The organism is Mycobacterium paraense (assembly GCF_002101815.1).
In the GTDB taxonomy this organism is placed as follows: Bacteria; Actinomycetota; Actinomycetes; order Mycobacteriales; family Mycobacteriaceae; genus Mycobacterium; species Mycobacterium paraense.
Map to the genome: position 1 here is coordinate 1 of NZ_LQPM01000020.1, position 56,299 is coordinate 56,299.

The 56,299-nt window shown below is 67.9% G+C and carries 60 protein-coding genes and 1 pseudogene (1 of these 61 cut by a window edge); 31 read left to right on the forward strand and 30 right to left on the reverse strand.

The window, feature by feature from the left end; all coding sequences use genetic code 11:
- Positions 1–170 precede the first annotated feature (170 nt).
- The 3 genes from AWB89_RS16455 to AWB89_RS16465 form a co-directional block, all read right to left on the reverse strand.
- Positions 171–1,346, reverse strand: coding sequence for an acyl-CoA dehydrogenase family protein (locus AWB89_RS16455; protein ID WP_085093269.1), 1,176 nt, complete (start codon positions 1,344–1,346; stop codon positions 171–173).
- Positions 1,330–2,328, reverse strand: a complete 999-nt coding sequence (locus AWB89_RS16460; protein ID WP_085175096.1) for an acyl-CoA dehydrogenase family protein — start codon at positions 2,326–2,328, stop codon at positions 1,330–1,332. The genes AWB89_RS16455 and AWB89_RS16460 overlap by 17 nt, the downstream gene beginning before the upstream one ends.
- Before the next feature lie 76 nt (positions 2,329–2,404).
- Positions 2,405–3,070, reverse strand: coding sequence for a nitroreductase family protein (locus AWB89_RS16465; protein ID WP_085175098.1), 666 nt, complete (start codon positions 3,068–3,070; stop codon positions 2,405–2,407).
- 76 nt (positions 3,071–3,146) lie between these two features.
- Here AWB89_RS16465 and AWB89_RS16470 point away from each other — a divergent pair, with 76 nt between their 5' ends.
- From AWB89_RS16470 to AWB89_RS16495, 6 genes are all read left to right on the forward strand, one after another.
- A complete protein-coding gene (locus tag AWB89_RS16470; RefSeq protein WP_085175100.1) occupies positions 3,147–3,527 on the forward strand; it encodes a carboxymuconolactone decarboxylase family protein in 381 nt (126 codons plus the stop codon).
- A gap of 9 nt (positions 3,528–3,536) precedes the next feature.
- A complete protein-coding gene (locus AWB89_RS16475) occupies positions 3,537–4,430 on the forward strand; it encodes an NAD(P)-dependent oxidoreductase (RefSeq protein WP_085175102.1) in 894 nt (297 codons plus the stop codon).
- A gap of 226 nt (positions 4,431–4,656) precedes the next feature.
- Positions 4,657–5,748, forward strand: a complete 1,092-nt coding sequence (locus AWB89_RS16480; protein WP_085093472.1) for an amidohydrolase family protein — start codon at positions 4,657–4,659, stop codon at positions 5,746–5,748.
- 29 nt (positions 5,749–5,777) lie between these two features.
- Positions 5,778–6,923 (forward strand): amidohydrolase family protein, encoded by a 1,146-nt coding sequence (locus tag AWB89_RS16485; protein ID WP_085175104.1) that lies wholly within the window; start codon positions 5,778–5,780, stop codon positions 6,921–6,923.
- A gap of 1 nt (position 6,924) precedes the next feature.
- Positions 6,925–7,323, forward strand: a complete 399-nt coding sequence (locus AWB89_RS16490; protein WP_085093259.1) for a Rieske (2Fe-2S) protein — start codon at positions 6,925–6,927, stop codon at positions 7,321–7,323.
- 15 nt (positions 7,324–7,338) lie between these two features.
- Positions 7,339–8,205 carry an alpha/beta fold hydrolase gene (locus AWB89_RS16495; protein WP_085175106.1) on the forward strand — a complete coding sequence of 289 codons (867 nt, stop codon included), beginning with the start codon at positions 7,339–7,341 and terminating at the stop codon, positions 8,203–8,205.
- 5 nt (positions 8,206–8,210) lie between these two features.
- On the opposite strand, the gene AWB89_RS16500 is transcribed toward AWB89_RS16495, so the two are convergent.
- The gene (locus AWB89_RS16500) at positions 8,211–8,684 is read right to left on the reverse strand and encodes a hypothetical protein (protein WP_085175108.1); all 474 of its coding nucleotides are present in this window, start codon (positions 8,682–8,684) and stop codon (positions 8,211–8,213) included.
- A 36-nt stretch (positions 8,685–8,720) separates the two neighbouring features.
- Here AWB89_RS16500 and AWB89_RS16505 point away from each other — a divergent pair, with 36 nt between their 5' ends.
- The 3 genes from AWB89_RS16505 to AWB89_RS16515 are packed head-to-tail and all read left to right on the forward strand — an operon-like array spanning position 8,721 to position 11,512.
- Positions 8,721–10,016 (forward strand): NADH-ubiquinone oxidoreductase-F iron-sulfur binding region domain-containing protein, encoded by a 1,296-nt coding sequence (locus AWB89_RS16505; protein WP_085175110.1) that lies wholly within the window; start codon positions 8,721–8,723, stop codon positions 10,014–10,016.
- The gene (locus tag AWB89_RS16510; protein WP_085093250.1) at positions 10,013–10,309 is read left to right on the forward strand and encodes a ferredoxin; all 297 of its coding nucleotides are present in this window, start codon (positions 10,013–10,015) and stop codon (positions 10,307–10,309) included. Before AWB89_RS16505 ends, AWB89_RS16510 begins: the two co-directional genes overlap by 4 nt.
- A 27-nt stretch (positions 10,310–10,336) precedes the next feature.
- A complete protein-coding gene (locus AWB89_RS16515; RefSeq protein ID WP_085175112.1) occupies positions 10,337–11,512 on the forward strand; it encodes an acyl-CoA dehydrogenase family protein in 1,176 nt (391 codons plus the stop codon).
- Here AWB89_RS16515 and AWB89_RS16520 read toward each other — a convergent pair whose 3' ends face one another.
- From AWB89_RS16520 to AWB89_RS16530, 3 genes are read right to left on the reverse strand one after another with little or no spacing between them, the layout of a single operon-like run.
- Positions 11,513–12,469 carry an LLM class F420-dependent oxidoreductase gene (locus AWB89_RS16520; protein WP_085093245.1) on the reverse strand — a complete coding sequence of 319 codons (957 nt, stop codon included), beginning with the start codon at positions 12,467–12,469 and terminating at the stop codon, positions 11,513–11,515.
- Between the two features lie 12 nt (positions 12,470–12,481).
- Positions 12,482–13,225, reverse strand: coding sequence for a hypothetical protein (locus AWB89_RS16525; protein WP_085175114.1), 744 nt, complete (start codon positions 13,223–13,225; stop codon positions 12,482–12,484).
- A gap of 11 nt (positions 13,226–13,236) precedes the next feature.
- Positions 13,237–14,157: an NAD-dependent epimerase/dehydratase family protein gene (locus AWB89_RS16530; RefSeq protein WP_085175116.1), complete on the reverse strand. Its 921-nt coding sequence runs from the start codon at positions 14,155–14,157 to the stop codon at positions 13,237–13,239.
- A gap of 182 nt (positions 14,158–14,339) precedes the next feature.
- Here AWB89_RS16530 and AWB89_RS16535 point away from each other — a divergent pair, with 182 nt between their 5' ends.
- From AWB89_RS16535 to AWB89_RS16560, 6 genes are all read left to right on the forward strand, one after another.
- On the forward strand, positions 14,340–15,995 hold the full coding sequence (locus AWB89_RS16535; RefSeq protein WP_085175118.1) for a thiolase C-terminal domain-containing protein: 1,656 nt from the start codon (positions 14,340–14,342) through the stop codon (positions 15,993–15,995).
- 2 nt (positions 15,996–15,997) lie between these two features.
- Complete coding sequence (locus AWB89_RS16540) at positions 15,998–16,894, forward strand: alpha/beta hydrolase (RefSeq protein WP_085175120.1); 897 nt, start codon at positions 15,998–16,000, stop codon at positions 16,892–16,894.
- Positions 16,894–17,709, forward strand: coding sequence for an NAD(P)-dependent oxidoreductase (locus tag AWB89_RS16545; protein WP_085175122.1), 816 nt, complete (start codon positions 16,894–16,896; stop codon positions 17,707–17,709). The genes AWB89_RS16540 and AWB89_RS16545 overlap by 1 nt, the downstream gene beginning before the upstream one ends.
- Positions 17,706–18,518 (forward strand): NAD(P)-dependent oxidoreductase, encoded by an 813-nt coding sequence (locus AWB89_RS16550; RefSeq protein ID WP_085175124.1) that lies wholly within the window; start codon positions 17,706–17,708, stop codon positions 18,516–18,518. Before AWB89_RS16545 ends, AWB89_RS16550 begins: the two co-directional genes overlap by 4 nt.
- 106 nt (positions 18,519–18,624) lie before the next feature.
- On the forward strand, positions 18,625–19,830 hold the full coding sequence (locus AWB89_RS16555; RefSeq protein WP_085175127.1) for a cytochrome P450: 1,206 nt from the start codon (positions 18,625–18,627) through the stop codon (positions 19,828–19,830).
- A gap of 10 nt (positions 19,831–19,840) precedes the next feature.
- Positions 19,841–20,032: a ferredoxin gene (locus tag AWB89_RS16560; RefSeq protein WP_085175129.1), complete on the forward strand. Its 192-nt coding sequence runs from the start codon at positions 19,841–19,843 to the stop codon at positions 20,030–20,032.
- A gap of 3 nt (positions 20,033–20,035) precedes the next feature.
- Here the strand turns inward: AWB89_RS16560 and AWB89_RS16565 are convergent, their stop codons facing one another.
- The 10 genes from AWB89_RS16565 to AWB89_RS16610 form a co-directional block, all read right to left on the reverse strand.
- The gene (locus AWB89_RS16565) at positions 20,036–20,341 is read right to left on the reverse strand and encodes a DUF1330 domain-containing protein (RefSeq protein ID WP_085175131.1); all 306 of its coding nucleotides are present in this window, start codon (positions 20,339–20,341) and stop codon (positions 20,036–20,038) included.
- Complete coding sequence (locus AWB89_RS16570; RefSeq protein ID WP_085175133.1) at positions 20,341–20,541, reverse strand: ferredoxin; 201 nt, start codon at positions 20,539–20,541, stop codon at positions 20,341–20,343. Before AWB89_RS16570 ends, AWB89_RS16565 begins: the two co-directional genes overlap by 1 nt.
- Entirely contained in the window at positions 20,538–21,788 is a 1,251-nt protein-coding gene (locus AWB89_RS16575; RefSeq protein ID WP_085175195.1) for a cytochrome P450, read from the reverse strand. The genes AWB89_RS16570 and AWB89_RS16575 overlap by 4 nt, the downstream gene beginning before the upstream one ends.
- Positions 21,789–21,922: 134 nt before the next feature.
- Positions 21,923–22,438, reverse strand: coding sequence for a hypothetical protein (locus AWB89_RS16580; RefSeq protein ID WP_085093225.1), 516 nt, complete (start codon positions 22,436–22,438; stop codon positions 21,923–21,925).
- A complete protein-coding gene (locus AWB89_RS16585; protein ID WP_085175135.1) occupies positions 22,435–23,049 on the reverse strand; it encodes a TetR/AcrR family transcriptional regulator in 615 nt (204 codons plus the stop codon). The genes AWB89_RS16580 and AWB89_RS16585 overlap by 4 nt, the downstream gene beginning before the upstream one ends.
- Positions 23,050–23,146: 97 nt before the next feature.
- On the reverse strand, positions 23,147–24,292 hold the full coding sequence (locus AWB89_RS16590; protein ID WP_085093468.1) for a thiolase family protein: 1,146 nt from the start codon (positions 24,290–24,292) through the stop codon (positions 23,147–23,149).
- 2 nt (positions 24,293–24,294) lie between these two features.
- Positions 24,295–25,110, reverse strand: a complete 816-nt coding sequence (locus tag AWB89_RS16595; protein WP_085175137.1) for an enoyl-CoA hydratase/isomerase family protein — start codon at positions 25,108–25,110, stop codon at positions 24,295–24,297.
- Positions 25,107–25,868, reverse strand: coding sequence for an SDR family NAD(P)-dependent oxidoreductase (locus tag AWB89_RS16600; protein WP_085093219.1), 762 nt, complete (start codon positions 25,866–25,868; stop codon positions 25,107–25,109). Before AWB89_RS16600 ends, AWB89_RS16595 begins: the two co-directional genes overlap by 4 nt.
- Positions 25,868–27,034 carry an acyl-CoA dehydrogenase family protein gene (locus AWB89_RS16605; protein ID WP_085093217.1) on the reverse strand — a complete coding sequence of 389 codons (1,167 nt, stop codon included), beginning with the start codon at positions 27,032–27,034 and terminating at the stop codon, positions 25,868–25,870. The genes AWB89_RS16600 and AWB89_RS16605 overlap by 1 nt, the downstream gene beginning before the upstream one ends.
- A gap of 128 nt (positions 27,035–27,162) precedes the next feature.
- The gene (locus AWB89_RS16610; protein ID WP_085093215.1) at positions 27,163–28,461 is read right to left on the reverse strand and encodes an amidohydrolase family protein; all 1,299 of its coding nucleotides are present in this window, start codon (positions 28,459–28,461) and stop codon (positions 27,163–27,165) included.
- A 431-nt stretch (positions 28,462–28,892) separates the two neighbouring features.
- Here AWB89_RS16610 and AWB89_RS16615 point away from each other — a divergent pair, with 431 nt between their 5' ends.
- The 8 genes from AWB89_RS16615 to AWB89_RS16650 are packed head-to-tail and all read left to right on the forward strand — an operon-like array spanning position 28,893 to position 34,907.
- Positions 28,893–29,426 carry a carboxymuconolactone decarboxylase family protein gene (locus tag AWB89_RS16615; RefSeq protein ID WP_085093213.1) on the forward strand — a complete coding sequence of 178 codons (534 nt, stop codon included), beginning with the start codon at positions 28,893–28,895 and terminating at the stop codon, positions 29,424–29,426.
- A gap of 4 nt (positions 29,427–29,430) precedes the next feature.
- A complete protein-coding gene (locus tag AWB89_RS16620) occupies positions 29,431–30,723 on the forward strand; it encodes an aromatic ring-hydroxylating oxygenase subunit alpha (protein ID WP_085093211.1) in 1,293 nt (430 codons plus the stop codon).
- A complete protein-coding gene (locus AWB89_RS16625; protein ID WP_085175139.1) occupies positions 30,704–31,030 on the forward strand; it encodes a hypothetical protein in 327 nt (108 codons plus the stop codon). Before AWB89_RS16620 ends, AWB89_RS16625 begins: the two co-directional genes overlap by 20 nt.
- A gap of 3 nt (positions 31,031–31,033) precedes the next feature.
- A complete protein-coding gene (locus AWB89_RS16630; protein ID WP_085175142.1) occupies positions 31,034–32,275 on the forward strand; it encodes a metal-dependent hydrolase family protein in 1,242 nt (413 codons plus the stop codon).
- Positions 32,247–32,681, forward strand: a complete 435-nt coding sequence (locus tag AWB89_RS16635) for a nuclear transport factor 2 family protein (protein WP_085175144.1) — start codon at positions 32,247–32,249, stop codon at positions 32,679–32,681. Before AWB89_RS16630 ends, AWB89_RS16635 begins: the two co-directional genes overlap by 29 nt.
- Positions 32,682–32,691: 10 nt before the next feature.
- Positions 32,692–33,789, forward strand: coding sequence for an acyl-CoA dehydrogenase family protein (locus AWB89_RS16640; RefSeq protein WP_085175147.1), 1,098 nt, complete (start codon positions 32,692–32,694; stop codon positions 33,787–33,789).
- A gap of 24 nt (positions 33,790–33,813) precedes the next feature.
- A complete protein-coding gene (locus AWB89_RS16645) occupies positions 33,814–34,587 on the forward strand; it encodes an acyl-CoA dehydrogenase family protein (RefSeq protein WP_085093466.1) in 774 nt (257 codons plus the stop codon).
- Between the two features lie 56 nt (positions 34,588–34,643).
- Positions 34,644–34,907 carry a DUF4190 domain-containing protein gene (locus AWB89_RS16650; RefSeq protein ID WP_085175149.1) on the forward strand — a complete coding sequence of 88 codons (264 nt, stop codon included), beginning with the start codon at positions 34,644–34,646 and terminating at the stop codon, positions 34,905–34,907.
- Here AWB89_RS16650 and AWB89_RS28480 read toward each other — a convergent pair.
- The gene (locus AWB89_RS28480) at positions 34,904–35,428 is read right to left on the reverse strand and encodes an acyl-CoA dehydrogenase family protein (RefSeq protein WP_420914894.1); all 525 of its coding nucleotides are present in this window, start codon (positions 35,426–35,428) and stop codon (positions 34,904–34,906) included. The genes AWB89_RS16650 and AWB89_RS28480 overlap by 4 nt on opposite strands.
- Positions 35,426–36,079: pseudogene (locus AWB89_RS28485) on the reverse strand (acyl-CoA dehydrogenase family protein); the annotation flags it as partial. The gene AWB89_RS28480 and the pseudogene AWB89_RS28485, both read right to left, overlap by 3 nt.
- A gap of 218 nt (positions 36,080–36,297) precedes the next feature.
- Between AWB89_RS28485 and AWB89_RS16660 the strand changes: the two are divergent.
- The 4 genes from AWB89_RS16660 to AWB89_RS16675 all read left to right on the forward strand — a co-directional run bounded on the left by AWB89_RS16660 (position 36,298) and on the right by AWB89_RS16675 (position 40,088).
- The gene (locus AWB89_RS16660) at positions 36,298–36,948 is read left to right on the forward strand and encodes a TetR/AcrR family transcriptional regulator (protein WP_068235579.1); all 651 of its coding nucleotides are present in this window, start codon (positions 36,298–36,300) and stop codon (positions 36,946–36,948) included.
- Positions 36,949–37,161: 213 nt separating this feature from the next.
- Positions 37,162–38,364: a cytochrome P450 gene (locus AWB89_RS16665; protein WP_085093194.1), complete on the forward strand. Its 1,203-nt coding sequence runs from the start codon at positions 37,162–37,164 to the stop codon at positions 38,362–38,364.
- 27 nt (positions 38,365–38,391) lie between these two features.
- Positions 38,392–39,240 (forward strand): mycofactocin-coupled SDR family oxidoreductase, encoded by an 849-nt coding sequence (locus AWB89_RS16670; RefSeq protein ID WP_085093192.1) that lies wholly within the window; start codon positions 38,392–38,394, stop codon positions 39,238–39,240.
- Positions 39,241–39,251: 11 nt separating this feature from the next.
- Positions 39,252–40,088, forward strand: a complete 837-nt coding sequence (locus tag AWB89_RS16675) for an SDR family NAD(P)-dependent oxidoreductase (RefSeq protein ID WP_085093189.1) — start codon at positions 39,252–39,254, stop codon at positions 40,086–40,088.
- Positions 40,089–40,542: 454 nt separating this feature from the next.
- On the opposite strand, the gene AWB89_RS16685 is transcribed toward AWB89_RS16675, so the two are convergent.
- From AWB89_RS16685 to AWB89_RS16725, 9 genes are all read right to left on the reverse strand, one after another.
- A complete protein-coding gene (locus AWB89_RS16685) occupies positions 40,543–42,981 on the reverse strand; it encodes a CaiB/BaiF CoA transferase family protein (RefSeq protein ID WP_241520518.1) in 2,439 nt (812 codons plus the stop codon).
- Positions 42,981–43,964 (reverse strand): enoyl-CoA hydratase/isomerase family protein, encoded by a 984-nt coding sequence (locus AWB89_RS16690; protein ID WP_085093183.1) that lies wholly within the window; start codon positions 43,962–43,964, stop codon positions 42,981–42,983. Before AWB89_RS16690 ends, AWB89_RS16685 begins: the two co-directional genes overlap by 1 nt.
- A 1-nt stretch (position 43,965) precedes the next feature.
- Positions 43,966–45,084, reverse strand: a complete 1,119-nt coding sequence (locus AWB89_RS16695) for a M24 family metallopeptidase (RefSeq protein WP_085175155.1) — start codon at positions 45,082–45,084, stop codon at positions 43,966–43,968.
- Positions 45,074–46,243 (reverse strand): M24 family metallopeptidase, encoded by a 1,170-nt coding sequence (locus AWB89_RS16700; protein WP_085175197.1) that lies wholly within the window; start codon positions 46,241–46,243, stop codon positions 45,074–45,076. The genes AWB89_RS16695 and AWB89_RS16700 overlap by 11 nt, the downstream gene beginning before the upstream one ends.
- Before the next feature lie 60 nt (positions 46,244–46,303).
- Positions 46,304–47,365, reverse strand: a complete 1,062-nt coding sequence (locus tag AWB89_RS16705) for an amidohydrolase family protein (RefSeq protein WP_174627842.1) — start codon at positions 47,363–47,365, stop codon at positions 46,304–46,306.
- Between the two features lie 160 nt (positions 47,366–47,525).
- The gene (locus tag AWB89_RS16710) at positions 47,526–48,770 is read right to left on the reverse strand and encodes a cytochrome P450 (protein ID WP_085175157.1); all 1,245 of its coding nucleotides are present in this window, start codon (positions 48,768–48,770) and stop codon (positions 47,526–47,528) included.
- A 1-nt stretch (position 48,771) separates the two neighbouring features.
- Positions 48,772–48,966: a ferredoxin gene (locus tag AWB89_RS16715; protein WP_085175159.1), complete on the reverse strand. Its 195-nt coding sequence runs from the start codon at positions 48,964–48,966 to the stop codon at positions 48,772–48,774.
- Between the two features lie 9 nt (positions 48,967–48,975).
- On the reverse strand, positions 48,976–49,641 hold the full coding sequence (locus AWB89_RS16720; protein ID WP_085175161.1) for a TetR/AcrR family transcriptional regulator: 666 nt from the start codon (positions 49,639–49,641) through the stop codon (positions 48,976–48,978).
- Between the two features lie 71 nt (positions 49,642–49,712).
- Complete coding sequence (locus tag AWB89_RS16725; RefSeq protein WP_085175163.1) at positions 49,713–50,525, reverse strand: SDR family NAD(P)-dependent oxidoreductase; 813 nt, start codon at positions 50,523–50,525, stop codon at positions 49,713–49,715.
- Positions 50,526–50,667: 142 nt separating this feature from the next.
- Between AWB89_RS16725 and AWB89_RS16730 the strand changes: the two genes are divergently transcribed.
- The 4 genes from AWB89_RS16730 (at position 50,668) to AWB89_RS16745 (ending at position 54,785) form a co-directional block, all read left to right on the forward strand.
- The gene (locus AWB89_RS16730) at positions 50,668–51,435 is read left to right on the forward strand and encodes an SDR family oxidoreductase (protein WP_085175165.1); all 768 of its coding nucleotides are present in this window, start codon (positions 50,668–50,670) and stop codon (positions 51,433–51,435) included.
- 28 nt (positions 51,436–51,463) lie between these two features.
- A complete protein-coding gene (locus tag AWB89_RS16735; RefSeq protein ID WP_085175167.1) occupies positions 51,464–52,207 on the forward strand; it encodes an SDR family NAD(P)-dependent oxidoreductase in 744 nt (247 codons plus the stop codon).
- Positions 52,208–52,214: 7 nt separating this feature from the next.
- Complete coding sequence (locus AWB89_RS16740) at positions 52,215–53,078, forward strand: ABC transporter substrate-binding protein (RefSeq protein WP_085175169.1); 864 nt, start codon at positions 52,215–52,217, stop codon at positions 53,076–53,078.
- 90 nt (positions 53,079–53,168) lie between these two features.
- Positions 53,169–54,785 (forward strand): multicopper oxidase family protein, encoded by a 1,617-nt coding sequence (locus AWB89_RS16745; protein ID WP_085175171.1) that lies wholly within the window; start codon positions 53,169–53,171, stop codon positions 54,783–54,785.
- Positions 54,786–54,787: 2 nt separating this feature from the next.
- On the opposite strand, the gene AWB89_RS16750 is transcribed toward AWB89_RS16745, so the two are convergent.
- Together AWB89_RS16750 and AWB89_RS16755 are read right to left on the reverse strand one after the other, a co-directional pair.
- Positions 54,788–55,618, reverse strand: coding sequence for an alpha/beta fold hydrolase (locus tag AWB89_RS16750; protein WP_085175173.1), 831 nt, complete (start codon positions 55,616–55,618; stop codon positions 54,788–54,790).
- On the reverse strand, positions 55,618–56,299 hold the 3' portion of the coding sequence (locus tag AWB89_RS16755) for a cyclase family protein (protein WP_085175175.1). Its footprint extends 311 nt past the window's final position; only the last 682 of its 993 coding nucleotides appear in the window; its start codon lies off the right edge, out of view — the gene reads right to left on this strand; the stop codon is at positions 55,618–55,620. The genes AWB89_RS16750 and AWB89_RS16755 overlap by 1 nt, the downstream gene beginning before the upstream one ends.

Consider the following 56,299-nt stretch of genomic DNA (forward strand, 5'->3'; position numbering starts at 1 on the left):
CGACGACGCCACAGCGCACTCGCAGGACGACCCCCGATCAGCCGACTGCGACCAACCTGATGACCGAGTACAGCTAGCGCGCATTCGATGATCGCTCAACCCCAACGAGCGTGACGCTGGCCGCACACTCGGCGCCGAGTGTGCGGCTGGCCGCACACTCGGGGAAAACGTCAGCCGCGCGGCAGGCCGAGCACTCGCTGCGCGATGATGTTGCGCTGAATCTCCGAGGTGCCGCCGGCGATCGTCCCGGAAAAGCTTCGGGCGTAACGCTCGAACCAGCTGGCGAAGTAGTGGTCGAGGTTCATGTGCGCGTACGGTCCCGTCAGGCCCGGGTGAACGAGCCCGTCGGAGCCCGCCGACGTCAGCGCGAGCTCCATGCCACGCAGCTCGGCCTCGGACCCGAGCAGCTTGAGCACCGAGATCGCCGCCACGTCGTCCTCGCCGCGCGCGGCGCGGGCCAACGCCACCGAACCCAGCAGGCGCAGCGCCTGCTTGTCCATGATGGTGCTGGCGTACTGGTCGCGCTCGACCTCGGTGCTGGGATGGAAGTCGTCGATCATGTTGTCGAGGCGATCGGCGAAACCCAGCCACATCATCGTGCGTTCGTGCCCCAGCGACCCGTTGGCGACGCGCCAGCCCTGGTCGAGCTCGCCGACCAGGTTTTCCGCCGGTACCCGCACGTCGGTGAAGAACACCTCGTTGAAATCGAGATCGTCGGCACCACAGATCGAGGGGAACGGGCGGCGCACCAGGCCCGGGCTGTCGGTGGGGATGATCAGGGCGCTGATTCCCTTGTGCTTCGGCGCATCCGGGTTCGTGCGCACGAAGGTCAGCAGGACGTCGGCGTCATGCGCCCCGGAGGTCCACACCTTCTGCCCGTTCACGACGAAGTGGTCGCCATCGAGCACCGCCCGGGTGCGCAACGACGCCAGATCCGAGCCCGCGCTGGGTTCGCTCATCCCGAGCGACGCGGTGATCTCCGCCCTCAGGATCGGCACCGCCCAGCGCCGCTTCTGTTCGTCGCTGCCGAACGACAACAGCGACGCCCCAACGATGTTGACGCCCTGGGGGTTGAAGCTGTGGTAGATCCGGCGGCGGCTGAGCTCCTCGAGATAGACGAACTGCTGAATGACCGACGCGTTGCGGCCGCCGAATTCCGGTGGCTGGCTGGGCAGCAGCCAGCCGTTGTCGAACAGCAGGCGCTGCCAGTCGCGCGCCCACTGCGGCATGTGGGAAACCGACCGGGGACGCTCCAGCGTTTCGCTTGCGTCGGGCAGGTTTTCGTCGAGGAACGCCGCGAACTCCGCCCGGAACGCCTCGACGTCGGGGTCAAAAGTCAGCTGCACGGTACTCCTCGGCGATTCGCGCCCGGTGTTCCGCCGCGCCGCCGAGCATCAGCTCGCCCGCCTTGGCTCGCTTGAGCGCGAACTGCAGGTCGTTCTCCCACGTGAATCCCATCGCGCCGAAAAGCTGTAAGCCATGCCGGAATACGAGCGACTGGCACTCCCCCGCCGACGCCTTGGCCATCGCGGCGGCGAGCCGGCGCCGGGGATCGTCGGCGGCGATGGTCAGCGCGGCGAAGTAGGCCAGCGCCCGGGCGCGTTCCACCGCGACATGCATGTCCGCGGCCTTGTGCTGGACAGCCTGAAACGAGCCGATCGGCACGCCGAATTGCTGTCGGTTGCGGACGTGGTCGAGGACCATGTCGAGGATGCGCTGGCAGGCGCCGACCGTCGTGATCGCCATGCCCGTCAGCGCGAGGTGGTGCGCGCGCTCGGCGTCGACGACGAGCCGGGCGCTGTCGGGCACGCGGACTTCGCCGAACGACAGGTCGGCGACGTGAAGGACCGGGTCGAACACCGCCGAGCGGCGGGCCGAAACCTGGTTGGCCGCGACGACGAATACGCCGGCGTCGGTCACCACGGCCAGCCGGTCGACGCGATCGCCGTCGAGGACGTGGCGGGCCGTGCCGTCCAGCACCCAGCCGTCGGCGTCCCGGTGCGCGGTCACCCCGCGGTGCACGGCCGTGCCCGACTCGTGCGGGTCGAACCGGTCGGCGGCCAACGGGGCGTACTGGCTCATCGTCGCCAGGAAGGGCGTGGGGTCGGTCGCGCGCCCCAACTCCTCGAGCACGATGGCCAACTCGACGGCGCCGGCCGGATCGTTCAGCTCGGTCCAGCCCTGGTCGACATACGACTTCCATCGCGGGCTCGGGTCGACGCCGTCCTCGGCCACGCTGCGCACCAGCGACGGCGGGCACTGCTTGGCGACGACGTCGCGAACGGTCTTCTGCCACAGCCGCTGATCGGCATCGAACTCCAACAGCATCCGGGCCGCCTCCTGTCGTCACCGCCGTCGCGAGAATAACATTCTCTCTCGCGGAAGCGGTAATCTCGGAAACCGGTTATGGGTTACCCGAGGCGCTAGCGGCCACCAGCTCGTGGGCCGGCCCGTCCCAGCGGTCCAGGTTGACGAACTCGGCAAGCGGGCGACGGCGCAGCGGCCCGTGCTTGCCCTTGGGCCACCCGACCACGACATGGCCGGCGACCAACCAGCCGTCGGGGATGCCGACGGCTTCGCGCAACAGCTGCTCGCCGCCATAGGAAGCCCAGCTGGTGAGGCACGCGCCCAAGCCCTGGGCCCGCGCCGCCAGCAGGAAGTTCTGCATCGCGGGAAAGATGGACCCGCCCAGCAGCAGCTCAGAAGCCGTCGGGTAGTGCTGCTGCGCGAACAACACCGAAGTGAACTCGCCCGCGCGGTCGTGCAACTCATAGGTCGCGCGGTAGGTGCGGGCACGGCGGCTGTTGTCGCCGTCGGCGGGCCGGCTCATCCCGTAAACGGGTTCGATCACTTCCAGGGCGTGGGCCGCCGCCTTGGCGACCACGGCCCGCAGCTCGGGTGACCGCAACACCACGAACCGCCAGCCCTGCGCGTTCGCGCCCGAGGGGGCCCAGCGGGCCGCCTCGAGGCAGCGCGCCAGGGTCGCGTCGTCGACCGGCTCGTCGGTGAACCGCCGGATGGTCCGGGCGGTCGACATCACCTCCCAGACGTCGTTGGTTGCTCCGGTCATCGCTTCTCCCTTGCGGCCGTGCTGCTATACGAAGGTCATATCAGCAGAGCGCCCGGAGCCGTCAAAGGAGAGACCAGTGGATCGCGAAACTTACCAACGAGGACTTGAAATCCGCTCCGCGGTGCTGGGCGAGGACTACGTCAACCGGGCGCTGGCGAACGCGAACGACTTCACCCAGCCTCTGCAAGACCTCGTCACCGAGTACTGCTGGGGCGCGGTGTGGGGCCGTGAGGGGCTGGCCCGCAAGACCCGCAGCATGCTCAACCTGGCCATGATCTCGGTCCTCAACCGCCCCAACGAATTGCGCACGCACGTCAAGGCGGCGCTGACCAACGGAGTCACGCGCGACGAAATCCGAGAGATATTCCTTCAGGTCGCGATCTACGCGGGCGTGCCCGCCGCCGTCGACAGCTTCCGCGTCGCGAGCGAGGCGTTCGCCGAAGCGGACGAGGCCTAGGGCACCGCGATGCGGATCGGGTTCATCGGCTTGGGAAACATGGGCTTTCCCATGGCAGTTCGCCTCGTTCGGGACAACCACGACGTCGTCGCGTTCGACACGCGCGCCGACGCGCTCGACCGGATCGTGGCGCTCGGAGCGCAAGCCGCCTCGTCGGCGAAGGACGTCGCCGATCGCGCCGAAACGGTCATGGCCAGCCTCCCGTCGCCGGCCGCCTCGCTCGAGGTGGCGACCGGCGCCGGCGGCGTGATCGACGGGTCGCGCGTCAAGCGCTATGTCGACCTGTCGACCATCGGAAGCCAAGCGGCGACCCAGATTCATGACCGGCTGGGCCGGCGGAACATCGCGGCGATCGACAGCCCGGTGAGCGGCGGCGTCGGCGGGGCCCAAAACGGATCGCTCGCCCTCATGGTGTCCGGGCCGCGCGACGAATTCGACGTCATACGAACCGCACTCGAAACGCTCGGCAAGCCCATCTATGTCGGCGACCAGCCCGGCGCGGCACAGACGATGAAGCTCGCCAACAACATGCTGGCGGCCAACGTCTTGGCCGCCACCGCGGAGGTCGTCGTGATGGGCGTCAAGGCCGGCCTGGACCCCGACGTGATGATCGACGTGCTCAACGCGGGCTCGGGCGGGACGAGCGCCAGCCGCGACAAGTTCCCGCGCGCGATCCTCCCGCGAACCTTCGATTACGGCTTTGCCACCGGGCTGATGGTCAAGGATCTGCGGCTCTACCTCGACGAGGCCCGCGCGCTGGGCGTGCCCGCCCAGATCGCCACGACGATCGGCCGGCTCTGGGAGGCGTCCGCAGCCGACGAGGGCCCGGACTCCGACTTCACGACGGTCATCAAGCCGCTGGAAAGGGCGGCGGGCGTGACCGTGGCCCGGCGTCCCGGCTAGCCCGTCGATCCGGTCTCCCGCCCTTCGCCAAGACGCGAGAATGGTATTATCCAGTTTCAAGAACGATACTTGCGAATGCGGCCACGAAATCCCTGTTAGCAGGGAAGATGATTAAACGAAACGCTTACCGGAAACCCATTGATTGACCGTTGAAGAGACTGTTAGATTATCTATCATATGACCCGCCTGGGCTCACTTTGGCTAACCGGGCCGAAGGATGGCTTTCGTGATCGAACACCCTGATGGCAGCCGCACACCGTTGATCGACGCGAGCGTGCACATCTTCTTCCCCTCCAACCGAGACCTGCGGAAGGTGCTGCGCGAACCGTTCAAGAGCCGCGGCTTCCCGGACTACGAAATGGACTGGTACGGCGCTCCGGGCGGCGAGTATGCGCCCAACACGGAAGGCCCGGACGGTCAGTACCCCGGCTCGGACCCCGAATTCGTTGCCCACGAACTGTTTTCGAAGCGCGGCGTCGACGTGGCGGTCCTACATCCGATGGGGCGCGGGATCATGCCGGACCGGCACCTGGGCAGCGCCCTGCACGCCGCGCACAACGAGATGATGGTGTCCGACTGGCTGGATTCCAGCGAATTCGGCGAGCGGTTCCGCGGCACCATCCGGGTCAACCCCGACGACATCCCCGGGGCGCTCCGCGAGATCGAGAAATGGCGCGGGCATCCGCGAGTGGTACAGATCGGCGTGCCGCTGCAGTCGCGCGAGGTGTACGGCAAGCCGCAGTTCTGGCCGCTGTGGGAGGCCGCGGCCGACGCCGGTCTCCCGGTGGCCGCGCACATCGAAGTGGGCAACGGGATCATGTTTCCGCCGACGCCGTCCGGGAACACGCGCACCTACGAGCAGTACGTCAGCTTCATGGCGCTGAACTACATCTATCACCTGATGAACATGATCGCCGAGGGCGTCTTCGAGCGCTTCGCCGGACTCCAATTCGTGTGGGCCGACGGCGCGGCGGACTTCGTGACGCCGTTCATCTGGCGGATGGACACCTTCGGCCGGCCGCACCTCGAACAGACGCCGTGGGCGCCGCGGATCCCGAGCGACTACCTGCCCGGCCACGTGTACTTCGTGCAGGGCAGCCTCGACGGCCCCGGTGACGTCGACTTCGCCGGCGAATGGTTCGGCTTCACCGGCAAGGAAGACATGGTGATGTTCGGCTCCAGCTACCCGCATTGGCAGTTCGGCGACGCCAAGAAGCTGCCCACGGCGTTATCGGCCGAGCAGCGCGAGAAAGTGTGCTGGCGCAATGCGGCGCGCCTGTACGGCATAGACATCCCCGCCGGAGTGGGCGCACAGTAGAGCTAACACGGCAGACTGAGGAGATTCAGATGACGTTGACCCATTCGCAGGAGCGGGTTCCCGCTGCCGAGCGCATAGCCGTCCGATGCGTCGACTCGGATGTCCACCCGGCGCCCAAGCGCGGCGAGCTCGTCCCGTACATCCCCGAGCCCTGGCGCAGTAAGTACTTCCTCAATCGCAACGTGGGTGAGCTGATCTACTACGACGCGCCGGACTACGCGCACTCCTACGCGATGCGCGTGGACTCCTTCCCCGCCAACGGCGAATTCCCGTGCAGCGACCCGGATATGGCGTTCCGCCAGCTCATCATGGAGGCGGGTTCCGACATCGCGATCCTGGAACCGGCCGCCTACCCGGCCCGGCTGCCCGAGGCCCAGCACGCGATGTCGTACGCGCTGAACGACTGGCAGGCCAATCACTGGCTGGACAGCCACAACAACTGGCACGAGCGGTGGCGCGGCTCGATCTGCCTCGCCATCGAGGAGCCTGAGGAGTCGGTGCGCGAAATCGAGCGCTGGGCCGGGCACCCGTTCATGGCACAGATCCTGATCAAGGCCGAGCCGAAGCCGTCGTGGGGCCATCCCAAGTACGACCCGATCTGGGCCGCCGCGACCAAGCACGACATCACCGTGAGTTGCCACCTGTCGCGCAGCCAGTACGACGAGCTACCCATCCCGCCGGTGGGCTTCCCCAGCTACAACCACGACTTCATGGTCACGTACTCGCTGCTGGCCGCGAACCAGGTGATGAGCCTGATCTTCGACGGCGTCTTCGACCGCTTCCCGACCCTGCGGATCGTCTTCGTCGAGCACGCATTCAGCTGGATCCTGCCGCTGATGTGGCGCATGGACGCGATCTACGAGTCACGCAAGCCGTGGGTGGACATCAAGCGCAAGCCGTCGGAGTACGTCAAGGACCACATCAAGTTCACCACCCAGCCGCTGGACTACCCAGAGGACAAGACGCAGCTGACCCGCGCGCTGGAATGGATGGAGTGCGAGAAGATCCTGCTCTTCTCCTCCGACTACCCGCACTGGACGTTCGACGACCCCCGCTGGTTGGTCAAGCACCTGCCCAAGGCGGCCCGCGATGCGGTGATGTACAAGAACGGCATCGCGACCTACCACCTGCCCGAGACCGTCCCGGTCCTCGAGGGTCAGACCCGGGTGCTCTGAGTTGACCGAAGAAGCCAAACGGCCCGAGCCCCGTCTCGCCCAGGGCCGCGAGCACGTCGTTGCCACCGTGGACGAAATTCCGCCGGGCAAGCACAAACTGGTCCCCATCGGGCGGCACGGCGTCGGAGTCTACAACGTCAACGGCAGCTTCTATGCGATCGCGAATTACTGCCCCCACCAAGGGGGCCCGTTGTGTTCGGGCCGTGCGAGGGGGCGCACGATCGTCGACGAAACCGCGCCGGGCGACTCGGTGATGGTGCGCGACAAGGAGTACATCTACTGCCCCTGGCACCAATGGGGTTTCGAGCTGGCCACCGGTACGACTGCGGTCAAGCCCGAGTGGAGCATCCGCACCTATCCGGTGCGCGTCGTCGGCAACGACGTTCTGGTGCAGGCCTAACTACAGGAGAATCGGGTGCCTTCTATCGAGATCAACGGGGGAAACGTAGTCTACGAAATCCTCGGCGGCTCAGGCGATCTCATCGCCCTGACGCCGGGTGGCCGGTTCAGCAAGGAGATCGAGGGCCTGCGGCCGCTCGCCGACGCGCTGGCCGCCGGCGGCTATCGGGTGTTGCTGTGGGACCGGCCCAATTGCGGCGCCTCCGACGTGCAGTTCTACGGCCAGAGCGAGTCGCACATGCGCGCCGAGACGCTGCACAAGCTGGTGACGGGGCTGGGCTTCGAGCGCTGCATTCTCGCCGGCGGATCCGGCGGCGCAAGGGATTCCATGCTGACCACCATGCTGTATCCCGAGATGGTCACCAAGCTCGTGGTGTGGAACATCGTCGGCGGCATCTACGGCACCTTCGTGCTGGGCTCGTTCTACATCATCCCCAGCATTCTCGCGGTGCGCGGCACCGGGATGGATGGCGTGGTGAAGGTGCAGGAGTGGCGCGATCGCATCGAGGAGAACCCGAACAACAAGCAGCGCTTCCTCGATTTCGACTCTGGCGAGTTCCTCAAGGTGATGCTGCGCTGGCTCAACGCTTTCGTGTCCAAGCCGGGGCAGACGATTCCGGGCGTCGAGGACGAGATGTTCGACCGGATCAAGGTGCCCACCTTGGTCATTCGCGGCGGCGAGAACGACATGGATCACCCGAAGCGGACGTCGCTCGAGGTCAGTTGCTTGATCAAGGGATCGAAGCTGATCGACCCGCCGTGGCCCGAGGACGCCTGGGAGCGCGCGTCCGAGGACCGCGCCGCGGGACGGGTGCAGCACTTCAACATGTTCGACACGTGGGTGCAGGCGGCGCCCGCGATCCTCGAGTTCCTGGGATCGTGATGGCGCTACACGGTACGAATGTGAACCTCGCAGTTGAGCGACGCCTCCAGCGCGGTGTGAACCCGGCTTTCCGGAATCCGCTCGAGGTCCTTCTCGCGCAGCGTCACATACACGATGTCGAAGCCGTCGTCGCCCGGGGTCCGCTCGATCTCGCCGGTGAGCCCGAAACCGGACAACACACCGTGGGCGTCGTCGTCGGTGCCCCGGCTGATGAAGGTGACCACCCCGGGTACCGGCCTGGTGCCGAATGCTTTGGCGCACAACTCAATCGCGGCGTTGCTGGCCGCGTCGCCGTCTTCGGCCGCGATCAGCAGTTCGACCTCGCGGCGGGCCGCGGGCATGGCCGCGAGGTCGTCGCGGACCACGTCGGCGCCGGCCTCACCCGCGAGTTCGAGGAGCGCACCCATGCCCTCGCGTAGCCGCGCGGCGGTGAACGCGCTTTCCGGATCGACGTTGACGCGCACCACCGCAGTTCGCATGTGCGCAAGCCTAACTAAGACGACGGCGGGCCAGTCGTGAACACCACCCAATCCACGGCGGTCATCACCGCCGCGCCGCCCGGACTCGAACCGCGGCTGCTGGTCGAGCAGCGCGAGGACCTCGCGGCGTATCGACGCCTCGGCGGATACCGCCCGCTCGCCGACGCCGACGAGTTGCTGGGCGAGGTCGAATCCAGCGGGCTGGTCGGCCGCGGCGGTGCGGCCTTCCCGCTGGCGGTGAAGTTGCGTGCGGTGCGCGATAACGGCCGCATCGCGGGTGACACCGTCGTCGTCGCCAACGGCGAAGAGGGAGAACCCGCTTCGATCAAGGACCGGTGGCTGCTGCGCAACCGCCCGCACCTGGTGCTGGATGGGCTGCGGTTGGCCGCGGCGATCGTGGGCGCCCACCGGGCCTACGTGTACGTGTCCGATCCGGAGTCGGCGCACGGCGTCGAGGCCGCGCTCGGCGAGCTCGAGCCGGACGCCCTGGAGGGCGTCGACGTCCGGATGGCGACGGTGCAGCCCGGCTACGTGGCCGGCGAGGAAACCGCCGCCGTCCGCGCGATCAACGGCGGCCCGGCGAAGCCGACGGACAAGCCGCCGCGCCCGTTCGAAGCCGGTGTCGGCGAGCGGCCCACGCTGGTGAGCAACGTCGAGACGCTGGCCAACCTGCCCTTCCTGCAGCGCGACGGCTCGGCGGCGTTTCGCGCCCAGGGCACCTCGCTGTCGCCGGGAACGTTCCTGGCCACCATCACCGGGGCCGGCCGGCCGCCGGTGCTCTACGAGCTTCCGCACGGCCTTCCCTTCGCCGAACTGCTTGTGCTGCACGGCGTTTCGCCCGACCACGTGCGCGGGGCGCTGATGGGCGGCTATTTCGCCGGCCTGCTCAACCGCCGCGTGCTGGAGACCACCCTGGACCACGAGACGATGCGCCGGCTCGGCAGCGGCCTGGGCTGCGGCGCGATCTCGGTGATCACCGACGACTGCCCCGTCGCGGTCGCGGCATCGGTGCTCGCCTACTTCGACCGCGAAAACGCCGGGCAATGCGGGTCGTGCTTCAACGGAACGGCGGCGATGGCCGCCGCCGCCGGTGCGCTCCGCGACGGCGCCGCGACGACCGAAGACGTCGAACGATTGCGCCGCTGGTCGGTGCTGCTGCGGGGACGAGGCGCGTGCGCGACGCTGGACGCCGCCACCAACGCGGCCGCCAGCCTGCTCGATCAGTTCCCGGACGAGGTCGCCGCGCACCTCGGTGGCAGCTGCCCCGACTGCACCCGCGGCGCATTCCGCGCCGACCGTCCCTACGAGGCGGAAGCTGCGAGGCACGCATGAGAATTCGGCTGGACCGCACCGTGTGCGACGGCTTCGGCATCTGCGCCAAGTACGCGCCGGGATACTTCTCGCTGGACGACTGGGGGTACGCGTCCCTGATCGGCGACGGCACCGTGGCGGAGTCGGATCGCGACGCGGTCATGCGCGCGCTGATGGACTGCCCGGTGCACGCCATCGCCGAGATCGGCGAGCGCATCTCCGCCGCCCCGCAGCTGCCGCTCGCCGATGCGGAGGATCCCGCCGAGGGCCTCAAGACGCAAGAGAACGAGGCGGAGTGGGGCTTCACGCGGTGACCCGTCGCCGCCCGCACCCGTAGCGCCGTGCAACTCACCTTCGACGCCGAGGTCGAGGACTTCCGCGCGGAGTTCGTCGCCTTTCTCGCCGAACATCTGCCGGCTCAGGCGCAGGCCGCCGAGCGGCCTTCGTCGACGGCGCATGTGCCCGAATGGTCGCGGCGCTGGCAGCGGCTCCAGTTCGAGCACGGCTGGCTGCTGCCGGGAAACCCACCCGAGTTCGGCGGCCGCAACGCCAACATCCTGCAGCAATTCGTGCACCGCGAGGAGCTTTCGCGGCGTCGGATCTACCACTGCTTCAACCCGCAGGGCGTCGGGATCATCGCGGCGTCGCTGCTCTCCTTCGGGACCGACGAGCAGAAGCGGCGCTGGGCGGTCCCGATCCTGCGAGCCGATATGACCGCGTCTCTCGGAATGAGCGAACCCGGGGCGGGATCCGACCTGGCGGGGCTGCGGACAAAGGCCGAGTTGGTCGACGGTGAGTTCATCGTCAACGGGCAGAAGATCTGGACGTCCGGCGCCCACGACGCCGATGTCGTGCTGACCTTCGTCCGCACCGACCCGACCGCCCCCCGACACAAGGGGATCAGCGCGCTGCTCATCCCCACCGATACCCCCGGGATGGTCCGCCGCCCGTTCGCGTCGGTCTATGACCGCGACGAGCTCGACTTCAACGAGGTCTTCTTCGAAGACGTCCGGGTGCCCGCGGAAAACCTGGTCGGCCCGCTCAACGGCGGGTGGCGGGTCGCCAACGGCTCGCTCGGCCACGAACGGACCCTGATGTGGATGGCCTTCGCGAACCGGCTCGAGCAGCTACTCGAGGACTACCGGCCGGCGGACGAGGTGAATCGGGACCGCTACGCCACCATCGTGATGGACTACCACGCGCTGCGGCTGCTCGGCTCGGCGGCGCTCGGGCGAGCGGCCCGCGGCGAGGTGGATGTTGCGGGTTTGTCGGTGCTCAAGGTCTTCGGTTCGGAGGCCGAACAGAGCGCACTCAGGCACGCGCTGGACGCCGCCGGGGTCGACGGGTTGCACGACCAAGCCATGACCGCGCCCTACAACCCTTACGGCCCAGACCTTTTCACCGCGAGCTGGTTCGCCCGCTACATCAGCAGCTACGCGGGCACCATCGCGGGCGGCACCTCCGAGATTCAGCGCAACATCATCGCGCAGCGTGTCCTGGGTCTGCCGTCGCACTGATCAGAGGGCCGAACACAGCGAGGACAGGAACTCCTGGGTCCGAAGCCGCGACTTGGTGCGTTCCGTTGCGTCGTTGCCCAAGGGCACAATTCGCGCCGCCAGGTCGGTGGCGCCGGCGTCGCGGTAGCGGCGCAGCCGGGTGAGGATCGCCGACTCGTCGCCCGCCGCCATGGTGTCCCCGACGTCCTCGGCGTCGCCGTGCTCCAGCAGCCGCACGTAGTTCGGCGAGAAGTCCGCGTGGCCGAGCACCTCGCCGGCGTAGGCGCGAGCGTCGTCCGTCTCGTCGTTCGAGCAGAGCGCGACGGGCACGCCCGCGACGATGCGCGGCGCGGGCTTCCCGGCCCGCCCCGCGGCCGCGCTGATGCGCGGAACGATGTGGTCACCGATCGCCCGCTCGTCGGCCATCCAGAGAACGGTGCCGCCCGCCCGCTCGCCCGCCAGCCGCAACATGGTCGGCCCGAGCGCAGACAACAAGACCGGTGTCTCGAACGGGTCCGTGACATCCACCGGCGCATGAACGCAATAGCTTTCGTTGTCGACGTCGACGGTGCCCGGTCCGGCGAACGCCGCCTCGAGCACATCCAGGTAGTCGCTCATCAACCGCGCCGGCCGGTCGTAAGGCAGTCCGAGCTGGCCGTTGACGATCCAATGGTGCGACGGTCCGATGCCCAGGGTGAACCGCCCGCCGCATGCGACCTGGGTGGTCAAGGCCTGCTGCGCCATGATCATCGGATGGCGGGTCTGGATCGGAACGACCGCCGTTCCGATCTCGATGCGCTCGGTGGCCTGTCCAATCAGCGCTACGGCGGTCATCGCGTCGAGATACCCGGGGACCTGGGGCATCCAAAACGTTGTGAAACCGGCGCTTTCGGCCGCGACACCATCGGCGATCAGACCGGCCAGCCGCTCGGCGCGCGACCGCTCCTTGTCGGAGCCGACCATCAGGCCGATGCGCATGCGTCCGGCTTCCTATGGCACATACCGGTCCCACTCGTACGGCACCACCGCGAAAAACGGTGCGGCGAACAAGGGTTCGGCGCTTTGTGCGGCCCAACGGGCCGCCAGCACCGGACGCAACCGTTCCGCCGCGGCGATCGGGTCGTCGTCGAGGAAGCAATAGGTGATCGACTGATTCCCTTGGGCGCTCGCCAGCCGGGCGTCGACCTCCCGGGACAGCGCAGACCAGACGCCGGCCACCCCGTCGACTTCGAGCAGCGGCTCCACCGACGCGGATCCCCGCTCGACCAACAGGAACGCGCCCCGCACGGGCAGCCAGGGCAGCACGTCTGAGCCGACCTTGACCCGTGGCGCGGCCGCTTTGCCACGCACCTGGTACACGCCGCGCTCCACCGGTGGCAGCAAGGGGAGTTTGCGTCCGGCGTTTCCGAGCGCCGTCGACAGCTCGTTGAAGCCGCGCAGCCCGGCGACGTCGGTGAAGAAGTACGTCATCACGTGATCGACCGCGTCCAGCGGCCCGCCGGTCACCGTGCGTGCCGAGCGGCACGCCGGGGTGGACACCAACCGCAGCGAGGCGCGCACCGCGGCCAGGCGGTGTTGCTCCGGGCGGTGGTCGAGAGTGTGCCAGCGCAGGTATTCGGCGTCGGTTCCCTCGGGATGGCGAGTCGCCATCGACACGAACAGCGTGGTGATCTCGCCTCGCCCGGTGGCGAGGACGTCGGGGACCTCGTCGGACGGCGTGCCGGGAAGCTGCATCGCGCAGCTCCCTAGGATCTCGCCGAATTGGGCACGGACAGCGGAAGGTCTGGGTGGCGGGCCTCGATCATGAGCCGAAAGCCCTCGCGCCACGGCACCTTCGTCCTGCCGAGCACCTCGTGCATCCGGGTCACGTCCGGCCACAGCGGCGTGTGCGCCTGCGGGGTGTATTCGAAGATCGGCTCGACCCCGACCAGCTCGCCCATGAACGCGCAGTAATCCTCGACGCTGACGGTTTCGCTGCCGGCCCAGTTCACCACGACCGGCGGCGTCGCGGCGACCTCCATGGCCCGGATGCCCAGTTCGACGTAGTCGTCTTCATAGATCGGGTTGTAGTTGTTCGGCTTGTCGGGGTGCAGCCGAATCGGCTTGCCCGCCAGCATCGCATCGAGGCGATCGGCGGGCGCACCGCCCTCGGGCCCGTACGTGGAACAGATCCGGATGATGGTCAAGGGAATCCGGTAGCGCCGGGCGATCCACGTGCACACCGCCTCGGCCGCAACCTTCGAGATGCTGTAGTTCGCGCGCAGCGGCACCCCCGGCGGATCAGTCTCGGTCAGCGGTCGCTGTCCCTGGTACGCGTAGATCGAGCCGGTCGAGCAGAACACGAAACCCTTGGCGGCGCGGCAGTGGTAGAGCAGTTCGCCCGACATCTGCGCGTTCGTTTCGACGCAGCGGTGCCAGTCGCCTGCGCCGGCGTCCACGGCGGCGTGAAAGACGTACGTGAAATCCTCGGGCAGACCGGAAAGGTCGCCCGCGCCGATGTCGAGGGCGACGGGTTTGACGCCGGCACGGACAAGCCTTTCGCGGTCCGCGGGATCCTTCAGGCGCGCCACGCCCCATACCTCGTTCCGCGCCGCCAGAGCGCGCGCGATGGGAAACGCGATTTTGCCCGTCGCCCCGGTGATCAGGATCTTCTCCGCGTCGAGCAACCAGCCCTCCGATCGTGACGAGGACCCAACGCCTGGCCCACACCCACCCGACGAACAAATTGACCCGAAGCTACGGCCTGGCTCGTGGGCGCTTGGAAATGATAACGTAATTCTCCGATTTGTATAACGGGCGTACCACACCTGTGGGCTCCCGGGCGAGCCGGCCGACTTCCGGAGGTGACGTGTCAGCAGCACCCGGACGACCGCTGCCCGTGATCACGCTGGACAACGAGTTTTTCTGGACGTCAGGAGCCGACGGCACCCTGCGGTTCCAGCAATGTCGGGCCTGCGAAGCGCTGATCCATCCGCCCGCCCCGGTGTGCCGCTATTGCCGCTCGCGGGACGTGGGCGTGCGGGCCGTCTCCGGCCGCGCCACCCTGGCGGGGTTCACGGTGAACCACCGGTTCAGCCTGCCCGGGCTGCCGGCGCCGTACGTGGTCGCCCAGGTGGCGATCGCGGAAGACCCGCGGGTGCGGGTGACCACCAATATCGTTGACTGCGACCCCGATCGGCTCGAACTCGGCCAACAGGTGGAGGTCGTCTTCGAGCAGATCGAGGACGTCTGGCTGCCGTTGTTCCGACCGGTTCCGGACGCCGCACCCGGCCCCCTGCCGTCCGACGAGATCGAGCCCGAGCGCTTCGGCGAACACGTCCGCCCCATGCTGACGGCGGAGAAGTTCGAGGACAAGGTGGCGCTCACGGGCATCGGCATGTCACCGATCGGGCGGCGCCTGATGCAGCAGCCGCTGGCGCTGACCGTCCAAGCCTGCGAGGCGGCGATCGCCGACGCCGGGTTGACGATCGCCGACATCGACGGGCTGTCCACCTATCCCGGAGCCATCAATGTCGGCGGCTTCGGCGAGGGCGGGGTGACCGCCCTGGAGGCGGCGCTGGGGATCCGCCCGACGTGGCACAACGGTGCCATGGAGACCTTCGGCCCGGGCGGTTCGGTGATCGCCGCTATGCTCGCCGTCGCCGGCGGCCTGGCCCGGCACGTGCTGTGCTTCCGAACGCTGTGGGAAGCCACCCACAACGAGCTGATGAAGCAGGGCAAAATCACACCCTCGATGGGCCGCATCGCCGGCTGGACATACCCGTTCGGCGCCACCTCGGCCGCACACACCCTGGCGATGAACGCGCAGCGGCACTTCCACCGTTACGGCACAACGAGAGAGACGCTCGGCTGGATCGCCCTGAACCAGCGCGCCAACGCCGAGCTCAACCCGACCGCCGTCTACCGGACCCCGATGACGATGGACGACTACCTGGGCGCGCGGCCCATCACCACACCGTTCGGCCTGTACGACTGCGACGTTCCGTGCGACGGCGCGATCGCCGTCATCGTCTCCGCCGTCGACGCGGCGCGCGACTTGGCCAAGCCACCGGTCTTGGTCGAGGCGGTCGGCACGCAGATCATCGAGCGAATCGACTGGGACCAAAGCACTCTCACCCACGAGCCGCAGGTGCTGGGCCAAGCGGCGCACGTGTGGACCCGCACGTCGCTGCGCCCCACCGACGTCGACGTCGCCGAACTGTACGACGGCTTCACGATGAACTGCCTGTCCTGGATCGAGGCGCTGGGCTTCTGCGGCATCGGCGAGGCCAAGGAGTTTCTCGACGGCGGCAAGAACATCGCCCGCGACGGCCTGCTGCCGCTCAATACCCACGGCGGCCAGCTATCGCACGGCCGCACCCACGGCATGGGCCTGCTGCACGAGGCGGTCAGCCAGCTGCGTGGTGAGGCCGGCGACCGGCAGGTCGCCGCTGCCCGCGTCGGCGTGGTCAGCAGCGGTGGCCTGACCCCCAGCGGCGTCCTGCTGCTGCGGGTGGACGCATGAGCATGAGTACCGCCCCCCGTCCCCGCCTCGTGATCGTCGACGGCGTGCCGATGTCGGCACTCGTCTGCGAAGCGCCCGAGCCCAAGGCGGTGATCGTGGCCATCCACGGCGGCGGCACCACCGCCGTCTATTTCGATTGCCCGGGTCACCCGGCCTACTCCCTGTTACGGACCGGCGCCGCAGCAGGATTCACCGTGGTGGCGCTCGACCGGCCCGGCTATGGCAGCTCGGCGCCCTATCCCGAGGCGATGGTCGAGGGCGAGCAGCGTGTCAACCTGGCGTACGGGGCGATCGACCGCATCCTCGGCGAACGGCCAAGCGGCGCCGGATTGTTCGTGATGGGCCACTCGGGCGGCTGCGAGCTGACGATGCGGATGGCCGCCGACGAGCGCGGCGCCGACCTGCTGGGCATCGAGCTCGCCGGCACCGGCCGGCACTATCACCCCGCCGCCCGGGAAATCCTGAAGACGGCGACCCGAGAAAGCCGCCCGCCCGGCATGCGCGACCTGCTGTGGAGTCCGGCGGAGCTGTACCCACCGGAGGTTCTCGGCGGTGCGACGGTTTCGCCGTCGGCGCCGGCATATGAGGACCGGATGGTGTCGAAATGGGCGCGCGAAACCTTCCCGGAGCTCGCGCCGGCGGTACGCGTGCCGGTGCACTTCAGCATCGCCGAGCACGAAAAGGTCTGGCAGACCGATGATTCGGCGATCGCCGAGATCACGGACCTGTTCTCCGGTGCGACCCGGTTCGTCGTGCACAGACAGCCGGACGCCGGCCACAACATCAGCCTCGGCCACACCGCCCCGGACTACCACGCGGAGGTCTTTGCGTTCGCCGACGAGTGCGTGGCGGCCCGAGCGAAAGCGGTTGACACGCAAGACGATCTGGAGGCCGGATGATGCGGGTCGGATTCATCGGGCTGGGCAGCCAGGGCGGCCCCATGGCGAGGCGGATCGTCGAGGCCGGCTACGAGACGACGCTGTGGGCACGGCGGTCCGCGACGCTCGAGCCGTTCGCCGACACCGCGGCCCGAGTCGCCGCGTCGCCGGCCGACCTCGCCGCGGCCAGCGACCTGGTCTGCCTGTGCGTGGTCGGCGACGCCGACATCGAGGAGATCACCTGCGGCGAGGGCGGGTTGCTGGGCGCGATGAAACCGGGCGGCGTCATCGCGGTGCACAGCACCGTGCATCCGAACACATGTCGCGGTCTCGCGAAAAAGGCCGGCGCCCGGAGCGTTTCGGTCGTCGACGCGCCGGTCAGCGGGGGCGGCGGCGCGGCCTCGGAGGGCCGTCTGCTGGTGATGGTCGGCGGCGACGCCGACGTCGTCGAGCGCTGCCGTCCGGTGTTCGAAACCTACGCCGATCCGGTCGTGCACCTCGGTGACCTGGGGTCCGGGCAAACCACCAAGCTGCTCAACAACCTGCTGTTCACCGCCAACCTGGGCACGGCGGCCGCCGCGCTGTCGCTCGCCGACGCGCTCGGCGTCTCCCCCGATCGGTTCACCGAGGTCGCCTCCCGCGGGAGCGCAAACAGCTTCGCGCTCAACGCCCTTGGCGGGGCCGGCGGCCTGGAACGCCTCGCCGGCCTGGCGGGGACGCTGCTGCGCAAGGATGTCCGTTTGATCGCCGAGCTCGCCGAGCAGGCCGCGGCCGACCCCGGCGCCGTCTTGGAGGCCGCCGACGCCACGCTGGCTTCGATGGGGCACCCGCGATGAAGGTCGGCTTCGTCGGCGCGGGCCGGATGGGGCGCCCGATGGTGGCCCGCCTCGTCGAGGCCGGCCACGAGGTCCGGGTGCTGGGCCGCACCGACGAGCAGCGACGAGAACTCGGGCGGCTGGGCGCCCACGCGGTGGGCGACGTCGCCGAGGCGGGCGCGCGGGCCGACGCCGTGCTGGTCTGCGTGTTCACCGACGACCAGGTGCGGCAGGTCTGCCTGGACGGGCCCCTGCTGTCCGCGATGCCGCCGGGGTCGACGCTGGCGGTGCACACCACCGCGAGCCCGGCGACGATCGAGGCCATCGCTGCACGCGCCGGCGATGTGGGGGTGGTCGATGCGCCGGTCAGCGGCGGCCCGCACGACATCGCGGCGGGCCGGCTGACGCTGTTCGTGGGCGGCGCCGACGAGACCGTGGCGCGGGTGCGACCGGTGCTGGGCTGCTACGGCGATCCGGTCCTGCACGTCGGGCCGCTCGGCGCCGGCCAGAAGGTGAAGCTGGTCAACAACGCGCTGTTCGCCGGCCACGTCGGGCTGCTCGCGGAGTCGGTCCGGCTGGGCGAACGCCTCGGCGTGCCGGAATCGACCCTGCTGGACGCGCTGCCGCACGGCAGCGCCGCGAGCCGGGTGCTGGACATCGTCGCGGCCAGGGGTTCGGTCGCCTCGTTCGTCCAGGTAGCCGGCGAATTCGTCGGCAAGGACGTGGCCGTCGCGCGCGGTAGCGCGGCCGAACTGGGCAGTGACCTGGGCGCGCTGGACGACGTCATCGACGTCGTCGGTCCCGTTTTACATGCGGCGAAAAGGGTCTGAGGTGGGGGCGTTTTGGTCTTTCCGGTTTCACACGAAAGCGCTACCGTTAGCGTTACAGTCAGGCAATCCGCTGTAACGGTTTCAGCCCGCCGATGAGGAGCATGCAGTGACCAAGCCGAAGCTCGTCTTCGATCCCTTCTCCGAGGACTACTTCAACAATCCGTTCGACATCTATCGACGGATGCGCGAGGACGCGCCACTGTATTACGACGAAAAGGAAGACTTCTACGCGCTGACCCGCCACGAGGACGTGGCGGCGGCGTTCAAGGACTTCGAGACGTATTCCTCGGCGCGCGGCTGCGACCTCGCGATGGTGCGGCGAGGCTTGTCCCCCGAGCAGAAGTCGATCATCTTCATGGACCCGCCGGAGCACCGCCACATGCGCAGCCTGCTCAACAAGGCGTTCACCCCGCGGGCCATTCAGTCGCAGCGCGACACGGTCGTCGAGGTGATCGACAAGTACCTGAGTGCGGCCGATCCCGACCACTTCGACGTCGTCCAGGACTTCTCCGGCCCCTTCCCGGTGGAGGTGATCACCCGGATGGCCGGTGTGCCAGAGGAATACCGCCAGCAGGTGCGGCACTGGATCGACACCAGCCTGCACCACGAGCCGGGCCAGATCGAGATCAGCGAAGCGGGGATGCAGGCCAACATCGACACCGCGATGTACTACTTCGGCCTGATCCAGGAGCGCCGCGCCGAGCCGCAAGAGGACATGATCAGCAGGCTGATCGCGGCCGAGGTCCCGGGCGACGACGGCCGGCCCCGCCAGCTCGACGACATCGAGATCACCGCCTTCGCCACGCTTTTGGGCGGGGCGGGCGCCGAGACCGTCACCAAGTTGCTCGGCAACGCCGCCGTCATCTTCGCCCGCCACCCCGAGCAGTGGCAGAAGCTGCAGGAGGACCGCGACAAGATCCCCGGTGCGGTGGAAGAGCTGTTGCGCTACGAGGGGCCGGTCCAGTACAACGTCCGCTACACCCTGAAGGAGGCGCACGTCAGCGGTGGCGTGATCCCCGCCGGCAAGCCGGTGTTCCTCTGCGGCGCGGCGGCGAACCGCGATCCGGAGGCCTTCACCGACGCCGAGACATTCGACATCGAGCGCGACCAGACCGAGGCGCAACACCTCGGCCTCGGGTACGGCATTCACAGCTGCCTGGGCGCGGCGCTGGCCCGCATGGAAAGCAGGATCGCGCTGGAAAGGCTGCTCGACTTCATGCCGCGCTACGAGGTGGACTGGGCCGGGTGCAAGCGGGTGAACATGCAAAACGTCGCCGGCTGGAAGAACGTGCCGGTCAAGGTGCTTCGGTAAGGGGGCCGCAATGAGAATCGAAGTCGATTGGGGTCTTTGCGAAAGCAACGGCGTCTGCATGGGCATCAACCCGGAGATCTTTCACCTCGGCGACGACGACATGCTGACCGTCCTGAAACCGGAGGTCACACCGGAAACCGAGGCGGACGTCCGCGAGGCGGTGCGGCAGTGCCCCCGCCAGGCGATCTCCATCGTCGAGTAGCGATCAGCTACCGGCCGAAGGTCTTTCGAAGCCGGCCAGGATGACCGCGTTGCAGTCGGCCGCCGCTTGCCGCAGCTTCGCCGCCTTCTGGTAGGCCTCCGACTCGTACCAAGCCCGGGCCGCATCCACCGACTCGAATTCCAGCACGACGGTCTGGTCGCCGTGCCAGCTGCCCTCGAGGACCTTGGGGGCGGTGTCGACCGCGAGGATGTTGACGCCGCCCATCGCCGCCCCCGCGGCCTGGCCGTAGGCCTTCATGCCCTCCGGATCTTTGATCGCCTCGGTGAGGATGACATATCCCTTTGGCACTACGTCTCCTTCGTTAGATCGCTGATGGCCTGCTCGGGGCAGCACTGGATGGCCTCCTGAGTGGCGGCCTCGAATTGCGCTGGGACCTCGGAGGTTATCGCCTCCGCGTAGCCGTCGTCGGTCAGGCTGAAAACTTCCGGGCACAGCGTCGTACACACGCCGTGGCCGCGGCAGCGCTGGTCGTCGACAGTGACCTTCATGCCGGCGTGAACTCCAGGTGCAGTTCGGTCAGCCCGCGCAGGATGTAGGTCGGAACGTATTGGTAGCGGCGGTCATTCGCCGGACCGTGCACGCTCTCGTTGATCCTGATTTCGGAGGTCCGGTCGAGCAGCCGCTCGATCGCCACCCGGGTTTCGGCGCGCGCCAGCGGCGCGCCCGGGCAGCTGTGGATGCCGCGACCGAACGAGATGTGCTGGCGGGCGTTCTTGCGGGCCGGATCGAACGTGGCGGGGTCGTCGAATCGGCGCGGATCGCGGTTGGCGGCCGCCTGCACGATCATCACGGTGGTGCCCGCGGGCAGCTCCACGCCGCCAACGTTGACGGGCACCCGGTTCAACCGGAAGTCGCCCTTCACCGGACTCTCGTGGCGCAGCGACTCTTCGATGAAATTGGGGATCAGGCTGCGGTCCTTGCGCAGCTGCGCCTGGATGTCCGGGCGCTCCCCCATCGTCTGCAGCGCGGCGCCGAGCAGCCGCACGGTGGTCTCCTGGCCGGCCGAGAAGACGTTGCTGGCGACGCGGGCCACGTCTTCGACCTCGGGGATGGAGCCGTCGGGGTAGGTCGCGGTGGCCAGGCCGGTCAGCACGTCGTCGCGGGGCTCACGCCGGCGGTCCCGGACGTAATCGGAGAACAGGCCGTAGAGGAACTCCAGCGGGCTGTGGGCCAGGGACCCCTTGGTGCCGCCGATGCCGCCACCCGCATGCTCGGCGATGCCCTTGACGAACTTGTCGCGATCCTCCAGGGGCACGCCCAGGAGGTCGGCGATGACCAGCAGCGTGAACGGGCCGGCGAAGCCCTTGATCCATTCGCCGTGGCCGGGCGCCAGGAATTCGTCGAGGGCCTGGTCGGCGAGCGCCCACATCGCGTCCTCGTTCTCCTTGAGGCGCTTCGGGGTGATCAGCCGCATCAGCAGCGAGCGGTGGTTGGTGTGGGTCGGCGGATCCAGCGTGGGCAGCTGGTCGCTGAACGGCAACTCGTCGCGGTGCTGCTCGATCAGCTCGGTGATGTCGTTCCCCTCGAGCGGGACCGGGAAGCCGGGAAACGGGCCGGTGACCGAGATGCAGGAGGACCAGGTCTCGGCGTCATTGAGCACCGCGCAGGCCTCGTCCCAACCGGTGATCATCGTGACGTCGTGATGGCTCTCCCGGGTGACGGGGCATTGCCGCCGGAGCGCCTCGTAGTAGGGATACGGGTCATCGATGAGCTCTTTGCCGCGGAAGAAGTCCATCTTGGCGAAGTCGTTCACCGTGTCGCTCCATTCGAATCTCAGCAGTGAGAATGAGCCTCTCAGAGATGAATATTACATTTCCACACGGCCGGGGCGTCGTCAAACGACGGCGGCCGCCGAGAGGAAAGCGGCGATCAGCTCGCGGGAACCAGGTCGGCGGCGACCGACGGGCAGGCGAGGAGCCCGCTGCGGAAGGTTTCGAGGTAACCGATCGAACCGTGTGGCGCCGCCGCCGCCGCAAGCGCCTGGGTCTTGAAGATTTTCGCGGCCATGCTCAGCCGATGCTGGACCAGCCCGACACTCTCGTCCAGCTCCGCCGGCCAGCTTTCGCCCCACAGCGTCACCTCGGTGACGCCGTGATCGAGCGCCTGCAGGACGCCCTGCCGCACTCGCGAGTCGCATCCGAACAGGTCCGCCGCGGCCGCCAGCGCCTGGGGACGGGGCCGCGAGTCCACCGCCGCCAGGGCGGCTTCGAGGTCGAGCGGCTGCGCGCCGATGATCTGCAGCGGCCGCGTGTCGGCGTGGTCGGCCAGGTCGGTGAGCAGCACGGTGACGTCCCAGCCCGCCATCGCCCGGTCGAAGAGCCAACCGCCGGCGAACCGCACCACGTCCACCACGCTGGAGGCGACGACGTCGAGCCGGTACCTCATGTCGGGCCGCTCTTCTTCGGCGGCGCGAAGTCCCGTGCCAGCGCCTCCGCGTACTCCTTGAACGCGTCGGTCAGCGGTATCGAAGGATCGAGCAACCATATTGTTTCCATTCCGTGGACGAAGGCGAGGATTTCCACTGCCTTGACGGCGGGGTCTATGTCGGTGCGATACCGGCCGTCGGCCTGGCCGCGCCGGATCAGCTCGGCGACGATCTCGATCGCCTCGCGCTGCCTGGACAGCATCCGGTCGTGCAGCGGGGCGTCGGGCTCGATGTTTTCGATCAGCAGCACGGTGAAGGTGCCCACCATGTCCGGCGCCCGCGTGAAGCGATCGGCGACCCGCGCGATCTCGACCATCAGATCGCCGGTCCGGTTGGCGTGGGAGTCGTCGTCGGCGTCGCGGGCGTCGAGCACCGCGTGCAGCAACTGCTCCTTGGATTCGAAGTGATGCAGCAGGCCGGCGGGGGTCACCCCGGCCGCGCCGGCGATCTGGGCGAGCGTGGTGTTGCGCCAGCCGTTGCGGGTGAGCAGGCGCTGCGCGACGTCGAGAATCCGCTGCTTGCGGTCCTCGCCTTTGGCGAGCAGCGTGTCGTATCGCCGAGCGACGGTCAAAAGTTGCTCCCTGGGTACCGGTCAACCTACTGAACACACAGTAGGTTGGTTTGCCCGCTGTGACAAGGGTCTCAGCGGGGACCGGTGGAGCCGAGGGTTAGGAGACCAGCTCGACCAAGGTGGCGTTGGCCGTGCCGCCGCCTTCGCACATCGTCTGCAGCCCGTAGCGGATACCGTGGTCGCGCATGTGGTGGGCCATCCGCGTCATCAGCACCGCGCCGGACGCGCCGAGCGGGTGGCCCAGCGCGATGGCCCCGCCCAGGGGATTCGTCCGAGCCGGGTCCGCGCCTGTTTCCGCCAGCCAGGCCAGCGGGACCGGCGCGAACGCCTCGTTGACCTCGAAGACGCCCACGTCCGCGAGCGAGACGCCGGCCTTGGTCAGCACCTTCTCGGTCGCCGGGATGGGGCCGGTGAGCATGAGCACCGGGTCCGCCCCGGTGACGGCGCCGGCGCGGTAGCGCACCAGCGGGGTCAACCCGAGCTCGACCGCCATCTCCGACGTGGTCACGAGCAGCGCCGCCGCCCCGTCGGAGATCTGGGACGAATTGCCGGCGTGGATGACGCCGTCGTCGACGAACGCGGGCTTGAGCCCGGCCAGCTTCTCCACGGTGGTGCCGCGACGCACGCCCTCGTCGGCCACGACGGTCGCGTCATCGGTGAACACGGGAACGATCTGCTCGCTGAAGGCGCCGCTGTCCTGGGCCGCGGCCGCCCGCTCGTGGGACTGGGCCGAGTACTCGTCGAGCTGTCCGCGGGAAAAGCCCCACTTCTTCGCAATCATCTCCGCCGACAGGCCCTGGTTGAAGGAGAAATCGTCATAGCGCGCAAGGACTTTCGGACCGTACGGCATGCCGGTGGCCCGCGCCGCACCGAGCGGAACGCGGCTCATCACCTCGACACCGCCGGCGACGACGACATCCTGCTGGCCCGACATCACCGCCTGGACGGCGAAATCCAGCGCCTGCTGGCTGGACCCGCACGCCCGGTTGACCGTGGTTCCGGGAATGGTCTCGGGCCAGCCCGCCGCCAGGACGGCGTAGCGCCCGATGTTGCTGGATTGGTCGCCGACCTGGGACACGCATCCCCAGATCACGTCGTCGACGATGTCCGGGCCCACGCCGGCGCGTTCCAGCACCTCGTTGAGGACGACCGCGGACAGGTCGGCGGCGTGCATGCCGGACAACCCTCCGTTGCGCTTCCCTACCGCCGTCCGTACCGCCTCGACGATGACTGTCTCACGCATCTTCACTCCGTTTGTTCTCCATCAGATCTCGATAACGCCCACCGACCAGTAAACGACGGCTCGCGTCGCTCGGCGAAGGCGGCATAGGCGGCCGCCGCGTCCGCGGTGGCGAAGTTGCCCACCTGGGCGCGGGCCTCGTTGGCCAGCGCGTCGCGCATGGTGCGGTCGACGCCCTCGTTCAGCAGCGCCTTGGTGTGGGCGAGCGCGATCGGCGGGCCCGCCGCCAGGCGTTCGGTGAGATCGTCGACGAAGTCGTCGATCTCGTCGGCGGGCACCACCCAGGTCACCAGGCCCAGGGCGTGGGCCTCGGTGGCGCCGATCGTCTCCGCGAGCAGCGCGAGCCGCTTGGCCTGTTGCAGGCCAACAAGTTTCGGCAGCAGCCAGGAACCGCCCAGGTCGATCGACAGGCCACGCTTGGAAAAGATCTGACAGAACTCCGATTCCGGCGTCGCGACCACCAGATCACAACCGAGCGCCAGGTTCCATCCCGCGCCGACGGCCACCCCGCTCACCTTGGCGACCGTCGGCACCGGCAGCTCGTGCAAGGCCAGTGCCACGTCGGTCAGGCGCTGCAGCTTGTGTTTCGGATGCACGTCGTCGGGGACGGAGATGTCGGCGCCGGAGCAGAAGCTCCCGCCCGCGCCGGTGATCACGAGCGCACGCACGCTGCGGTCGCGACCCGCCTCGCCCAGGGCGTCCCGCAACGAGGTCCACAGTTCCGGATTGATCGCGTTCTTGCGGCGCGGTCGATTCAGCGTCAGCGTGCGCACGCCGTCGCGGTCCTGCGACAGCAGCACGGGCTCGCCGGGGTTGCTCACATCACCATGCCGCCGTCGACCGGCAACACCTGCCCGGTGATGTACGACGCGGCATCGGAGGCCAGGAAGACGAACGCGCCCGCGACCTCCTCCGGTTCGGCCCAGCGCTTCAACGGAATTCGGGTCATCATGTTGGCCGCAAACTTCTCGTTGGTGCGGATGGTCTCGGTCATCCGCGTCGCCGCCAGCGGGGCTAGCGCATTGACCAGGATGTTGTTGCGGGCCAGCTCGCGTGCCAACGACTTGGTGAACCCGATGATGCTGGCCTTGGCCGCGGAATAGTTGACCTGGCCCAGCGTGCCGGTGATCCCGGCCGACGAGACGACGTTGATGATGCGGCCGGTGCCGTCGGTGGGCAGCAGATCGAGCGCCGCCTGGGTGCAGTGGAAGGCGCCCATCAGGTGGATGTCGAGCACCCGGTGGAAGCTCTCGTCGGTGAGGTCGGCGAACATCGCCGGCGCGGTCACCCCGGCGTTGTTCACCAGGATGTGCAGCGTCCCCTCGGTGAGCCCCGCGGCGCGCCCGGCCGCGGCCTCGGCGGCCTGGCGGTCGCGGACGTCGAGGGCGGTGCCGTCGGCCTTGCCGCCGGCGGCGCAAATCTGTTGTGCGACGGTCGAAGCCGCGTCACCGTCGATGTCGCTGACGAGCACCGCGGCGCCGGCGGCGGCCAACGCCCGCGCGACCGCCGCCCCGATGCCGCTGCCGGCCCCGGTCACCAACGCCGATCGGCCGGTGAGGTCGAACAGCGGATTGGTCATCAATAGCTCCTCGGCAGTTTCAGAACATTGGATCCCAGGAAATTCAGGATCATCTCCTGGCTGACCGGCGCGATCTTCATCAGCCGCGCCTCACGGAAGTAGCGCGTGATGTGGTATTCCTCCGCGTATCCCATGCCGCCATGGGTTTGCAACGCCCGGTCGGCGGCGGTGAAGCCCGCGTCGGCGCACAGGTACTTGGCGGTATTCGCCTCGCGGCCACAGGGTTTGCCGTTGTCGTACAACCAGGTGGCCTTGCGCAGCATCAGTTCCGCGGCGTCGAGGCGGGCCAGCGAATCGGCGAGAGGGAACTGCAGGCCCTGGTTCATGCCGATGGGCCGGCCGAAGACCTCGCGCTCGTTGCCGTATTTCACCGCCTTGTCCAACGCCACCCGGCCGATGCCCAGCGCCTCCGCGGCGATCAGCATCCGCTCCGGGTTCAGGCCGTCCAGGATGTACTGGAAACCCTTGCCCTCCTCGCCGATTCGGTCCTCGACCGGCACTTCCAAGTTGTCGATGAACAACTCGTTGGAGCTGACGGCGTTGCGGCCCATCTTGCGGATGGGGCGAACGTCGATGCGGCTGCGGTCCAGATCGGTGATGAACAGCGTCATCCCGTCGGTCTTCTTGGTGACTTCTTCGTAGCTCTGGGTGCGGGTCAGCAACAGGATCTTGTCGGACTCCATGGCTTTGGAGATCCACACCTTGCGGCCGTTGACGATGTAGCGGTCGCCGTCGCGTTTGGCGAAGGTGGTGATGCGCGAAGTGTCCAGGCCGGCACCGGGTTCGGTCACGCCGAAGCAGACGTGCACTTCGCCGGTCGCGACCTTGGGCAACGTGCGCGCCTTGAGTTCGTCGGAACCGTGTACCACCACGGGTTGCATGCCGAAGATGGACAGGTGGATCGAGCTGGCGGCGTTCATGGCGCCGCCGGACTTCGCCACCTCCTCGAGCAGGATGGTGGCTTCGGTGATGCCGAGGCCGTGCCCGCCGTATTCCGTGGGGATCGTCATGCCCAGCCAGCCGCCGTCGGCGATGGCCCGATAGAACTCGGTCGGAAACTCGTGCGCGGAGTCTTTTTCCATCCAGTACTGGTCGTCGAACTTGCGCGCCAGCTCGGCGACCGACCGGCGGATCAGCTCCTGATCATCGGTCAGCTCAAAGTTCATTCCTGCGCCGGGCACGGCTGGATCTCCTTCAATCGGTTACAGGCACCGGCTTTCGGTGCCGGCCCGCGGCGCCCGGCTGCGCCGCGCTTGCGACCGCCACGGGCGCGCGGGCTGGTCCGAGGGTGCGGTCAGTCCGTGTTGCCGGTAAGGGCTTTCGCGTTGGCCGCGAAATCCGCGAAGGACGAGCCGCCGCGGGAGTCCTTGTCGTGACCCTTCGCCTTGATGGACACGTCGTGCCCCTCGGCGGCCTTGCGAAGCGCACCGACGGTCGCCTGCTCACGCGAAATGTGGGTGAACGGGTCGAACGAGTACCACCGCATGGCGTTCTCGTAGGCCATCTTGTTGATCTCGTCGTCGGGAACGTTGTTGAGGGACAACACGTCCCACAGTTCTTCGGGCGCGCCCGGCCACATCGAGTCGCTGTGCGGGTAGTCGGCCTCCCAGGCGATGTTGTCGATGCCGATCATGTTGCGCAGCGCGACGCCCACCTTGTCGCTGATGAAGCACGTCAGGAAGTGCTCGCGGAACACGTCGCTGGGCAGCTTGCCGCCGAAGTTCTGGTGGGTCCACGCGGAGTGCATTTCGAACGTGCGGTCGGCGCGCTCCAGGAAGTAGGGGATCCACCCGGTCCCGCCCTCGGAGAGCGCGATCTTCAGGTCGGGGTACTCCTTGATCGGCCGCGACCACAGCAGGTCCGCAGCGGCCTGCACGATGTTCATCGGCTGCAGCGTGATCATCACGTCCATGGGCGCGTCGGGCGCCGTGATCGCGAGCCGGCCCGAGGACCCGATATGCACGTTCATCACGGTGTTGGTGTCGCACAAGGCTTTCCACAGCGGGTTCCAGTACTCGTCGTGGAAGCTGGGGTAGCCCATCGCGGCCGGGTTCTCGGTGAACGTCAGCGCGTGCACGCCCTTCTTCGACACCCGGCGCACCTCGGCGGCGCACGCCTCGGCATCCCAGATCACCGGGATGGCCATCGGGATGAACCGCGCGGGGTACGCCCCGCACCATTCGTCGATGTGCCAGTCGTTGTAAGCCTGGACCAGCGAGATCGAGAAGTCGTGGTCCTCGGTGGCGAACAGCCGCCCGGCGAAGCCGGGGAACGACGGGAAGCAGATGGAGGCCAGGATGCCGCCGGCGTTCATGTCCTTGATCCGTTCGTCCACGTTGTAACAACCCGGCCGGATCTCGTCGAGCCCGGTTGGCTCGATGCCGTACTCCTCCTTCGGCCTGCCGGCGACCGCGTTGAGCGCCACGTTCGGGATCACCGTGTCGCGGAACTTCCACATGTCGGAGCCGTCGGGGTTGTGGATCAGCCGGGGTGCGTCGTCGATGTACTTCTTCGCCAGGTGGTTCTTGAACATGTCGGGCGGCTCGACGGTGTGGTCGTCGACGCTGATCAGGATCATGTCTTCTTTGTTCATGGCCGGTCCTCTCCAGGTCTGATCCATCTGAGCGATTCGGACGCGCCGCTCCCGCACAGCATCGGCGAATCATCGCCCGGCGCCAAGATCACTATTTTGAAAACTATCTTCTCGCGCAGCGAGAATCAACATCCAGCGGCGACGGCGGCGCACCGCGTCCGCCTGACCAGCGGCTAAGCGCCCGGCCGGGTGGCACACCCGGAAGCGGCGAAGCGCCAGCGGAAATGCCGCACTTGCGCGGCCGACGCTCCCCCGCGGCGGGCCCGGGACCGGCGTGCCGCCGGCGCAGCGCCGCGGGCGGGCGACCGGTGCGTGTCTTCGCCGCCGGCATTGACCCGCCGACCGAATCGTGCAACTCTATTGGTTAGAAATGAGAATCTGATTCTCCTTGGCCGAGAGTTGGTCGGGAGGACGCCGAGAGGAGACCGCGGATGCGCGTGCAGCCGCTGCCTGCCGACCAATGGGACGACACCGTCGAGCAGGCGCTGTCCGGCATGCTGCCACCCGAACGGCGTAATCCCGAGGCCGCCGGCACGCTCATGTCGACGCTGGCGCGCCACCCGAAGCTGGCCCGGGCCTACCTGCGGTTCGGCGCCTACCTGCTGCTCGATTCCTCCCTCCCGGCGCGCGTCCGCGAGCAGGCGATCCTGCGGGTCGCCCACCGGCGCGAATGCGCCTACGAGTGGGAACACCACGTCGACATCGCGAAAAAAGCGGGGCTGACCGACGCCGAGATCGCCGCCGCGCGATCCGGCGAAGCCGACGACGAGTTCGACCGTGCGGTGTTCACCGCCGTCGACGAGCTCGACGACAAGTCGAACATCTCGGACCAGACGTGGACCACCCTGTGCGAACGGCTTGACGAGCGGCAACGGATGGACCTGGTCTTCACCATCGGCGGCTACATCGCGCTCGCGATGGCCATCAACGCTTTTGGCGTACAGCTCGAGAACAAGAAAGGTTAGAGCCTTGCCCCACTTCCCCAAGCCGGCCGCCGGCAGCTGGACAGAAAACTATCCCGAACTGGGCACCGCGCCCGTCGATTACACCGATTCCATCGACCCCGCCTTCTTCGAGGCCGAGCGCGAGGCGATCTTCAAGAAGACCTGGCTCAACGTCGGGCGGGTCCAGCGGTTGCCGCGCACCGGCAGTTACTTCACCAAGGAGCTGCCCTCGGCGGGCAAGGGCATGTCGGTCATCGTTGTGAAGACCAAGGAGGGGGCGGTCAAGGCGTACCACAACGTCTGCCGTCACCGCGGAAACAAGTTGGTGTGGAACGACTTTCCGCACGAGGAGACCGCCGGCACCTGCCGGCAGTTCACCTGCAAGTACCACGCATGGCGCTACAGCCTCGACGGCGACCTCACGTTCGTCCAGCAGGAGGATGAGTTCTTCGGCGTCGACAAGAGCCAATACGGCCTGGTGCCCGTCCGCTGCGAGGTGTGGGAAGGCTTCATCTTCATCAACTTCGACAACAACGCGGCGCCGCTCACCGACTACCTCGGGCCGCTGGCCAAGAGCATCGAGGGCTACCCCTTCGGCGAGATGACCGAGACGTACTCCTATCGGGCCGAGGTCGGCAGCAACTGGAAGCTGTTCATCGACGCGTTCGTCGAGTTCTACCACGCGCCGATCCTGCACCAGGGGCAGTACACCAAGGAAGAAGCCGCCAAGATCCAGAAGTACGGCTACGAGGCGCTGCACTACGAACTGGCCGGCCCGCACAGCCTGCAGTCGACCTGGGGCGGTCAAGCGCCGCCCCCGGACATGTCCATGGTCAAGCCGCTGGATCAGGTGTTGCGCAGCGGTCTGTTCGGCCCGTGGGACAAGCCGGAGATCATCGAGAAACTCGAGTTGCCGCCGGGCGTGAACGTCAAGCGGGTGCCGCAGTGGGGCATCGACTCGTGGCTGTTCTACCCGAACTTCATGCTGTTGATCTGGGAGCCGGGCTGGTTTTTGACCTACCACTATTGGCCGACCGCCGTCGACAAGCACATCTTCGAGTGCACGCTGTATTTCGTTCCGCCGCGCAACGCGCGGGAACGCCTGGCCCAGGAGCTGGCGGCCGTCACCTTCAAGGAATACGCGCTGCAGGACGCCAACACGCTCGAGGCAACCCAGACCATGATCGGCACCAAGGTCGTCAGCAACTTCCTGTTGTGCGATCAGGAGGTCCTGATCCGCCACCTGCACAAGACGACCGGTGACTATGTAGCTAATTGGGCGAAGGAGTATCAGGGCAATGGCAAAGTTACCGTCTGAATTCGCCGACCTGGAGCCCTTTTTGGAGTGGGACCTGGCCACCGAGCCCGAGCGCTACGCCAAGCGGTTGGCGTCTACCATGACCGAGATGCAGGCGTTCTACGATGCGGCGTTCCCCCGCCTCAACGACGCCATCGCCTACTGCGACAAGTTCCCGCTGGACGACCTGCCCGAGGACGCCCGCACGCTGATGCACATCATGCAGTCGCTCGTCATGGTCTCGTTCCCAATCGAGGCGTGGAAGCAGCCGCGCGTGCCCGACAGCGGCGCCGCGTGGGTGGAACTGATCAGGGAACCGGTGATCTAAGAGGTGCTGACGCTCAAGGCCGCCGGGCTGCTCGACGTTGACGCCGGTGAGATCGTTCGGCCCGGCGTCCTGCACATCGACGGCGACCGCATCGTCGGAGTCGATGGCGACGGTGGTGGTCCGCAAGGCGACCTGATCGACCTGGGCGACGCGATCCTGCTGCCCGGGCTGATGGACATGGAAGTCAACCTCCTGATGGGCGGGCGCGGGGAGAGACCCGGCCTGTCACAGGTGCAGGACGACCCGCCGACGCGCGTGCTGCGCGCGGTCGGCAACGCCCGCCGCACATTGCGCGCCGGGTTCACCACGGTGCGCAACCTCGGGCTCTTCGTCAAGACGGGTGGCTATCTGCTCGACGTGGCGCTGGGCAAGGCGATCGACGCGGGCTGGATCGACGGTCCGCGGGTGGTGCCGGCCGGACACGCCATCACGCCGACCGGCGGGCATCTGGATCCGACGATGTTCGCCGCGTTCGCACCGCACGTCCTGGACCTCACGGTCGAGGAGGGCATCGCCAACGGGATCGACGAAATCCGCAAGGCGGTGCGCTACCAGATCAAGCACGGCGCCGAGCTGATCAAGGTCTGCTGCTCGGGTGGCGTGATGTCGCTGACGGGACCGCCGGGCGCGCAACACTATTCCGACGACGAATTGCGCGCGATCGTCGACGAGGCGCACCGGCGCGGGCTGCGCGTCGCGGCGCACACGCACGGGGCCGACGCGGTCAAGCACGCGGTCGCCGCCGGGATCGACTGCATCGAGCACGGCTTTCTGATCGATGACGAGGCCATCGCGCAGCTGGTCGAACACGGCACCTTCCTGGTCAGCACCCGGCGGCTGGCCGACGGCGATGCGATGGACGTCTCGCACGCCCCGCCGGAGCTGCAGGCCAAGGCGGCCGAGATGTTCCCGAAGGCGCGCACCTCGATACTGGCCGCCTACGAGGCGGGCGTGAAGATCGCGGTGGGCACCGACGCCCCCGCGATCCCGCACGGCCGCAACGCCGACGAACTCGTCACGCTGGTGGAGTGGGGCCTGCCGCCGCTGGCGGTGCTGCGGGCCGCCACGGTGACCGCGGCCGAGCTGATCAACGCCCCCGACCGGGGACGGCTCGCGCCGGGCCAGCTCGCCGACATCATCGCGGTTCCGGGAAACCCGTTGGAAGACATACGGGTTACCCAGAACGTCAGTTTCGTCATGAAAGGCGGCAAGGTTTATGTCGACAAGTCAGCCCAGCAGAACTGACGACCTGGTCGAGATCCAGCAGCTGCTGGCCCGCTACGCGGTCACCATCACGCAGGAAGACATCGACGGGCTCATCGGCGTCTTCACGCCGGACGGGACCTACAGCGCTTTCGGTTCCACCTACCAGCTGGACAGGTTTCCCGAGCTGGTGGCCGCCGCCCCAAAGGGCTTGTTCCTCACCGGAACCGCGTTGGTCGAAAATATCGACGGCGACTCCGCCAGCGGCACCCAGCCGTTGTGCTTCATCGACCACGCCACCCACGACATGCGGATCGGCTACTACCGCGACACCTACTCCCGCACCCCCGACGGGTGGCGGCTGAAAACCCGGGCCATGACGTTCATTCGGCGCAGCGGCGTGCACGACTCCGGGCGCCCGCACGCGGTCGGCCGCCCGCAGCCCTGAAAGCCGAGCCGTGAACGTCGAGGAGTTCCGGACGGGCCTGCGCGCGTGGCTCGACGAGAACGACCTGACCCCAGGGCCCGACCGCTCGCTGCAGGGCCACATGCGGCAATTCGCCCGGGTGAGCCGGGCGCTGTACGACGCGGAGTGGATGCGCTACGGCTGGCCGAAAGAAGTCGGCGGGCTGGGCGGGCCCGCCGTGCTGCGCGCGATCGTCGGCGAAGAGGTCGTCGGCCGCCGCCTCGCCGAACCCGGCCCGTACTCCATGCTCGAGGTGCTCGCGCCCACGATGATCGATTACGCGCCACCCGAACTCGCCGCCGAAATGGTGCCGCGGCTGCTGAGCGGTCGCGAGCAATGGTGTCAGGGCTTTTCCGAACCGGGGTCCGGCAGCGACCTCGCCTCACTGACCACCCGCGCCACGCCCGACGGCGACAACTGGATCATCAACGGGCAGAAGGTCTGGACCAGCTTCGCGCAATTCTCGACGCGCTGCGTCCTGCTCACCCGCACCGCGCCGGGCCACGACGGCATCACCGCGTTCTTCGTCGACCTGGACACCCCGGGCATCACGATTCGCCCGCTGCGCACCATGCACGGCGTCGACGAATTCTGCGAGGTGTACTACGACGACGTGGTGATCCCGGCGAGCCGGATGCTGGGCCGGCCGGGCGATGGCTGGCGACTGGCGATGGACCTGCTGCCCTATGAGCGTTCCACCTGCTTCTGGCAGCGAATCGCCTACCTTTATTCGCGATTCGACGAACTCGTCGCCGAGACTTCAGCTGCCGAAGGCTCGGACGAATCCGCCCTGGGCGCGGCCTATCTCGCGCTGCACACGGTGCGCTGCCGGTCCCGTGACACCCAGCGCCGGCTGGGCGACGGTGCGCGGCTCGGCGCCGACACCTCCATCGACAAGGTGCTGCTGGCCACCGCCGAGCAACGGCTCTACGACACCGTGCGCGACCTTTTGCCCGCCACGCTGGAACTCGACGACACGCCATGGCGCGAGGAGTACCTGTACTCGCGCGCGGCCACGATCTATGGCGGAACCGCCGAGATCCAGCGCAACATCATCGCCCGCCGGCTGCTCGACCTCGGGAAGGAGTGAATCGTGGATCCCGAGGCGCTGCGCATGCTGGCCGATTCCCTGCGCACCACCATGACCGCCGCGAGCGGCGCCAAGCTCGACGCGGCGTTGAACGACGTCGGCTGGCGCGACATGCTCGATGAAATACCGGACGTCGCAGTGCCTTTGGTGTTCCGGCTGCTGGGCGAGACCGGCGCGCACGCCCCCGTGCTCAACGACGTCGTGACGGGCGCGGCCGGCGGCACCCCGCCGCTGCCGTTTGCGGGCGGCTGCTGGGTGGTGTGGGAGCGCGGCGACGGTCCCGGCTCGGCGCTCGATGACGAGCTGCCCATACACCGTGCGGCGCAAGGGGATCCACTGCCGCAGGACGCGCTGGCCGCCGGCCGGCGGGCGGTGGGCTGGTGGCTGATCGGGACCAGCCGGGCGATGCTGTCCCTGGCGCGCCAGCACGCCCTGGATCGCGTTCAATTCGGCAGGCACATCAGCTCCTTTCAGGCGATCCGGCACCGGCTGGCCGAGACGCTCGTCGCGATCGAGGGTGCCGAGGCGACCCTGCACGCCGCCGCACCGCCGGACGACGCGGACGGGCTGGCCGCCCTGCTCGCCAAGGCCGCGGCCGGTCAGGCCGCACTGACCGCCGCGCGCCACTGCCAGCAGGTGCTGGGGGGGATCGGTTTCACCGCAGAGCACCCGCTGCACCGCCATGTCAAGCGGGCGCTCATCCTCGACGGCCTGCTCGGCAGCAGCCGGGAGCTGACCCGCGAGGCCGGAACGATACTGCGAGCCAAAGGCTTTGCGCCGCGGCTGGCTCAGCTGTAACGGCCGGCCACGCTCCTGCGCGTACACTCGTCTGGCAACCACGACGATGGGACGCGATGAGTCAGCCCGATGCACCCCGCAACGAGGTCGGCGTTGCCTCGCTGCTCGTGGGCCTGGTCGCGCTCCTCACCTGCTGGCTGCTCATCGGGGTCCCCTTCGGCATCGCCGCGGTGATCACCGGCGACGTCGCCCGCCGGCGGGTGCAGCGCGGCGAGGCGAACAATCCGCGAATCGCCCTCGCGGGCATGGTTTTAGGGGCGGTGTCGATCGCCGCGGGGCTGGTCGCGATCGGCTATTACGCGTGGTCGGACGCCCGCTAGTTGCGCGGCAGGCCGAGCACCCGTTCGGCGATGATATTCCGCTGGATCTCGGACGTGCCGCCGGCGATGGTCGCGGCGAAGCTGCGCGCGTACCGGTCGAACCAGCTGCGGTAGTGGCTGTCGAGGTTCAGCGGGGCGAACGGGGCGGTGACCGCGTGGTACACCAGCCCGTCGGCGTCCGCGGCGTTGAGCGCGTCCTCGGAGGCGCGTTGCAGGGCCTCGGAGCCGAGCAGCTTGAGCACCGACTGCGCGGGCACGTCCTCTTCCCCGCGGGCCGCGCGCGCCAGGGCCGCCGACCCCAGCAGCCGCAGCGCGTAGGAATCCATCACCAGCGTCGCGTAGCGGTCGCGCTCCAGCGACCCTGACGGGCTGAAATCGATGGTGAGCTCGTGCAATAGGTCGACGTAGCCCATCCACAGCATGACCCGTTCGTGGCCGAGGGAACCGGTCGCCACGCGCCAGCCCTCGTTGAGCTCGCCCACCAGGTTCTCGGCCGGCACGCGAGCGTCGGTGAAAAACACCTCGTTGAAGTCGACTTCGTTGTCGTCACACATCGACGCGAAGGGGCGGCGCACCACACCCGGAGTATCGGTGGGAATCATCAGCGCGCTGATGCCCTTGTGTTTGGGTTTGTCCGGATCGGTGCGCACGAACGCCAGCAGCACGTCGGCATCGTGCGCGCCCGACGTCCACACCTTCTGGCCATTGACCACGAAGTGGTCTCCGTCCAGCACCGCCCGTGTCCTCAGCGACGCCAGGTCCGAGCCCGCACCGGGCTCGCTCATCCCCAGCGACGCGGTGATCTCGGCCCGCAGAATCGGCACCGCCCAGCGCCGCTTCTGCTCGGCAGTGCCGAACGTCAACAACGACGCCGCGATGATGCCCACGCCCTGCGGGTTGAAGCTTTGATAGATGCGCCGGCGCCCCAATTCCTCCAGGTACACGTATTGCTGTAGCAGCGTTGCGTTGCGGCCCCCGAATTCCGGTGGATTGCCGGGCAGCAGCCAGCCGCTGTCGAAGAGCAGCCGCTGCCAGCGCCGCGCCCATTCCGGGATGTGCGAGCTCGAGCGCGGCCGCTCCACCGCCTCGGCCTCGGCGGGAAGGTGTGCGTCCAAGAAGGCCACGAACTCGGCGCGAAACGCCTCGACGTCGGCGTCAAAGGTCAGCTGCACTGCGCTCCTTGAATGGCGGTTTCCGGATTCTCCGGCACGGCGCGTTATGCTCTTGCGATTGCGCTTCCATACACGCGTCTAAGAGAATAGTATTCTCGTCGTGAGAAAGTTACAATCTCCGACACGGCGTCCATAGGGGGTCGAGCGCACCGATGGCACGGCGTTCTCCGGTAGAGTCCAATCATGTTCTCCCCACGCGGCAATCGTCTGAGCCGACCGTGACGAGCCCAAGCGAAGAACCCGCCTGGAAGCAGCGCGCCGTCGAACGCTCCATCAAAACCGCGAAACTGCGGGCGGCGCAGCGCGTTCAGCGCTTCCTCGACGCGGCGCAGGCCATCATCATCGAGAAGGGCAGCACGGACTTTACCGTCCAGGAGGTCGTCGACCGGTCCCGCCAGTCCTTGCGGAGTTTCTACCTGCAGTTCGACGGCAAGCACGAGCTGCTGCTCGCGCTGTTCGAAGACGCCCTGAGCCGGTCGGCCGACCAGATCCGCGCGGCCACCGAGAGCCAGACCGACCCGCTGGAGCGCCTGAAGGTCGCCATCGAGCTGTTGTACGAGGCGTCACGCCCCGACCCGACGGCCAAGCGGCCGCTGTTCACCGACTTTGCGCCGCGCCTGCTGGTTACGCATCCGGCCGAGGTCAAGGTCGCGCACGCCCCGCTGCTGGCGTTGCTGACCGAGCTCATGGAGGCGGCTTCCGACGCCGGCAAGCTGCGTGCGGGCGTCAACCCGCGGCGGGTCGCCGCCATGGCCATGCAGACCGTCATGTTCATCGCGCAATCCAGCGGCGGCTCCGACGACGCGACGGTCCACCCCATCACCGCCGATGAGGTGTGGGATTTCTGCTCACGCGGATTCGTCGGCTGACCCTTCGCCGCGGCGCCCGGTTGGCGTGAGCAATCTGAGCAAATAGCGCACGACGTTTGCCTCCCGAGAATCTGATTCTCTAATATCTAGAACCAGAACTAGCTGAAACGGATTCGTCGTTGACACCCGTTGGCGGGTGATGACAGAGTCACGTGCGGCACGATCCGCGATTCCGGGGGGAACGCGGTTCCGGCGAGAGGCGATTGACCACCCGTGACACTCAGCGCGCCCAGCGAAATTCACTTCGACCCGTACGACGTGGGGCTGAACGCCGACCCCTACCCGATGTTTCGGCGGCTGCGCGAAGAGGCGCCGCTGTATTACAACGAGCAGCACGACTTCTACGCGCTGAGCCGGTTCGACGACGTGGACCGCGGGCTGGTCGACTACCAGACCTTCAGCTCGGCGAAGGGCGCCATCCTCGAGCTGATCAAGGCGAACATCGACATCCCGCCAGGGGTGATCTTGTTCGAGGATCCGCCGATCCATGACGTCCACCGCAAGCTGCTGTCCCGGATGTTCACGCCGCGCAAGATCAACGATCTCGAGCCGAAGATCCGCGAATTCTGTGCTCGCAGTTTGGATCCGCTGGTCGGCACGGACCGGTTCGACTTCGTCGCCGACCTCGGAGCGCAGATGCCCATGCGGGTGATCGGCATGCTGCTGGGCATTCCCGAGGAGTACCAGGAGGCCGCCCGCGACCGCGCCAACGCCAACCTGCGCACCGAAGCGGGCAAGCCGATGGATGCCACGGCCGACCACATGATGAACGGCGAATTCTTCGGCCAGTTCATCGACTGGCGGGCCGAGCACCCCTCCGACGACATCATGACCGAACTTCTGCACGCCGAGTTCGAGGACGAAACGGGAACCGCCCGGCGGCTCACCCGCGAGGAACTGCTCATCTACATCAGCGTCGTCTCCGGGGCCGGCAACGAGACCACCACGCGGCTGATCGGCTGGACCGGCAAGGTGCTGGCCGAACACCCCGAGCAGCGGCGCGCGTTGGTCGCCGACCGGTCGCTGATCCCCGCGGCGATCGAGGAGTTGCTGCGCTTCGAACCGCCGGCGCCGCACGTCGCCCGCTACGTCACCCGCGACGTCGAGTACTACGGCCAACGCGTGCCCGCCGGCAGCGTCATGATGATGCTCGTCGGTGCGGCCAATCGCGATCACCGCCAATTCCCCCCGGACGGAGACGTTTTCGACATCCGGCGCGAACCGCACCAACACCTGACGTTCAGTGTCGGCACTCATTACTGTCTCGGCTCGGCGCTGGCGCGCCTGGAGGGCCGCATCGCACTCGAGGAGATCTTGAAGCGCTTTCCCGACTGGGACGTCGACCTTGCCGCCGCCAAGCTGTCCCCGACTTCCACCGTGCGGGGATGGGAGACCATGCCGGCCGTTCTCGGCTGAGCCGTTGAGGAAATGAGGTAGGAGCCAATGACTGGACGTGTTGAAGGCAAAGTCGCTTTCATCACCGGGGCGGCGCGCGGTCAGGGCCGCAGCCACGCGGTGCGGTTGGCGCAGGAGGGCGCCGACATCATCGCCGTCGACATCTGCAAGCCGATCCGCGACGGCCTTCCGGACACCGCGATCCCCGCGTCGACACCCGAGGATCTGGCCGAGACCGCCGACCTCGTCAAGGGCCACAACCGCCGCATCTTCACGGCCGAAGTCGACGTGCGTGACTACGCCGCCCTCAAGGCCGCCGTCGACAGCGGTGTTGAGCAGCTGGGCCGGCTCGACATCATCGTGGCCAACGCCGGCATCGGCAATGGCGGTGAAACGCTGGACAAGACCAGCGAAGAGGACTGGACGGAGATGATCGACGTCAACCTGTCCGGGGTGTGGAAATCGGTGAAAGCCGGTGTCCCCCACATCCTTGCGGGCGGCCGCGGCGGGTCGATCATCTTGACCAGCTCGGTCGGCGGGCTCAAGGCCTACCCGCACACCGGCCACTACGTCGCCGCCAAACACGGCGTGGTCGGCCTGATGCGGGCGTTCGGGGTTGAATTGGGGCAGCACATGATTCGCGTCAACTCCGTGCACCCCACCCACGTGAGCACCGCGATGATCATGAACGAGGGGACCTGGCGGATGTTCCGGCCGGATCTGGAGAACCCGGGTCCCGACGACATGGCGCCGATTTGCCAGATGTTCCACACGCTGCCCGTCCCGTGGGTGGAACCGGTGGACATCAGCAACGCGGTGCTGTTCTTCGCCTCCGACGAGTCCCGCTACGTCACCGGGGTGACCCTGCCCATCGACGCGGGTAGCTGCCTGAAATAGGGTCCCGTCCTATGGACGGATTCGAAGGACGCGCCGCGGTGGTCACCGGTGGGGCGAGCGGCATCGGTTTTGCGACCGCCACCGAGTTTGCCCGCCGCGGCGCCCGGCTGGTGCTCGCCGACGTCGATCAGCCCGCGCTGGAGCAGGCCGTCGCACGGTTGCGCGGCGAGGGCTTTGACGCGCACGGGGTGATGTGCGACGTGCGGCATCTCGAGGAGATGGTGCACCTCGCGGAAGAGGCTTTCCGCCTGCTCGGCCAGGTTGACGTGCTGTTCAGTAACGCCGGGATCGTCGTCGCGGGTCCCCTCGCGCAGATGACGCACGACGACTGGCGCTGGGTGATCGACATCGACCTGTGGGGCTCGATCCACGCCGTCGAGGCCTTCCTGCCGAGACTCCTCGAGCAGGGTACCGGTGGCCACATCGCGTTCACCGCGTCGTTCGCCGGGCTCGTGCCCAACGCGGGCCTGGGCGCGTACGGCGTCGCCAAGTACGGCGTCGTGGGCCTGGCGGAGACCCTGGCGCGCGAAGTCAAGGACAACGGCATCGGCGTATCGGTGCTGTGCCCGATGGTCGTCGAGACCAAGCTGGTCTCCAACTCGGAACGCATTCGCGGCGCGGACTACGGGCTGGCGTCGGCGCCCGACGTGACGGGCTCGCTGGGCCCGCTCCCGGCGCAGGACCAGACGCTGGGGGTCGACGAGGTCGCCAGGCTGACGGCCGACGCGATCGTGGCCAACCGGCTGTACGTCCTGCCGCACGAGGCGGCGCGCGCCTCGGTAAAGCGTCGGTTCGAGCGGATTGACCGTACGTTCGACGAACAGGCTGCCGAGGGCTGGGCCCACTAGGGATCCGCACGGGGATGAACAATGCCGCCGCCGCCAACACGGCCAGCGACAACAGAATTCCGTTCACCGTCGCATCCCGGGTGTTGTACATGTGCAGCATCGACAGGTGATACGCGCAATGCAGCGTGTTGAAGACGAGCCACATCACCGCGGTCACCCTGACCAGGGTTTGGTTGGCCACCAGCACGAACGCCACGGCGGTGACGGCCGCCATGGCCAGAAACATCGCCCCGACGTCTTTGGCGAAGTGCTCGTTGTACGGGCCGAGTTGAGGCAGCCAGCTCATACCCAAACCGGGATAGGTGTCATACCAGTGGCGCGGCGCCGCGTAGGCCCAACCGCCCGTCACCGCGCCGCTCACGCCCAACAGGGCCAATACGCTTCGATGCAGTAATGCGTTCATGCCCTTTAGACTCCGCAGCGGTCACAAATGTGACACCTCGGCCACCACCGGTCAGGTCGCGGCGCGCATCGCCGGCGCCTGTCCGATGACCCCATCGGCTTCCAGGTCGGCGATTTCCGAATCGGTCAAACCCAGCTGGGTCAGCAATTCGCGGTTGTGCTCGCCGAGCAGCGGCGCGTGCCGGGTGTGAAACGCGCCGGGTCCGGCGGAGAACCTCATCGGCACGGTGCTCAGTCTCGCCGGGCCGCTCACCGGATGCTCGACCTCCTCGAAGAAGTGCCGAAATGCCAGCTGTTCCAATTCCGTTTGGCGGTGGGGCTGCATGACCTTGGCCACCGGCACGCCGGCCTCCCAGAGGGTGGCGACGATCTCGTCGCGGCCGCGGGGCCCACACCAGTCGGTCAGGCGTTCGTCGATCAGATCGTGGTGCGCCGCCCGCCCGGCCGCGGTGGCCAGCTTCGGATCGGTCGCCCACGGGGGCGACCCCAGCGCCTTGCCCAGGCGTGCCCACTGGTCGTCCGTCGCGACGGCGATGGCGACCCAACTGTCCAGGCGGCCGAATTCGTCGATATCGGCGCTGCGGTAAAGGTTTTGCGGCGCCGCGGTCGGTCCGCGGTTGCCCGCCCGTTCCAGCAGCGCGCCGTAAGCGGAGTACTCGATGACCTGCTCGGCGGAGATGCTGAGCGCGGCGTCCACCATCGCCGCCTCCACCAGGACGCCCTCGCCGGTGCGGCGACGATGCTCCAGCGCCAGCAGCAACCCGTTGAGCGCGTGCATGCCCGCGTTGGGATCGCCGATCGAATACGGGTCGTACGGCGTGCGGTCGGGATAGCCGGTCAGCCAGCTCACGCCCGCCGCGGCCTCGATGACATAGGCGAACGCCGGGTTGTCGCGCCACGGCCCGTCCAGGCCGAACCCCGGCATCCGCAGCAGTACGGCGTCGGGCTTGATCGCCTGAATTGCGGGGAAATCCAGCCCGACCTGGTCCAGCACCCGGGGCGTGAAGTTCTCCGCGACCACGTCGCACGTCGCGATGAGCCGGCACAGCAGCTCCCGGCCGCGCGGGCTCTGCAGGTCCAGCGTGAGCCCCTTCTTGTTGGTGTTCAGCGCCGCGAAGATCGGCGACTTCTCCCACCACTGGGCTTCGGTGATCGGTAGGCCGGCGATCAGGCGGGTGCCGTCGGGGCGGCGGGCGGATTCCAGGTGGATGACTTCGGCGCCCAGCATGGCCAGGAAGTGGGTGCCGCACGGTCCGGCCCAGAACGTCGTCATGTCGAGCACGCGAAGTCCGGTCAGCGGCAGTCTTTTTGGGTGCTCTTCCGAGGTTCTGGGCGCCGGCCGAGGGGCGGCGCCGGCGGTCCGGTAGCGCGACGTGTGCTCCCCCAGCCGCGGCGCGGGGCCAGGGGGGCGTAGGCGGGCCGGTCCGATGCGGTACGGATGCCCTGGCTGCTGAAACCCGTCGCGCGGGTTGCGCACGAACGATCCGCGTTCGCGGAAGTGGTCGAGCGTTGCGATGTTGGCGCCGTTGGCAACCGGCGCGTTCGGGATCCGGAACGCCGTCGCCAGCTCCCGGATATCCTCAACGGTGTTGCTCTCGACCCACGCGTAGATCTCATCGGCGTGGAGGTTGGCCTGCTCGGTGATCGTCAGCGGCGATTCCTCATCGATCCACTCGGGGTGTCCCACCATCGCGCAGAGGTCGAACCACTGCTGCGCGGTGCCACAGCCGAGGTCCACCAGTCCGTCTTTGGCGCGGGCCACGCCGGGCACGGTGAGCCGTCTGGCGTCGCGCCACGGGCGCCCGAGCATTTCGAAGTAGGTGACGGGATAGTAGGTCAGACAAAGGATCTGCGTCTCCAGCATCGACAGGTCCAGCAACTGCCCCCGGCCGCCGCCGAATCGGTCGTACCGCGCGGCCAGCAGGGCGGCACTGGCGTAGACCCCGGCCAGGTATTCCCCGACCTGCCCGCCGACGAACACCGGCGCGAGGTCGGGCTCCCCGCGTCCGAGTCCGATGATTCCCCCGGACCAGGCCTGCAGCGTGAACTCGGTGGCCGCCCGGTCTCGCCAGGGTCCCTGCAGCCCGAACGGTGTGATCGACAGGACGGTCAGGTGCGGATGGCGGTCGTGCAGGGCGGCCGGCGTGAAGTCCGGGCTTTCGGCCAGTCTCGAACCACCGGACCACACCACCGCCTCCGCGGTGGCCAGCAGCCCGTCGACCAGGGTGACGTCGTCGCCGATATCGGGATCGGCGACGACGCTGTGCTTGGATCCGGCAAGGAAGCTGAACAGCGCGCCATCCTCGCCGGGCCGGATGGCGGCGCCCGAGGCCGACCAGGCACGCAGCGGATCGCCCTCTGGTGGTTCAACTTTGACCACGTCGGCACCGCCGTCGGCCAGCAACTTCGTGCAGTAGGCGCCCGCTATCCCGGTGGACAGGTCGACCACGGCATAGCCGGCCAGCGGGAATTCGGGGAGTGCTTGCGCCACTAGTGCTTTCTCTTCCCCTTGGAGTCCTTCTTGCCGCGCCCCTTTTTGCTGAGACGCCATTCCGGCGGGAACTTGTCGTCGTTGTCCTTGACCGCGTCGCCCAGTCCCCGTTGGATGGCGTCGCCGAGCGTGAAGTCGCCCTCGGCATCCTGCTGGGCTTTGCCGCCCACCGACTCGAAGAAGCCGCCGAGCATGCTGCCCAGGTATTCACCCTGAAACTGCTTCATGATCTCGAAGAAGACCTTCTGCATGAACACCGTGTCGGTGGGTCTGTTGCGCGCGCAGGCCAGCGCGTACTTGTGCACCTCCGCTTCGAGTCGATCCCGGGGGACGACCTTGTTGAGAAAGTTGCAGTCGTACATCTCGGCGGCGGTGAAAGCCCTTCCGGTGAAGACCATTTCCTGAAATTTTCGGATGCCCATGGTCTGCGCCCACCACCACATCCGCGGGCCCCAGCCGAAATACCGGAAGGAGGGATGGCCGAAAAGGGCGTCGTCGCTGGCGATCACCAGGTCAGCGTCGGCCGCCTGGTAGAAGTGCCATCCGTAGCAATAGCCCTTGACCTCCAGGATGCTGATCTTCTTGAAGTCCTGCAGCCCGCGGATGCCGGAGTTCGGGTTGGCATACCACTGCCCGAGGGTGGCGCCGCGCCGAAACGAGCCCTCGGGCGGAAATTTCACTTCGTCTGTGCCGATTCGGTATTCGGCAAGGCGCGGTCCCTGGTCCACCGACTCCTGCACCCGCATTTCCTCGGTCAGGTCGGCGCCGGAGCCCAGGTCGTCACCTTCGCCCCGGACCACCAGCACCTTGACGTCGTCGTCGACGCCGGCCCGGTGCAGCAGGTCGGCATAGCGCAGCCGCGCCGCGATCGTCGGCGCGTTCAGGTGGCTCGGCCGGTCGAAGGTGATCGTGGCGATGCGGGTCTTCGCATCCTTCTCGTACCGGATGACCTTCTCCGCCCGGTCATCTGGCTTGGCAGACACGTTACCCCTGCCAGTGCGGGCTCGACGTCAGCACTTGCGGGCCGTAGGAGGTGATCAGAACGGCCTCACGCCCGAACACCGCGCCGACTCCCTGCTGCCAGACGTAGCCGGTCACGGCAAGGACCATTCCCGGCTCGAGCCGTTCGTTGGCCGCGGTGCGGGGCAGGTGCTGGGACACCACCGGCGGGTCGAAGCCCATGCCCAGGCCCCGGGCCACCGGCATCGGGGGCGCCGGCTCACCGGCGGCTTCGTAGGCGGCCAGCAATTCGCCGGCCGCGGCGCCGGGCTGGCATGCCGCTAAGAGCCTGGCGCACAGCTTGTCCCAGCGGCGGTATAAAGCCGACGCACCGCCGGCACCACCCGCGGGCCAGGTCCGGCCGACCTCGCCCATGTAGCCCCCGGCCAGCACGCCGGCCGAGAACGCCACCAGGTCACCGTCTTTCACGCGGCCGTCACCGTCGACCCGCCGCCACGGGTGATCCGGCGACGTGATCCAGGCGAATTCCTGGTTGGCCGGCGTGCTCACGCCGCCGGCCGCCATGGCCTCCAGCATGACGCCGGCCAGCGTTTGTTCGCGCACGCCCGGCTGCAGCTCGGCCACCGTGGCGGCCAGGCCGGATTCGGCCACCGCGATCGCCGCCCGCAGCGCCGCCACCTCATCGTCCGTCTTGATGCGCCGGGCGGCGCGCATGGCGCGTTCCCCGTCGACCAGCTCCGCGTTCGGGAACGCCGTGGGCAGCAGCTGCGCGAAAGCCGGTGAGAGCGCGTCGGTTCCGACGCGACGAGCCGAGGCCGCACCGTCGATGCGCCGCAGCGCGGACATCGTGTTCATCGGGTTCCACGAGATGCCATAGAGGTTCTCGTGCGGGATGTCGTGGGGGACGCCTTCGTCCCAAGTGCTGAGCAGGTGGATGGCGCCGGTTTCGCGCACCAGCACGCAGGACGGGCCGAAGGGCCGGGTCCCGGCGACCCACAGCTGCGGGGCGCCGGTGACGTAGCGGATGTTGGCCTGGCGCCCGAGGACCAGGACGTCGAGGTCGTGTGCCGCCATCTGCTCGAGCGCGCGCTCGCGGCGCCCCAAGCGCAGGTCACGAGCGTCGGGGAGGACTTCAGTTGCCATAGGGGGCGTAGGGGTAGTCGGTCAATCGAATCGTGCCTTCCTCGGTAATCACCACGACCTCTTCGCTGCGGTAGCCACCGGTGCCGTCCTCCCAGACCACCGGTTCCAGGACCAGCACCATGCCCTGCTGCAGGACGAAATTGTCGTCGAACTCCTGTCCCAGATCCGTCCCGATCATGGGCATTTCGGCCGCATTGACGCCGATGCCGTGGCCGAGATAGAAGTGCGGAAGCCAGGGCCGGCTGCCGCCGTTGGCCGCAATGGCGGCTCGGCCGAGATCACCGGCGGTAACGCCGGCGCGAGCTACGCCCTCGACGGCGGTCATGATCTCCTGCCATTTCTGAAACTGTGCCCGCTGGCGCGGCGCCGGGTCGCGGCCCACCAGCCACGTGCGGCCGAAGTCCGAGCAATAGCCGTGGTAGGTGATGCTGACGTCGGTCCACAGCACGTCGCCCTCGGCCAATGCGCGCTCGGTGCTCAACAGCGGCAGGGCCAGGTCGCCGTGTGTCGTCCACACCCCCTCCGCCTTGCTGGGCGGCATCACCTGCCAGATCGGCTCCAGCATGCTGGCCATGGCCCCCAATTCGAAGGCCCGCCGCAAAAAGCTTGCCGACAGGTCGCTTTGGCGGACGCCGGGAGCCAAAGCCTTCTGCACGTCCACCATCGCCTCGTCGCTGATCCGAACCGCGGCGCGGATGCAGGCCAGTTCGTCCGGGGTCTTGACGACCTTGGCGGCACTGACGATGGCGGACGCATCGGCGGGACCGCCGTTGGGGAACAACGACTTCGCGGCGCGGGACATCGCACCGGTGCACTCGTCCACCGCGATCACCGCGCCGGCCGGTACCAGATCGGCCAACCGGCGAGCGAAATCGGCTACGCCTTCGTCGAATTCGAGGTAGACCGGCTCGTGCAGGTGGTCGGCGGGCAGCTCCGACTCGTGCGCGGCGCCCGCCCGGAAGGGCAGGAACAGATGCGGCCATTCGTCGTCGGCGACGATCACGGCCACCGGCCGCTCGACGTAGGACATGCCGGCGTCGCCCAGCGGCCAACTCGTGCCGGTGGCGTAGACCACCGCGCTGTTGCCCAGCAGGATCAGCGCGTCGACGCCGCGTTCGGCCATCGCCGCCCGCAGTCGAGTCCCGGTCTCGCGGCGCATCCGCGTCAGGTCAGGTGTTTCGGGAATCGCCAGCCCGCCGGCCGGCGCGACAGCCGTCACTTACAGCCCCAGGAATTTGGTCACGTTGCCGCTGACGATGCGGGCCGCATTCTCCGGCCCGACGGCGTCGACGACGGCGGCCAGCGACTTTTCGGAATAGCCGTAGGTGCTTTCGTTGTGCGGGTAATCGCTGGACCACATCACCTTGTCCACACCGATCTTGTCGATCAACTGCAGGCCGAGGGGGTCGACCATGAACGACGCGCTCATGTGGTTGTCCCAGTAGTAGCGCACGTCGTGCTCCAGCGGCCGGTTGAACATGTGCTGATAGGAGGCCACCAGGTGCTCGGCGTCCTGCAGCGCCCACGGAACCCACGAGATGCCGCCCTCGAACCAGCCGAGGCGCAGCGTCGGGTGGCGGTCGAGGATGCCGCCGAAGATGTACTTGGCGAACGTCTCCCGGAATCCGTCGATGTTGATCATCATGCCGACCACCACGCTGTTGAACTCGGTCGGGCTTTTCGGCGGGGTCTCCCCGATGTGGTGGGTGATCGGCAGGCCGGCGGCTTCGATCTCGTCCCACACCGGGTCCATCGACGTGCTCGAGTAGTCGATCGGGTTGCCGTCGTCGTCCTTACCCGGGTTGAGCGGCATCAGGAACGTCTTGAGCCCCAACGACTTCAGCTCCTCCAGCGTTTGCCGGGCGCCTTGCGGGTCCCACCAGTTGATCAGCCCGGCACCGTAGAAGTGGCCGTCCGAGCGCTCCTGCAGCTCCGCGATGTACTCGTTGTAGATGCGGAAGGCGAGTTCGCGAAGCTTCTTGTCCGGGTAGTGGAACAGCGCCAGCACCGCGTTGGGGAACGCCAGTTCCTTGTCGACGCCGTCCTCGCGCAGCTCCTGGATGCGGGCCTCGATGTTGGTGCTGGCGGCCCCGGGCAGGTCGTCGTACTGCATCAGCACCGCGCTGAAGTCACCCGGCAGGAACGACTGGCCCTTGCGACCCACCTGATAGGCGCCGTCCTCGTACCAGATCCGCGGCGCCTTGTCCTTGAGCTCCTCGGGGAAGCGCTCGTAGAAGATATCTGCGGCCAGGGAGATGTGGTTGTCGGCGGAAAAAACCACCGTCCCTTCCGGCAGCCCCACGTTGCTGCCGACGGCGTGCCCGCGCCGATCCTTCGGTGCGCCAAAGCCTCCCGGCGGATAAAGCGAAACGCTGCTTGTCTGAGTCGTCATCATTGACCCTCCATTCCGGATCGGCTTTTTCGAGAGTAATCAGGTCGGCTCACCAGGTCACCGGCAATTCGTAGACGCCGTAGGCGAGCCGGTCGTGCTTGAACGGCACCTCCTCGAACGGGATGCCCAGCTCCAGCGTCGGGACCCGGCGCAGCAGCGTGCGGTAGACGATTTGCAGCTCCGCGCGGGCAAGCTGCTGCCCGACACACTGATGCCTGCCGTAGCCGAACGCGACGTTGCGGTCCGCGCCGGACCGGTGCAGGTAGAGCCGGTCCGGCTCGGTGAAGGCGCGTGCATCCCAGTTCGCCGGCGCCAGGTCGATGATGATGCCGTCTCCGGCGCGGATGACCTCGCCGGCGATGGTGATGTCCTCGAGGGCCACGCGGCGCTGGCCGTTCTGGATGATGCTCAGGTAGCGCAGCAGTTCCTCGACCGCGTTCGCGACGATCTTGGGGTCCTCGGCGTCGCGGATGACGGTCAGCTGGTCCCGATTCTGCAGCAGCGCAAGCACGCCCAGCCCGATCATGTTCGAGGTGGTCTCGTGGCCGGCGATCAGGAGACCGGTCCCCAGCTGCGCGGCCTCCTTGACGCTGAGTTCCCCGGCCTTGACCCGCTCGGCCAGGTCGGACACCGCGTCTTCGGCTGGGTCTTCCATCTTGGCCTCGACCAGCTGGGCGAGGTACTTGTTGAGGCTCATCGCGCCCTTGACGGTGTCCTCCCCCGTCGCGTAGCGCGCGAGCCCGACGTTGGCGTGGTGCTGGAACATGTCCGCGTCTTCGTACGGCACCCCGAGCAGCTGGCTGATCACCAGCGACGGGACCGGCAGGGCGAGCGCGGTGACGAGGTCGGCGGGCTGCGGTCCGGCGAGCATCGCGTCGATGTGGTCGTCGGTGATCTTCTGGATGCTCGGCCGCAACCCTTCCACCCGCTTGAAAGTGAAGGGCTTCGACAGCATCCGCCTGAAGCGGGTGTGTTCCTCGCCGTCGGAGGTGAAGACGGATCGCGGGCGCTTGTGCACGGTGGACAACATGCCCTCGTTCCAGTGCGGAAACCCGGGCGTGCGGTCGTCGACGCTGACCCGCGAATCGGAGAACAGCTCCCGCACCTGGTCGTAGCCGGTGACGAGCCACGGCGTGCTGCCGTCCCAGATCCGAACCCTGCTCAGCGGCTTGGCCGCGGCGAGCGCCATGACGTCCGGCGGCGGGGCGAACGGGCAGCCCGCATCCCGAGCCATCGGATAGTCCGGAATGTGCGGGGCCGCTTCGGTCTTGGTGCTCGTCAGTGTGTCCGACATTTCATTCCTCGATGTGAATGGCCAGTGCGGGGCAGGCCGCGGCCGCGCGTCGCGCGTCGTCGGCCTGCTCGGGCGTTGGATGGGGATTGAGCAGAACGACCACGCCGTCGTCGTCGCGCTGGTCGAATACCTCGGGCGCGTTCATGACGCAGTTGCCCGATGACGCGCAAATGTTCTGGTCGACCGTGACTTTCATCCGCGCCCCCTAGTCGTCCGGTGTCACGGGCCCCAGCCACAGGCCCACGATCGCGTCGATGAGGCCGGATGCCGCTGCGCGCCAGGATGATTGGTGCATCGACGAACCCGCCGCCAGCGCGCGTTCACGGTCGGCGCAGGTGTGCATCAACAGGTTGCGGGCCATGATGTTGCGTTCGAATCGCACCTCGGCCGGCAAGTTGGGCAGGCAATCGTTGATCCCGTCGACGACCTGAACCAGCGACGGCGAGCTGAGTGCGCCCTTGACGATGATGTTGTAGTACGCGGGATCGGTCATCGCCTGCGCCGCGAAGCGCGCGTACCAGGTGGGGTTGCCGAGCTGCTCGAGGTGGTCGGTGAGCGGGCGCACCAGGCAGGCCACCCAGCCCCGCATATCGGCCGACCCGCCCGATTCCAGCAGCTCGGCCACCATGCGTTCGCGAAGCTGCTCTACGGGACCGCGGTGCTTCTGCTCGATGGCGCGCACCAGGTCTGCCTTGGTGCCGAAGTGATAGCCCACCGCGGCGTTGTTGCCCTGACCGGCGGCCTCGCTGACCTGACGGTTCGACACCGCGAACATGCCGTGCTCGGCGTAGAGCCGTTCGGCCGCCACCAGGATCGCCTCCTGGGTAGAGCTGGCCCGCTCGGTGCGAACGGCCCTTCCTGCGGTCGTCATCCCGTTAGTCAACCCCGTCCCTCGCTTTAAGTCAAGCGCTTGATTTAAATCCTGCCGACGCTCCGGTGCGGTCATCCTTCGGGCTTCTTGGACCGGATCGCCTTGCCCGCCGAGGTCCCACCGTCGACCGGGAGCACGGTCCCGGTGACGTAGCGCGACCGGTCGGTGGCGAAATACAGCGCCGCTTCGGCGATGTCGTCGGGGGTGCCCTCGCGTTTCAGCGGACGGTCCTCCCTCATCGTCTGGCGAATCCGCGCCTCGAACCGGACGATCTGCTCGGGATCCATATCCACCGCGGACTTCGACACGATCGGGGTCGGGATATTGCCCGGTGCGATGGCATTGACCCGAATTTCGTAGTGGGCCAATTCGATTGCCGCGCATTTGGTGAACTGGATGACCGCGGCCTTGGACGCGCGGTACGTCATCACGCCGGCGCCGGCCTGAATGCCGCCGATAGAGGTCACGTTGATGATCGATCCCCCACCGTGTTCGGCCATGTGCTTACCGGCTTCTCGGGTGCCCGCCATCACGCCCAGGACGTTGACCGCCATGACGCGGTGGAAATCGGCCAGGTCGTCGTCGAAGAACCGGCGATGCATCTTGCTCGAGATCCCGGCGTTGTTGACCATGACGTGCAAACCGCCGAACTTCTCGACGGCCGCTGCCACCAGCGCGCCGGCCTGTTCGGGATCCGATACGTCCGTATGCCGGAAGACAGCATCCGGGCCCAACGCCGCCGCCAGGGCTTCGCCGTCGCCGGTTGCGACATCGGCGATGACGACACGCGCGCCCTCGGCTACAAACCTCTCGACCATGCCGCGACCCAGACCCGATGCCCCGCCGGTGACGATGGCGACTTTGCCTGCCAGCTCGTTGACCACACGACGAGTTAATCGGCGTCGGGCGCGTTAAGTCAAGCAGTTGATTTAAGCAGCCTCGGGCGAGCAGGCCGTATATCAATTCACTTTCGAAAGTGGAAGGCTGAGGGCACCGCTTCATCGGCTACTTCGGGAGGGTTCGACTATGAAGGTCTTGGTTATCGGCGGCACGGGACTGATCGGCTCGCAGGTCATCGCCGATCTGACCGCGCTGGGACACGAGGCGATCTCGGCCTCGCCCCGCTCCGGCGTCGACTCCGTCTCCGGCGAGGGTCTCGCCGAGGCGGTGGCGGGCATGCACACGGTGGTGGACGTGTCCAACTCGCCGTCCTTCGACGACGACCCCGTCATGCACTTCTTCACGGCGTCGACCAAAAACCTTCTCGCCGCCGAGCGCGCGGCCGGCGTGCGCCACCACGTCGCCCTCTCGATCGTGGGGGCCGACCGCGCCCCGGACAGCGGCTACATGCGGGCCAAGGTCGCCCAGGAGAAGCTGATCGTGGAATCGGGTAACCCGTATTCGATCGTGCGGGCGACGCAGTTCTTCGAATTCGTCACGGCCATCGCCGATTCGGCGACCGAGGGCGACACCGTCCGCCTGCCGGTCGGGGCGTTCCAGCCGATCGCGGCCAAGGACGTCGCCACCGCCGTCGCCGGCGCGACGATCAGCGAGCCGACCAACGGCATGACCAACATCGCCGGCCCCGAAAGGCGCGGAATGGACGACTTTATCCGGGCCGCCCTTTTGGCGGCCGGCGATCCACGTCAGGTGATGGGGGATCCCGAGGCCCGCTATTTCGGCACCAAGCTCGACGAGCACACGATCGTGCCCCTCGACAGCGAGGACCCGACGATCTACCCCACCCGCTTCAGCGACTGGGCGGCCGCGCGGGCGACCAGCGGCGCGCTCTAAGCGCCCGCGGGGCCGACGGGGGTCACCGATGCCACGGGTCGCGATGATCACGGGGGCCAGCCGGGGCATCGGTGCGGCGACCGCGCGGGTCCTGGCCGGCCGCGGATTTCGGGTCGTCGTCAACCACCGCGCCAGCGGCCAACAGGCCGAGGAGGTGGTTGCCGGCATCACCGCGGCCGGCGGTGAGGCCGTCGCCGTTCGGGCCGACGTCACCGTGCCCGGGGACGTCTCCGCCATGGCCGACGAGATTGCCCAGCGCTGGGGCGGCGTCGACGTGCTGGTGCACAACGCGTTGATCCCGTTCGCCGTCACCTCGTTCGCCGACCTCACCTGGGAGCAGCTCGGCGGCAAGCTGGAGGCGGAACTGCATGCCGCATACCTGCTCACGAAGGCCGTTGCGCCGCACATGGTTTCGCGCGGCTACGGCCGGTTGATCTATCTCAGCACCGGACTGTCCCGGCGTCCGCGCGACGGGATGATCGCGCTGGGCACCGCGAAGGCGGCGTTGGACCAGTTCGTCCGGTACGTCGCACTCGAGCTCGCCCCGCACGGGATCACCGCCAACCTCGTCGCACCGGCGACCGTGAGCGGGACGGCGGTGACCGGCCAACTGACGCCGGACCGGGTGCGCGCGCTCGGAGAGGCCGCTCCGATGGGACGGCTGGTCACGCCGGATGAGATCGCGCACACCATCGCGTTCCTGGCCAGCGAGGAGTCCGGTTTCACCACCGGGCACTACCTGCCGATCAACGGCGGACTTGCGATGGACTGAGGCGGCCATGCACACCATCGACCTGGCCTACGCCGGCCGCGGCATCCACGAGGAACTGGTCGCCTATGTCGCCGACCAGGAGGGCTACTTCCGCGACGAGGGCGTCCACGTCGCCGTGCGCGACGGGATCGCATGGGACACAGAGCGGCTCCGCTCCTGCGCGACGATCGGCCTGGGTCGGGCGCTGTTATCGCGGCTGACCGACGGCGTCGAGTGGACGGTGCTGAGCGTGAACACCCACCGCCCGTTGTTCTGGTTCCTCGGCGGCCCCGGCGTGCGGACCATGGCCGACCTTCGCGGCCGCCGGCTCGCCGTGCACGCGGCGCACACCGCCCCCGGCTGCTTCGCGCGGATCGTGCTGCGCCAGCACGGGCTTGACCCCGACCGAGACCTGGACTGTATGGCGCGGCCACCGGGTGACTACCAGATGGATCTGCGCCGCTTGCGCGATGGTTCGATCGACGCGGCCTATGTCGGCAGCACCCTGGCGCCCGAGCAGGTCGCCGCGGAGGAAGGCTGCCACGTGCTGGCCTGGGTAGGTGATCACTTCCAGATCCCTACCGTCGGAGTGGCGGTCGACGCGACGCGAATTCGAATCGACGCTCCCGCGGTGCAAGCGGTGGTGCGGGCCAACCAGCGCGCCCTTCGGACCATCGCCGACAGGCCGGATCTGACCATCGATTACATGGCGTCGTTTCTCAACCGGCTGACCCGTGCCGAGGTGCGACGCCACTACGAGCGCTACGTCGGCCCGTACTTCACCCCCGACGGCCGGGTGGATCTCGACATCGCCCGCCGCGCGGTCGACGCCGTCGCGGCCGAGCTCGGCGCGCCCTCGGCACCGGCCGACCAGATCTACCAGCCCGCCTGAGCGCGGGCACGCCGGTACTTGCGTTCCGGCCCGCGGCCGAGCACGGTATAAGGCGCCGGGGGCGATTCGACTGGAGACGAGGAGCGCTCGATGCCCGTGCTACCCACCAGCGGGGTGCCCTTCGATGCCGCGCGGCTCAGCAGGCGCGGCTTCATGGCGGCCGGCATCGCGGGCGGCCTCGCGCTGGCGGGCTGCAGCCATTCCAACTCCCAGGTATCGGGCGCCGCGGCGCAAATGGCAGCGGCCATCGCCGCCGCCGAGAAGGCGCGGCCGCACAGCGGGCGCACCGTGACCGCCAGCCTGACGCCCCAGCAGGTCCAGGTCGATCTCGGCGGCCCGATCGCGCGTACCTTCGCCTATGGCAACAACATTCCCGGCCCGCTGATCCGGGCCAAGGTCGGTGACGAGCTGGTCGTCACGGTCTCGAACCGGCTGGACCATCCGACGTCGGTGCACTGGCACGGCGTCGCGCTGCGCAACGACATGGACGGCGCCGCGCCTGCGACCCCGAACATCCCGGCCGGCCAGGACTTCACTTACCGGTTCTCCGTGCCGAATTCGGGCACCTACTGGGCGCACCCGCACACCGGCCTGGACGCCGACATGGGCCTCTATCTGCCGGTCATCGTCGACGACCCGAGCGACGGCGACTACGACGCCGAATGGGTTGTCGTCCTTGACGACTGGACGGACGGCATCGGAAAGAGCCCGCAGCAGCTCTACAACGAGCTCACCAGCCCGAACAAGACCAGCCGCTCGAGCATGCCGACGACATCGGCGACCTCGAGCTCACCAACCTCGACAACCTCGACGACTTCGACAACCTCGATCTCGACAACTTCGACGACCTCGACGTCCGGCATGCCCGGGATGTCCAACAACGGCGGCGGCACAAGCGATCTGCTCGGCGGCGACGCCGGGGACATCGACTACCCCTACTACCTGATCAACGGCCGGATCCCCACGGCGCCCACGACGTTCAACGCGAAGCCGGGCCAGCGCATCAGGATCCGGTTCATCAACACGGGCTCCGACACCGCGTTTCGCGTCGCGCTGGCCGGGCACTCGATGACCGTCACCCACACCGACGGTTATCCCGTGGTCCCGACTCAGGTCGACGCCCTGCTGATCGGCATGGCGGAACGCTACGACGTGATTGTGACGGCGGCCGACGGCGTCTTCCCGCTGGTCGCGCTCGCGGAAGGAAAGAACAGCCTGGCGCGCGCGCTGCTGTTCACCGGAACCGGCAGCCCACCCGGCCCTGAGTTTCAGCCGGCCGAACTCGGCAAGCGGGTGGGCACCATCGGAATGTTCACGGCCACAACGCCCGTCAACCTGGGCCGGCCCCAGCCCGACCTGAACCTTCCCGTCGTGCTGGGCGGCAACATGATGCAATACAACTGGACGATCAACGGAAGGCCCTACGCCAACACGGATCCGCTTCACGTCCGAGAGGGCGAACGGCCCACCATCACGTTCGACAACCCCACGATGATGTACCACCCAATTCACCTGCACGGGCACACTTTCCAGCTGATCAATGCCGATGGCGGCCCCGGCGCCCGCAAGGACACCGTCATCGTGCTGCCCAGGCAGAAAATCGTCGCCGTGCTGGTCGCCGACAATCCGGGCCTGTGGCAGTTGCACTGTCACAACACCTACCACCAGGACGCCGGCATGCAGACCCGGCTGGACTACACCTTCTGAGTTCATGCCGTCGCGAAAAAGTCCAGCAGCAACCGGTTGACCGCCGACGGCTGCTCGATCTGCGGGCAGTGACCCGCCCGCGGAATCACCTCCGAGCGGCCACCCTCGATCTGTTTCGCGATCTGCTCGGCCCAGCCCGACGGGAGGAGCTTGTCGTCGCCGCCCTCGACGACGAGCGCCGGCACGCCGATGCGCTCGTAGGCGCGCGCGCTCGACGGGGTCGAAGGCGGCGCGGCTGTAGTGTTCTGTGGGCGCCGAAACCGCGCCGCTGCCACCGCCTCCCACGCACCGGGCGCGGTACTCGACTCGTAGCGGCGACGGACGTAATCCTCGTCCGCCGGGTAGCCGGGATCGCAGAACAACGCCTCGACGATGCGGCGCATCGCCGGCAGGGTCGCGTCATATTGCTGCAGCGCATCGAAATGCCGATTCTGCTGGATCTCCCCGCCCCCGCAGATCGCCACCAGGCTGCGGATCGGCAGCCGCGGGCTCTCGGAGGTGGCGTCGGTGAGCAGGTTGATGGCGCCCATCGAGTTGCCGACGAAGTGGGCCGAGTCGATGCCCAGCAGCTCACAGAACCGCGCGATATGGCGAATTCGCATGCCGCGGCCGTCGACGAAGTCGATGACCTTGGCCGACTGCCCGAAGCCCAGCTGGTCCGGCGCCAGCACCCGGTATTGCGTGGCGAGCGCGGCGATGTTGCGTTCCCACCCGAGTTCGGCGCTGCCGCCGAACTCGCCGCCGTGCAACAGCACCACCGGGTCGCTCTCGCCGGCCTCCAGATAGCTGGTGGTCAGTCCGTCGACCAGCGTCGTCTTGCGATGAATCTCCATCACTTGATCGCGATCGGGTTCACCGGGGAGCCCACGGCGCCCACGACCCTCAATGGTGGTGCGATGAGCTGGAATTCGTACACGCCGTCGGCTGCGCAGTCCTCGGCCAGCGCGGTGAGATCCCAGTATTCGCCGAAAATCATTCCCATGTCCCGCAGGCAAAGACAATGCAGGGGGAAGGTAATGCCGTCGACTCCGGACACCAGGTCCTCGACCTGGAGGTTGTCGGCCGCGACCGCCGCCACCTCGTGATCGTGCAGCCACGAGGCGCAGCGCCAGTCCAGGCCCGAGTAGCCCTCCATCTTGTTCCCGGTCTGCGCGAACCTCGTCCACCAGCCCGTGCGGATCAACACGATGTCGCCCCGGCCGACCGTCACCCCTTGTGCGCGAACAACGTCGTCGAGCTCCTCCGGCGTGATCGGATTCCCGGCTTCCAGGAAGACCTCCGCGCCGCGGTGGCGAACGAGGTCCAGCAGCACACCGCGGGACGTGATGCCCTTGCCGTCGACCTTGTCGATGCCGCAATGAAAGGCCCCCATGCTGGTCACCGAATCCGCCGGGAAGCCGTTGTAGAGCTGGTCGTCGTAGTAGACGTGGGACAGCGCGTCCCACTGGCTCGCCGCCTGCAGCGGCATGATGATCATGTCGTCGTTGAAGCGGAACGGGTTGTCGGCGGTCATA

Coding starts and splice junctions, on each gene's coding strand:
- AWB89_RS16460 (WP_085175096.1), bottom strand. CDS start 2,328: ATGCTGTTGGAGTTCGATGCCGATCAGCGGCTGTGGCAGAAGACCGTT.
- AWB89_RS16465 (WP_085175098.1), bottom strand. CDS start 3,070: ATGACCGGAGCAACCAACGACGTCTGGGAGGTGATGTCGACCGCCCGG.
- AWB89_RS16475 (WP_085175102.1), top strand. CDS start 3,537: ATGCGGATCGGGTTCATCGGCTTGGGAAACATGGGCTTTCCCATGGCA.
- AWB89_RS16485 (WP_085175104.1), top strand. CDS start 5,778: ATGACGTTGACCCATTCGCAGGAGCGGGTTCCCGCTGCCGAGCGCATA.
- AWB89_RS16500 (WP_085175108.1), bottom strand. CDS start 8,684: ATGCGAACTGCGGTGGTGCGCGTCAACGTCGATCCGGAAAGCGCGTTC.
- AWB89_RS16510 (WP_085093250.1), top strand. CDS start 10,013: ATGAGAATTCGGCTGGACCGCACCGTGTGCGACGGCTTCGGCATCTGC.
- AWB89_RS16520 (WP_085093245.1), bottom strand. CDS start 12,469: ATGCGCATCGGCCTGATGGTCGGCTCCGACAAGGAGCGGTCGCGCGCC.
- AWB89_RS16525 (WP_085175114.1), bottom strand. CDS start 13,225: ATGCAGCTTCCCGGCACGCCGTCCGACGAGGTCCCCGACGTCCTCGCC.
- AWB89_RS16540 (WP_085175120.1), top strand. CDS start 15,998: ATGAGTACCGCCCCCCGTCCCCGCCTCGTGATCGTCGACGGCGTGCCG.
- AWB89_RS16545 (WP_085175122.1), top strand. CDS start 16,894: ATGCGGGTCGGATTCATCGGGCTGGGCAGCCAGGGCGGCCCCATGGCG.
- AWB89_RS16550 (WP_085175124.1), top strand. CDS start 17,706: ATGAAGGTCGGCTTCGTCGGCGCGGGCCGGATGGGGCGCCCGATGGTG.
- AWB89_RS16560 (WP_085175129.1), top strand. CDS start 19,841: ATGAGAATCGAAGTCGATTGGGGTCTTTGCGAAAGCAACGGCGTCTGC.
- AWB89_RS16570 (WP_085175133.1), bottom strand. CDS start 20,541: ATGAAGGTCACTGTCGACGACCAGCGCTGCCGCGGCCACGGCGTGTGT.
- AWB89_RS16575 (WP_085175195.1), bottom strand. CDS start 21,788: ATGGACTTCTTCCGCGGCAAAGAGCTCATCGATGACCCGTATCCCTAC.
- AWB89_RS16580 (WP_085093225.1), bottom strand. CDS start 22,438: ATGAGGTACCGGCTCGACGTCGTCGCCTCCAGCGTGGTGGACGTGGTG.
- AWB89_RS16590 (WP_085093468.1), bottom strand. CDS start 24,292: ATGCGTGAGACAGTCATCGTCGAGGCGGTACGGACGGCGGTAGGGAAG.
- AWB89_RS16600 (WP_085093219.1), bottom strand. CDS start 25,868: ATGACCAATCCGCTGTTCGACCTCACCGGCCGATCGGCGTTGGTGACC.
- AWB89_RS16605 (WP_085093217.1), bottom strand. CDS start 27,034: ATGAACTTTGAGCTGACCGATGATCAGGAGCTGATCCGCCGGTCGGTC.
- AWB89_RS16610 (WP_085093215.1), bottom strand. CDS start 28,461: ATGAACAAAGAAGACATGATCCTGATCAGCGTCGACGACCACACCGTC.
- AWB89_RS16615 (WP_085093213.1), top strand. CDS start 28,893: ATGCGCGTGCAGCCGCTGCCTGCCGACCAATGGGACGACACCGTCGAG.
- AWB89_RS16625 (WP_085175139.1), top strand. CDS start 30,704: ATGGCAAAGTTACCGTCTGAATTCGCCGACCTGGAGCCCTTTTTGGAG.
- AWB89_RS16635 (WP_085175144.1), top strand. CDS start 32,247: ATGTCGACAAGTCAGCCCAGCAGAACTGACGACCTGGTCGAGATCCAG.
- AWB89_RS16645 (WP_085093466.1), top strand. CDS start 33,814: ATGCTGGCCGATTCCCTGCGCACCACCATGACCGCCGCGAGCGGCGCC.
- AWB89_RS16650 (WP_085175149.1), top strand. CDS start 34,644: ATGAGTCAGCCCGATGCACCCCGCAACGAGGTCGGCGTTGCCTCGCTG.
- AWB89_RS16670 (WP_085093192.1), top strand. CDS start 38,392: ATGACTGGACGTGTTGAAGGCAAAGTCGCTTTCATCACCGGGGCGGCG.
- AWB89_RS16675 (WP_085093189.1), top strand. CDS start 39,252: ATGGACGGATTCGAAGGACGCGCCGCGGTGGTCACCGGTGGGGCGAGC.
- AWB89_RS16695 (WP_085175155.1), bottom strand. CDS start 45,084: ATGGCAACTGAAGTCCTCCCCGACGCTCGTGACCTGCGCTTGGGGCGC.
- AWB89_RS16700 (WP_085175197.1), bottom strand. CDS start 46,243: ATGCGCCGCGAGACCGGGACTCGACTGCGGGCGGCGATGGCCGAACGC.
- AWB89_RS16710 (WP_085175157.1), bottom strand. CDS start 48,770: ATGTCGGACACACTGACGAGCACCAAGACCGAAGCGGCCCCGCACATT.
- AWB89_RS16715 (WP_085175159.1), bottom strand. CDS start 48,966: ATGAAAGTCACGGTCGACCAGAACATTTGCGCGTCATCGGGCAACTGC.
- AWB89_RS16720 (WP_085175161.1), bottom strand. CDS start 49,641: ATGACGACCGCAGGAAGGGCCGTTCGCACCGAGCGGGCCAGCTCTACC.
- AWB89_RS16730 (WP_085175165.1), top strand. CDS start 50,668: ATGAAGGTCTTGGTTATCGGCGGCACGGGACTGATCGGCTCGCAGGTC.
- AWB89_RS16735 (WP_085175167.1), top strand. CDS start 51,464: ATGCCACGGGTCGCGATGATCACGGGGGCCAGCCGGGGCATCGGTGCG.
- AWB89_RS16740 (WP_085175169.1), top strand. CDS start 52,215: ATGCACACCATCGACCTGGCCTACGCCGGCCGCGGCATCCACGAGGAA.
- AWB89_RS16745 (WP_085175171.1), top strand. CDS start 53,169: ATGCCCGTGCTACCCACCAGCGGGGTGCCCTTCGATGCCGCGCGGCTC.
- AWB89_RS16750 (WP_085175173.1), bottom strand. CDS start 55,618: ATGGAGATTCATCGCAAGACGACGCTGGTCGACGGACTGACCACCAGC.